The sequence below is a fragment of the Bifidobacterium sp. 2450 genome (assembly GCF_041900695.1).
Lineage (GTDB): Bacteria > Actinomycetota > Actinomycetes > Actinomycetales > Bifidobacteriaceae > Bifidobacterium > Bifidobacterium longum.
This window is the reverse complement of record NZ_JBHEEA010000009.1, coordinates 1-57,671: the sequence shown is the minus strand read 5'-3', so window position 1 is coordinate 57,671 and position 57,671 is coordinate 1. Positions and strand designations below refer to the sequence as shown.

Below are 57,671 nucleotides of genomic sequence, written 5' to 3'. Positions count from 1 at the left end.
ATCGACAGTGCCGAGAATCCGCCCTGCCTTCGAAGTGAGCAACAAATACAACGATTCTGGCGTGGTAACGAGGATATCCGGTGGATGGGAGGCTATGCGCCGCCGCTCCTGTGCGGTGGTGTCGCCTGAACGAGTGGCGACCGCGATCTTCGGCACGGGCAGCCCTTGCGCCTCGCACTGTGCGGCAATGCCCTCCAAAGGCTGTTCTAGGTTCTTGGCCACATCGGCCGCGAGCGCCTTTAACGGCGAGATATACAGCACACGCACACCGGCACGCCGCGTGCGTGGCACGGTCATCAATCGGTCGATGGCTGAGAGAAACGCAGCCAATGTTTTGCCGGAACCGGTAGGGGCGATGACCAAGACATTGCGACCGGAATGGATTGCCGGCCATGCCTGAGCCTGTGCCTCGGTCGGCTGACCGAAGGCATGCTCGAACCACACCTTGGTGGGTTCGGAAAACAGGCTCAGGCTTTCGTACATATGTACGATTATAGGTCAGCTGAAGTAGGCGATGACTTCTTCGGCGGTACCGTAGGCACTTTGGGCACCGAGCTCGGTGGCCGCATAAGCGGAGACGTAGGAGCCGATTTGCGCGGATTGCAGCAGCGTATGACCGGCGGCCAAGCCAGCCAGCACGGTCCCCATGAACGAGTCGCCGCAACCGGTGGTGTCCACTGCATTGACTTGCGCGGCGGATACGCGATGCCAACGTCCGTTCTCGATCACCACCGATCCCGACGCACCAAGCGTCACTATCGCCCGGTCGAATCCGTAATCGGTGAATCGTTCGGCGACCTCATACCAGTCGAGTGATTCCACGTCACCATCCGGCAGACCCAGCAGTTGAGCCACTTCATGCTGGTTGACCAGCAGAATATCCGTGGCTTCCACCAGTTCGTGAGGCAGCTCGTCCATAAATGGCGAGTCGTTGAGCAGCACGGTCACGCCAGCGTCATGCGCGGTCTGCGCGGCGGCGATAACGGTGGAAATCGGGCTCTCCAAACACAGGCCCAATACCGCGCATTCGGCGATGGTCGTGCGATGTGATTGCACATAGCCGGCACTTGCCTTGGCATTGGAACCCGGCGAATAGACGATGGTGTTCTCGCCCTCAGCGCTCACGGTGATTACCGTGGTGCCGCTGGGGCCTTCGACATGCAGGATATCGGCGGTGTCGACGCCGGCCTCATCCAGCTTGCTTAATAGGAAGTCCGCGTTGGAGTCCTCGCCCACCGCACCCAGCAACTGGACATTGACACCGAGACGAGCGGCGGCAGACGCCTGATTCGCGCCCTTGCCGCCCGGCAGCACTTTCATGGCACCACCATTGACGGTTTCACCTGGCTTGGGTAGTCGTTTAGTGGTTACGGTGTAATCGGCGTTCATCGAGCCGACCACGATTACCGAGCCCGGCGCATCCTTCAGCGCTTCCAATCGTTCCCGTACGGGCTCGGGCATCTGTTCATGTTCTTCTTCACTTATCACCATGGGCTCCGAGCATAGTAGGCGGCGGGCCCAAATGCGCATATGATCAGCCGCGCAACTTGCGAAGACGCTCGTGCATGACCACCATCAGCACCAAGAGCACCAGCAAATACCCCGGGTAGAGACTGATTGTCACATATTGCGCGATGATGCCGAACAGTGGCGGCATGAGCAGTGAGCCCACATAGGCGCAGGCCATCTGCACGCCGACGATGGCCTGCGATTTGTCTTCGCCGAAGTAGGCCGGCGTCGAGTGGATGACGCACGGATAAATCGGCGCGCACCCGAAGCCGATGACCACCAGCCCAACGACCACGCCAAGGTGGTGAGGCAATGGCACGAACATGGTGAGGATGCCGGCGAACACCAGCATTTGGCCGAGGCGAATCATGACCGGATCCTTGAATCGCATGGTCAGGAAGCCGGAAAGCGCACGGCCCACGGTGATACCTACGTAGAATAGGCTGGCCCAGCTGGCGGCGGTGATCTTGTCGATGCCGCTGTGCATCACCATATAGCTGGAGGCCCACAGACCCGCCGTGGATTCGACGGCGCAGTAGCAGAAGAACATCACGAGGATTTCCTTGGCACCGCGAATGGCGAGCACGCCGGCCACGCCGAGCGGTTTGCGTTCAGCAACAGACACCCCTTCAGCAGTGCCAAATCTCTCGGCATTGCCGTCAGATGATACGGTGCCATCGGTCGATTCGCCGACCGCAGTTGCGCCACGTTTCTTCCACAGTGGCAGGCTCAGCACCAGGATGACGGTCAGCATCACCTGCAGGATCGCGATGTACCGATAGCCCCACGGCCAGCCTTGACCTTGAGAGAGCGCATAGCCCATGATGTAGGGGCCGACCGATGCGCCGACGCCCCACATGCAGTGCAGCCAACTCATATGCCGGCTTTCGTAGTGAATGGCTACGTAGTTATTGAGCGCCGCATCCACTCCGCCCGCGCCAAGGCCGTATGGTATGGCGATGGCCAACAGCACCCAGTAATTCGGGGCAACGGAGAAACCGGCCAAGGCCGCCGCAGTCAACGCCACCGAAACGGCGGTGACCTTGCCTGCCCCGAATTTCAATGTCATTCGGTTCGAAAGCAGCGCCGAGACGATCGTGAACATGGAAATCACCGCGGAGATGCCGCCGGCCCACGCCACCGGCACGTTCAGATCCTGGCTCATGGTGGGCCATGCGGACCCGAGTAGCGAATCCGGCAATCCCAGACTGATAAACGCCACATAGATGACGGCAAGCAACAGACTGGCCATGTTCCATCTCCCATTCACAGTGCGGCACCGGTTGTGATAACGATGTCATCAGTCTATCGAATAGCGCTTCAGCAACACGCAAACATCACAGTTTGGAGTCTTGCCCGCAGTACACCGGCGTGGAATCGGCTACGCCGCGCGGGTCAAAGCCGATGATGTCGTAGTTGTCCTTGAGATAATCGGTGGCGGTGCACTCGATGAAATCCTGATGATATACCGCAGCACCCTCTGACGAAATAGCTGTCCGCCAAAGACGGACTGAGAGGAGAGAAATACGAGTAGCCCGCTACCACCCGAGGCCTCCCCCCCAGTCAGCTTCGCCGACAGCCCCCTCATCAGAGGGAGCTTGAGATAGGACGGTCAGGTATCGATCTTGGAGCGGTCGAAATCGTCAGCGTTGTCGACGATGAACTGCTTGCGCGGCGGCACGTCGTCGCCCATCAGCAGGCTGAAAATCTCGGATGCCTGGGCGGCGTCCTCCATGCGGATGCGGCGCAGCATACGCGTGCGCGGGTCCATGGTGGTGTCCGCCAACTGGTCGGCGTCCATCTCGCCCAGACCCTTGTATCGCTGGATGTCGTCGTTGTATCCGATGTGCTTCTTGTCGAGGTCGGCCAGTTTGCCGGCCAGCTCGTCATCGGAATACGTGTAGATGTATTCGCCCTTGTGCGAGCCGGTCAACGCGATGCGGTGCAGCGGCGGCACTGCGGCATACACGTAGCCGTGTTCGATAAGCGGCCGCATGTACCGGTAGAACAGCGTCAGCAGCAGGATACGGATATGAGCACCATCCACATCGGCATCGGTCATCATGATGATCTTGCGGTAGCGCGACTGTTCGATGTCGAAGCTCTGGCCGGAGCCGGCGCCCACCACTTGGATGATGGCTGCGCATTCCTTGTTGGAGAGCATCTGCGTAATCGACGCCTTCTGCACGTTCAGAATCTTGCCTCGAATCGGCAGCAGTGCCTGGAAACCAGCGTTGCGGGCGGCCTTGGCGGTACCGAGTGCGGAATCACCCTCGACGATGAACAGTTCGGCCACGTCGTCATTGCCCGGCTGGCAGTCGGAGAGTTTGGCCGGCATCGAGGCGGATTCGAGCGCGTTCTTGCGGCGCGTGACCTCCTTGGCCTTGCGCGACTGGATGCGTGCGTGCATTTCGCCGACGATCTTCTCCAGCACGCGGCCGGATTGTTCCTTGTACCCGCGCTTGGAGCCGGTGATCATCTCGCCGAATTGCTTGTCGGTGAGCCTGGTGACGATCGGCTTGACCTGCGCGGTGCCAAGCACGTCCTTGGTCTGGCCTTGGAACTGAGGTTCGGCCACGCGTGCGGTGACCACGGCCACGAGTCCGGCTTGGATATCGTCGCGCTCCACCTTCATGGCGGAGTCCTTCATGTTCACCTTGAGCTTGCGGGCGTTGTCTTCCACCGCCTTGCGAATCTGCTTGGTGATGGCGTTCATGAAACCGTCCACGTGAGTACCGCCGCCGGGCGTCTCCACGATGTTCACGAAGCTCATGATTGTGGTGTCATAGCCGTTGACCCATCGCAGGGCGATGTCCACGCCGCAGGTGCGTTCGATTTCCTGGGCGTGCAGTTCGCCGCCCTCGCCCACGGCCTGGGTCTCCTCCTTATAGGTGCCCTCGCCTTGGATGCGCCAGATGTCGGAGATCGGCTCGCCTTTGGACAGGAAGTCGACGAAGTCCTTGACGCCGCCTGTGTGCAGGAATTCCACGACGCGCGGGTGCGCGGGCTGTTCGCCGAACGCGCCATCGACGACCTGGTCGCCGGCCGTCAGCGAGAAGTCCTCCTCGGCCGGGCTCTCGGCATCGTCGGGCTGGGATTCGGCGGAGTCGTCGAGGAGTTCGGCATCGTCGGACGAGACATCCAAGGCCGGTGCCTGGTCTTGCGCAGGTTCGACTGTTGCGTCATCAGTGGCCTCGACGGTGTCAGCCGCCGCCGTTTCCGGTACGTTTTCGTCGATGATGGTGATTTTGAGGCCGGGCACCAGGAAGCTGGTCTGACGCACGCGGTCGATGAGCTGTTCGTATGAGAACTCGGCGGTTTTGTTGAAGATCTCCGGATCATACCAGTAGCGAATACGGGTACCAGTGGTTTTGGGAGATACCTTGCCGATGATTTCCAGCTCGGTGGGTCGGTTCTTGCGAGTGCGCTTGAACGGGGAATCGGGAGACGGATTGGCCGGGTCGGCATCCGTGTATACGCCAGGGTGACCTTGGTGGAAGGTCATGTGGTGCGTCTTGCCGTCACGATCCACTTCGACGTCCAGTCGGGAGCTCAGGGCATTGACCACGGAGGAGCCCACGCCGTGCAGGCCGCCGACGGCGTTATAAGACGAGTTGCCGAACTTGGCACCGGCATGCAGTTTGGTCAGCACGACCTCCACGCCGGACAGGCCGGTTTTCGGTTCCTTGTCCACCGGGATGCCTCGGCCATTGTCCGCGACTTCCACGGAACCATCGGTGTGCAGGGTGACCACAATGTCGTTGCAGAAGCCGGCCAAGGCCTCGTCCACGGAGTTGTCGATGATCTCCCACAGGCAGTGCATAAGCCCCTGCGAGTCGGTGGTGCCGATGTACATGCCCGGACGCTTGCGTACCGCATCCAAGCCCTCAAGAACAGCTAGGTCCTTGGCGCCGTATTCTTCTTTGGGCATACAGTCCTATTTTTCTCTTCAAATGCTTGGCTCCCCTCACAGAGGGGAGCCAGATGATCATTGATCCAGGAAGTCGCGCAGGGTCTGCGAACGGGACGGGTGGCGCAGCTTGGACATGGTCTTGGACTCGATCTGACGGATGCGTTCACGGGTCACGCCATACACACGGCCGATGTCGTCCAGCGTCTTCGGCTGGCCGTCTTCCAGGCCATAGCGCATCTTGATGACGCCGGCCTCACGCGGAGACAGGGTTTCCAGCACCTGCTTGAACTGTTCCTGCAGCAGGGAGAAGGCCACGGCGTCGGACGGAGCGATGGCGTCGGTATCCTCAATGAGGTCACCGAACTCGGAATCGCCATCCTCGCCAAGCGGGGTGTGCAGGGAAATCGGCTCGCGGCCGTACTTCTGCACTTCCTGCACCTTCTCAACCGGCATGTCCAGCTCGCGGGCCAGCTCGTCCGGCGTAGGTTCACGCCCCAGATCCTGCAGCATCTGGCGCTGTACACGGGACAGCTTGTTAATCACTTCAACCATGTGCACAGGCACGCGAATGGTGCGGGCCTGATCGGCCATGGCACGGGTGATGGCCTGACGAATCCACCACGTGGCGTAGGTGGAGAACTTGAAGCCCTTCTTCCAGTCGAACTTCTCGACGGCACGAATCAGACCAAGGTTGCCTTCCTGGATCAAATCAAGGAAGAGCATGCCGCGACCCGTGTAGCGTTTGGCGAGCGAGACCACAAGTCGTAGGTTGGCTTCCAGCAGATGGTCCTTAGCCTTCTTGCCGTCGGCGGCGGCCCACTTGAGTTCACGCTTGCGCTTGAACTCCATGCCTTCGCTTTCGGTGTCGAGCAGGTGCTGGGCGTACAGGCCGGCCTCGATGCGCTCGGACAGGTCGACTTCCTGCTCGGCGTTCAGCAGGCTCACGCGGCCGATCTGCTTCAGGTAGTCCTTGACCGGGTCGGCGGTTGCGCCGGCCGCAATCACACGACGTTTCGGATTGCCCGAGGGGATGATGTTTTCTTCCTCATCATCCGTGTCGGAGACCACGTAGGCACCCTTTTCCTTGGGCTGCTCGGGTGCCTTGGACTTGGCTTCTTCCTCGTCCTCGTCGTCTTCCACATCGTCGTCGTCGGCATCGTCTTCGTCAACGTCGTCAAGATCCTCGTCGAGGTCGTCAACGTCCAAATCGTCGTCGTTGACCTCGGCATCGTCATCAAGCTCGTCATCGACCTGAGTGTCCTCGTCTTTGACGAGCTCATCGTCCTTGGCCTTCTTCGCGGTTTTCTTCGCAGCGGACTTGCGCGTGGTCTTTTTCGAGGGCTCTGCGGACTTGGACTTCTTGGCGGAAGTCTTGCGCGCGGTGGTCGTAGAGCTGGCCTTCTTCTTGGTCTCGGTCTCCTCGCTGGACTCGGCTGTCTGCTTGGTTGCCGTCGTTTCCTTCGTGGCCAAAACTGCTCCTTCTGATCTCTCGCCGTGAAGTGCATATACCACATGGGCCCACTTCTGGCAAGGGCAAATCGTCAACTATGTGAGTAAACCACCCTCCACGGACGATTATTCCCACATCGTTGCCCGACGTGTTGCCGATCACCACACGCTTTCCTTCCGCGCATCGCGCGTAAAACCTCGGAAATCCGCCGTTTCTGTTCACTCAGCCCGAGCACCATGCCGGTGCCACGCCTCGATCGGCGGCTGAGAATATCATCGCCGCCAGCGAACAATCCTCATCGAGCAGCAGGCATCGCAAGGCGAACACCATTGCTCGTGGATCGCCCAGCCACCATAAGGTGTAGGCGATTACGGCCAATGGCTGTATGCAGTACGGCACCGGTGAGGCTTCGGCGATATCGAGCAACATACCGATGCCAGTATGGCAACGCTCCTTATCCGGCATCATGCCTTCATCCTCGAATGCGCAGGTCAGCAGCTCGCCCATTCGTGTTCTCGTACGCGCCAGATGTGGTCGCGCCGCGAATTCCATGAGCCATGACTTGGGGCAACGGCTTTCATCAATAACCAACGAGAGAATCAGCGCATCACGAATCGATAAGGTCTCGCGCATGCCCACCGCAAACGCGGCCATCGTCTCTCGGCCTAGGTCGGTGTTCCCGGCATCGAGGCAAGACAGCCATTCGTCCAATGGTTCGGCCACCCAGTCGGCATTAGCCTGCTGCGCGCCTCGAAGTCGGCGATCATTGCGAAATTCCTGTGATCTCGTCTCCAACTCGTCAAAGACAAAGGGCTCCGTCTGCTCGGCGGCGTGCCGTTTGGCGTGTCGGTTCTTACGCGGCTTGTGTGGCGTGTTGTTGTTCATCATGTCCTCCTTGACTAATGGTGTGCAATCTATTGGTGTTGTGGTGCGCGCTGAGCCAAGTAGCTCACGCACCGAGTGGGTGTGCCCACTATGGCTGAAAACGCCGTATGACGCAGGAAAAAACGACCATTGTGGTTCTAGCTTCAAAACCCTTGATTTTCAACGTTCTTGTGTTCTTCAAACCCTGTGGATAAGTTATTAGGCATGTGCACAACTGCTAACAAACGCGAAATCATCGAGCCACGCATCATTCAGTTGGTGCGGGAACTGACTGCCGCCCCCGCCACCGACGAGGTTGCCGACGCCCTGAAACCGGTGATGGAACAGGTTGTGGACCAAGCCGCCTTCTCCAGCCAAGGAGGCAAACGACTGCGTGCGCTGCTCGCATTGGACGCCTTCGATATTCTTGCCGGCGACGTGACTCCTGATTGGCGTGACGCCATGATTGACCTAGCCTGCGCCATTGAAGTGTTTCAGACGGCCGCACTGGTGCATGACGACATCATCGACGAATCCGATCTGCGCCGGGGCAAGCCTTCCGCACATCGTGCCTTGGAACAGGCCGTACACAGCGGTGCCATAGGCCGTGGCTTGGGCCTGATGCTCGGCGACATTCTGGCCACTGCCTGCATTGAAATCACACGCCGGTCCGCCAGCCGTCTTCCCAGCACCGATGCCCTGAACGAGGCGTTTCTTACCATGCAGCGCGAGGTGGAAATCGGCCAGGTACTGGATTTGGCCGTCGAGATGACCCCGCTGTCTAATCCCGAAGCTCTGGCGAACGCCTCATTGAACGTATTCCGCTGGAAGACAGCCAGTTACACCACCATCGCTCCACTGCTGCTTGCACTGCTGGCCGCAGGAGAGAGCCCGGATCAGGCCAGGCATTGCGCGTTGGCCGTCGGCCGGCCGCTCGGACTGGCGTTCCAACTGGCGGATGACCTGTTGGATGTCGTCGGATCAAGCCGCAATACCGGAAAACCAATTGGCGGAGACATCCGAGAAGGCAAACGCACAGTGCTGTTGGCTGATGCTCTGTCTGCGGCAGATACGGCGGATAAGGCCGATCTGATCGCCATCTTCGAAGCGGATTGTCGCAATGACAACCAGGTGGCCCGCACCATTGAACTGTTCACGTCGACCGGTGCTCTTGATCGATCCCGCGAGCGCATCGCTGCCCTATGGGGTGAGTCCCGTAAGGCGATTGCCGGTCTTGAGCTGAATTCCGAAGCGCAACGCCGTCTGACCGAGGCTTGTGCGCGATTCATCCCCGAATCCTTGCGATAGTCCACAATGCGAGCCGCCGGACCATGAGACCATGAACACCGGTGAAAACCCGTGAAAACTATGCGCTGATGCTCCGGCCGCGTAACCGGGGCCATGTACACTGAACGTGTTTAGTCGTGATTAAAGGAACCGTACGATACAACATGAGTGAGAACGAGCCCGCGCAGATGATTGAGGGACGCTACCGCATCGTGCGCAATATCGCCGAGGGTGGTATGGCCACCGTGTATGAGGCCATCGATGAGCGTCTGGGGCGCACCGTGGCGATTAAGGTCATGCACACACAACTCGCCAAAGGCCCGCATCGGGAGCAGTTCGTCGAACGGTTCCGCCGCGAGGCCAATTCGGCCGCGTCCATCGCCAACCCGCACATCGTTCAGGTGTATGACACCGGCGAGTTCAATGGACTTGATTTTCTGGTCATGGAATATGTGCATGGCGTCAATCTGCGGCATGAGATGAACGCCCAAGGCACATTCTCCGTACGTGAGACGCTGCGCGTGGTAGCGGAGACGCTGGATGGTCTGGCTTCCGCGCATCGCGCCGGCGTGGTTCACCGTGACATCAAGCTCGAGAACATTTTGATCAATGATCGCGGCCATGTGCAGATCACTGATTTCGGTTTGGCCAAGGCCGCCAGCCAGGCCACATTGAGCTCCACCGGCATGCTATTGGGCACCGCCGCTTATCTGGCTCCCGAAATGATCGAGAACAATCAGGCCACCGCGCAAGGCGACCTGTATTCGGTGGGCATCATGGCATGGGAGATGCTGACCGGCAAGGTGCCGTTCGATTCGGATAATCCGGTGACGCTTGTCTTCAAGCATGTTCATGAGGACGTGCCGTCCGTGGCCACGGTCTGCCAGGGCATTGATCCGTCCGTGGCGGCGTTCATCGCCCATCTGACCGCGCGTCAGGTGGATGCCCGCCCCGCCGATGGCGCGGCAGCAGCTGAGGAACTAAGCCAGTTGGCCGCCAAATTGCCGCTGGAGGCGTGGCAATACCGTTTGCATGCCGAACCTATCGGAGGCGATCAGACCGATGCCACCGCTGCAGCATTGGTAGGCAATATCGCCGAGCAGGCCCCGCTGACCGGCGTACCTGCCGGTGCAGCAACGTTCGAGCCGTCCGTACCGGCATTTTTGGCCGATGATGCCGCAAGCAATACCGCCGATACCGGTGGCGCCGCAGACGTCAATCCTCCGGCACCTCCGGTCGCCCCCACCACGGCACTTGATTCGTCGATGTTAGCCGATGCTTCGGCTCCCCATAAGGCGCAGATCATGGCACAGTCCGGCAGCGAGACACAAGTGCTGCCTCAGGCCGGCGATGCCTTCACCCGAGCGCTTGCCCTTTCCGATGAGCCGGACGTCGCTTCCAATGGCACCGGGCCAAAGAAGCAGCGCAGCAAAAAACCGCTCATCATCGTACTGGTGATCGTGCTGGTACTGGCTGCAATCGGCGGAACCGCCGGCTGGTGGTGGTTTGCCGGACCGGGCAGCTATTGGAGCGTGCCCAAGCCGGATGACGTGGCCTGCGATGCGAATGCAGGCACCGAATGTTCGCTGGCCGGCGCGGATTGGGCCACGTATGAAAGCACGTTGAAGGCTCTCGGCATCCCCTACAAGACGCACAAGGAATACAGCGACGACGTGGCGGAAGGCAAGATCGTCTCTTCTTCCGTGAACAAGACCAAGGCCGTTGTGAACAGCCACATAAGCAAGCGAGCCAATCAGGAGCTTACGGTGGTGGTGTCCAAGGGCGTGCGGATGGCCACCATCCCGAAGGATATTCTCGACGCGGATTCGGCCAATGGCAAAGACCCGTTGGACGCGCTCAAGAAGGCTGGCTTCGATAATATCAAGCACGACGAGTCGAAGGACGAGTATTCGATGGACACGCCGCAGGGTGTGGCGTTGACGATCTCCCCTGATCCCGGTACCACGGCCAAGCACAACGATGAAGTGACGGTCACTTTGAGCAAGGGACCAATGCCGGTGACCATGCCTAACATCGTCGGTAAGACCCAGGATGAGATGCAAGCCGCGCTCGGCGAGTTGAAGCTCACGGCCAATGTCACCGAACAGTACGATGACAAGGTCGAGGCCGGCCAAGTCATTTCCGCGTCTCAGGAAGCCGGAGCCCAGCTGAAGTGGGGAGACAGCGTGGACGTGGTGATTTCCAAGGGTCCGGAGATGGCGACGATACCGTCCGGCCTTGTCGGCAAACAGGAAAGCGCCGTGACCAAGACGCTTGAGGGTCTCGGGTTCGAGGTGAAAACCGACAAGGTGCTCGGTGGTCTGTTCGGCACGGTACGTACCGTGAAAAGCGGGGATACGGACCTATCCAACGGCGGCAAGATACGCCTGCGCGATGCCAACGGCAACCCCACCGTCATCACCCTCACCATCGTGTGAGAGTAATCAACTGGCTCCCCTCGCTGAGGGGAGCCAACACATATTATTCGGTTTCTTCGGCGGCCTGTTGGGCCTTGAGCTCGGCCTTGACCTTCTGGGCGTATTCGTTCACGAATTCCTGACCGCTCATTTTCTGGATTGCGGCGGAAACGCGATCGGTCAGCGAACGCAAATCATCATGTGTAATCTCATCGGCCGGCTTCTTGGCAACCTCAATCGGCTTGCCATACAACACCTTGGTCTTGCCCTTCTTGGGAATCGACGTGCCAATCGGCTGCAGCTTGTCCGAGCCGATGATGGCGGTCGGCACAATCGGGCAACCGGTCTCGAGTGCAAGTCGTGCGGCGCCGGTGTGTCCCTTGTACAGTCGACCGTCCGGGCTGCGCGTGCCTTCAATGTGGATACCGAACAGGTGCCCATCCTCGATAATCTCGCGTGCGTGCTCGAGTGCGCCAATCGACTTGCTGCCACCGGAACGATCAACCGGGAACACGCCCACGGACGTGAACCACCACTTCTTGAACTTGCCCTTCAATCCCTTGCCCTCGAAGTATTCGGCTTTGCCCATGAAGTGCACCATGCGCGGGCAGGTAATCGGAATCAAAGCATCGTCGATCACCGCCAGATGGTTGGCTGCGATAATCGCGCCACCCTCTCGCGGCACGTTATTCAGTCCGCTGACAGCAGGGCTCAAACGATGATGAGCAATAGGGCCGAAACCTTTGACGAAGAACCAGTAGAGCACTTGGCATTCCTCCCGCAGACGAACTAGCCATTGGCCGGTCGCCTGATTAGAGTGACAGTTATGACTGAGAACCAGAATAGCAATGCCGACGGAGAGAGGCCAACCCCCACGCCGGGCAACGGACAGGATTCCGATACTTCATCCAAGTCGTCGACTCCCGGTGCCGCCGGACAAGCCACGAATGGTGCCGATACACCGCAATCGCATGACGCGAACGATTTGGATGCGGCGTGGGCCGCGTTCGAAGCCGAGCATCAGGCCGACTTGCATGACGTGGCTTCCTCCAGGCAGGCCAAAAGGTTCGAGAAGCAGACCAAGAAACGCGAGAAGGAGGCGCTGCTTTCCGTAGATGACTTGGATATCGGCTCGTTCACCGATGATGCTCGCCCGAGCCGTGGCGGCAAAAAAGGCAAGCGGTCAGGTCCCCGTGATTTCACCGGCTCCAGCTGGCTGGATACCGATAATGTGATGGACGCCTATGATGATGGCGGCTTCACTCCCCCGAACCCTGATCTTGGTCCGGTCAAAGCGTCTACGGTACTGCTGACGGCGTTGCTTATCATTGGTCTCGTAGGCGAAGCGGTGATGATATTCGTCCCCGGCTTGAACGCGATTCCTCTCTTAGGCGCGCTGCTCAATATTCTCTTCGGGCTGGGCGTCATTTTAGGCTTGGGTGGATTGGTGGCCAAAATCCTCAACCGCAAAGACCGCCCCGGTGATCAGGGCGGCTATTACGACGACGGCGCGAGGGTGTAGCTCGCGTAGGCTGTGTGGTCCTTGTCTCCCCTCTCTGAGGCTGAGCCGTTAAGCAAACAGCCCAGTGGGCTGTTTGTAGGCGAGGTGTGAGAGATAGCGAACCAATGTATTGCGGGCGTGGCTCGTCCGTAATTGCGGCCGAGCCAAGATAGGTCACGAATTGAAGTCGATGGACTCCTGCAACTCGGCAATCATGGCCTTGGCCGCATCAAGAGCCTTACGTTTGCCGAATACCACATCCTGCTGGTACCGCACGATGGTTTTGCCGAGTTCGGAGGCACCGTTTGGTGTAATCGATGGCGATTGCCCCAGTGTCGGCTGAATCTCATCCACAAAATCAAGTGCGGTCCGATCAGTTCCGATTGCATCCTTGGCAAGCATCTTACGAATGTCGTTATTGGCGGGGATGCCGCGTTCGGTACCAAGAATCGTTCCGACGTTCTTATCGTTGATCAGATAATCCACCAGCATGGCGGCTTCGGCAGGATGCTGTGTGCCGGAGGAAATCGCCCAGTACATGCCGGGTTTCAAGTACATGGTCCGTTCCCCCGGCGTGATCTGCGGCAGTTGCACCAACGTCATATTATCCGTGCCAGCGGCCTCGGCATACGGAGTAATCTGCGTGGCTTGCGCAATCATCATCGCCTGCTTGTCCTTGCCGAAATCAGTGTCGTTCAGCGTGGCGGCAGTATTCTCACTCCATCGTTCCGCACTGCCTTCGATGCCGTTCTTGGCCCAGTCAGCAGGCAACTGCAAGAATGAAGCCAAGGTTTCAGGCGAGATGGCGACAGTGTTGCCTTTGAACAGGCTCTCGCCATGCTGCCGCGCCCACAATTGCAGGCCATAGCCATTATCCGGTGCGATGGCACCGATGATTTTGCCGCCTGATTTGTCTGATACTTGTTTGGCAAAATCCCCGAATTCATCCCACGTCCAATGGTCGGTATCTGGCAGGGTGAGGTCCAGCGAGTCGAGCAAGTCGTTATTGACGATGACACCATATTGCGAGGTGGCTGCAGGTGCGGCGACTTGTTTGCCTTCCACTTGGCCCATGGTTTTCAGTGACTTATCCATAGTGCTCAGGTCGAGGTATTTCGATGTCTTGTTCAAATCGAGCAGGGCATCCATGGAACCATAGAAAGCCAGGTAAAGCTCATCCATCTGCATCACATCGGGCGCGTTGCCGCCTGCCGACTGTACGGCGAGCTTGTCCCAGTAGCCGGTCCAGTCAGCATACTCGGTATCGACGTGGATGTTCGGATGTTCTTTTTCGAAGCCTTTGACCGCTTTCTCAGTGGCCTTGATGCGGGCGTCGCCTCCCCACCAGTTGAGACGGATCGTCACGTCCCCTTTGGCCGGCACAACCGGCACGTCAGCGGCACCAACCGAAGTGCCGCACGCCGCAGTCACACACAAGGCCACGGCCGCCATAACAGTCGCCATATATTTCTTCCACAAACGCTTCATCACTTGCCTCCCCCGTAGTTGCAATTCCCTGAACGAGATACTTTTGCCCGAACGTGAACACCAGGAACAGCGGGATCAGGCTAACCACGCTCATGGCGAACATCGGGCCGTAGCTGGACTGAGACTGCGAGTCGATGAAGGTACGCAACGCGATCGGCACGGTATACATGTCCGGCTTGGTCAAGTACAGCAGTTGGCTGAAGAAATCGTTCCACGTCCAGATGAACGTGAACACGGCGCAGGTGCCGATGGCCGGCTTCATCAAAGGTAGTAGCACTTGGAAGAAGATGCGAATGTGACCGGCGCCGTCGAGCTTGGCGGCCTCATCCAAGTCGCGTGGCAGTCCTCGTAGGAACTAGGTGAAGAATCCATCCATCGCCAAAAACTTCGGCAGAATCAACGGCACGAAGGTGTTGATCAGATGCAGCGAGTTCCACATGATGTACTGCGGAATCACAATCACATGAATCGGCACCATGAGCATCAGCAGCATAAAGCCAAACAGCACGCCACGGAACCGGAAGTTGAGTCGTGCGAAGGCATAGGCCGCCATCGAGCAGGTGAGGATGTTGCCGACGATCGCGAATACGACGATGATCAGCGAGTTGAGAATATACCGCCCGAACGGCTGGCTCAGCGCATTCCATCCGGCCGCGTAATTCTCCCAGACCGGATTGGTGACCACGAGACCCATGTTCTTGAAGATCTCGTCCTGCGGGCGCAGCGAGCTGGCGATCATCCACAGAATCGGATACAGCATAAGAATCGCCACGAGCAGCACGGCAATCTGCCTGATGACGGCCACGATTACGCGGGATACGGCACGCTTCTTGTTGCCGTTCAGGCCGTTTCCCGAGCCAAGTTCGGCTGCGTTCATTGGTTGAGTCATAGTCGTATTAGTCGTCATAGTGCACCCAGAACTTCGAAAGAGCGAAATTGATTCCCGTCAGCACGGCCACGATAATCACCATGATCCAGGCCAGTGCGGAGGCATATCCCATCTTCAGAGAGGCGAAACCCTGCTGGTAGAGGTACAGCGTGTAGAACAGCGTCGAATCGCTTGGGCCGCCCGTGCCGCCGGAGACTACGTACGCTTGGGTGAAGGTTTGGAAGCTGTTGATCACGCTCATCACGAGATTGAAGAAGATGATGGGCGACAGCTGCGGCAGGGTGATGGCTGTGAACTGCTTCCATTTGCCGGCACCGTCCACGCTGGCCGCCTCGTACAATTCGCGCGGTATCTGGCGCAGGCCGGCCAGGAAGATGACCATCGGCGAGCCGAACTGCCACACATGCAGGGCGATAAGCGTCCAATTGGCGGTGTCCGGGTTCGCGGTCCAAGACATCGATGAGTTCGCACCGAACAGGTTCAGCAGTGCATTGAACAGACCGTCCGAACCGAACACCATTTTCCACGGCACCGCCACGGCTACCGAACCGCCGAGCATGGACGGCAGATAGAAGGCCGAGTGGTAGAAGGCGAGTCCCTTCATGCCACGGTCCAGCACAACGGCCAAAGCCAGTGCGGCGATCAATTGCAGCGGCACGGAGATCACCACGTAGGTGAGCGTGACCTTCAGCGAGCTCACAAACCGCGGGTCGGCAAGCATATGCCGGTAATTCATGAGCCCCACGAACTGTGGAGGTTTGATCATGTTGTACTTGGTGAATGAGATCACCAGCGAATGCAACATGGGAATAAGGCTCAAACAGATGGCACCAATCAGCCACGGTGCCAGAAAGCCCAGCGCGACCTTGGTGTCGGTCGGTTTGTCTTTCGGCTTATGCCGGTTTTTGACCAGCGACCCGAATTCCGAAAACGAACTCACGATGTCCCTCCCATAGCTTCAGCCTTCATCGGCTGTATGCATCACAGCATATTGAATCGTCATCCGCCGTTGCCACTTGTTGCCAAAGTTGCATTCATCTCATGGTGATGCCGCTTCAAGATGAGATGAACATGGCATTGTGCATCGGATGATCCATCATCTCCGCTTTACCCAATCGCAAACCCTCATGAGGATATGAGACGATGCCGCACCCCTCTATGAGGGTCTGCGGCATCGCTAGCCAATAGTTAACAATCCATAGGTCCGTCACGCTTCGATATCATCGAAGGTGACGTTGCGGGCATGATGCAGACGCACACGCATATGGTTCTCCTCCGAGGTCTTGCGATCCGATGCGGTGGCGTATGTGACATTATGGAACTCCATGTTCTCGAATACCGGCGGCACATCCGAACCTTCGCCATCATCGTTATATCCCACGGAATGAATCAAGATGTGCGAGGCCTCGCAATGGCGCAACCGCACGTCACGCACGTATCGGCACACCCGCGAGGCTTTCTACGACCTTCTTGGCCTCACTAGCAACTTCCGTCTTGCTGCCACCGTTCTTGAGACGGTTGATTTCACCGTTCAGGATGCCATCAGTGCGCTTGTCGAGTTTGAAGGTCAAGGCGATGATCCAAGAGAGCACCAGACCGATGACAGTCCAGCAAGGGAACCAAATCAGGCTTCGCGCAACGAGCCAGAACAGGCAGGATGCTATGGCCACCGCGGTCCATGCTCCACCACCCATTGCCGGCTGAATCTTCCACGTGGCGAAAATGGTGCCCAAAGGCACGATGCCCGGACCAAAGGCAAGTTGGGACACGTTCTTCGGACCGATCTTGGAGAACAGATAGCCCCATAGCGGTGTAAAGAACTTGGTGACAACATCAATGGAAAGCAGCATAGATGCGAACGCCGCATTCTTGCCCCAGCAGAAGATCACGAAGAACACGAAGGTCTGGCCGAACACATCCATCATGCAATGGCTGGTCAGGTAAATGCCCATGAACTTGCGGAACGAGGAGATACGGAAGGTCGAGATGTAGTCAACGGCCAGATTGCCGACATTCTTGCACCAACGCGCAAAGCCGAACGGCTGCTTCTTCTCCGCTTCGATCGCAGACACGTCGTAACCGGCTTCCTCAGGAGTCATCTCCCACGTGGTGCGGGATACGATAAACAGCATGATGGCGAACACAACGGTGATGCCGATGGCAAATGTCTGATATGAAATGGCCTTGTCATCGCCCATCACCGACAGCACCTATCCGCCATAGGAATGATCACCGTGGAACCGGAAACAATCATACGCATGGTGGAAAGCAACGTACGGCCGTTGTAATCATCGGTCATCTCAGTGGGCAACGATGAGTAGGAGACGAGGAACATCTGCAATACAACATGGAAAACGGATTCAAAGCAGTGCAGGATTTTCTGCGTCACCCGACTGATGCCTTGTTCGCCTTCAACGACGTAATGGCCATCGGATTCATGGCCGCAGCCCAGCGTAAAGGCATACACATCCCCAACGATGTCAAAGTGGTGGGTTTCGACGACATACTGATGTCCGCCTTTACCAATCCCCAGCTATCCACCATTCGACTTCCTGTGGAGGAGAACGCACGTAATGCCGCTGAGCTACTATTGCAGCGCCTTAGGCGACACAATATCGGTGCGGCGAGCACTCTAGCAGAACAAGCAATGTTCATCGATCGAGGCAGCATCCACACCATCGAATCATGATATAGACACATAAGCCCCCTCATCAGAGGGGGCTGAGTACGGTGTATCACGCCTTGGACTTGGCGGTTTCGATCCACTTGTCGAACAGGGCTTCGGCCTTGCCGGAATCGACGGTTTCCTCGGCCAGCTTGTAGGCTTCGGCGAAACGCTCGGCCAGTGTGCCGTTGCCGACCAGATTGCCGTCGGCCACGATGGCGGAGGCGGCGTTGAGCAGTGCGGTGGTGCGGGACGGAATGTCCTTGCCAGCCAGGAAGTCCTTGAATGCGTTGGCGTTGACGTCCGGAACGCCGCCCTTGAGCTGTTCGACGGTAATCTTGGTCAAGCCCAGATCCACGGTCGGATCGAACTCGGACTCGGTAACCTTGCCGTCGCGAATCTCCCAGACGGAAACCGGGCCGGTGGGGGCAAGTTCGTCCATGCCCTCATGCGAGGTGTAGACCAAGCCAGACTGTCCACGGCTGGCGTACACGGCTGCCATAATCGGGCTCACCTTGCGGTTGGCGCAGCCGATGGCCACGTGTGCCAGGTTGGCGGGGTTGGTCAGCGGCCCCAGGATGTTGAAGACGCACGGGATGCCCAGCGCGGCGCGAATCGGCCCCACGAAACGCATGGCCGGGTGGAAAGTGCGGGCGAACGCGAAGGTGATGCCCACCTCGTCGCCCACTTCGCCGACGGCTTCCGGCTTCAGATCCAGCGGCAGGCCAAGGGCTTCGAGCACATCGGCGGCACCGCACTTCGAAGATGCAGCGCGGTTGCCGTGCTTGACGATCTTCACGCCGGCTGCTGCGGCGGCCACGGAGCCCATGGTGGACAGGTTCACGGTGGCGAAGCCGTCGCCACCGGTGCCCACGATGTCGGTGGTCTCACCGGAAACGTTCAGCGGCACGGCGTGGGAGACCATGGCCTTGGCGGCACCACGCACCTCGTCGGCGGTCAGCCCCAGCTGCTCCTGCATGGCGAGCGCGGCACCCACTGCGGCGGGGTTCGCGTTGCCCTGCATCAGGTCGTCCACGAACCACTCCGATTCCTCAACAGTAAGGTGGTCTCCCCCGACCAGCTTGGTGAGAATCGACTTCCATGTGATCTCGGCCATGATGCCCTCCTTGGCGTTTCCTACGCCGTGTGGTGTATGTTCGCCGCCCATTGTAATGGTTTGTCATTTCAAGACCCTGAATCTTCCATATTGCAAAATATGAGTCAGCTCCCGCCAACGGGAGCCAACCTATTTTTTTCGCCAATCAGCCGTCTGCAACCAGCTGGTCAGCAATATCAGTCGCTAATCAGACTCACCGCTTCACTCGGCGGTCTGCGGCCAGCACTTCTCGTACTTGATGCCGGTAAGCTGTTCGACGATCTTCTTGGTCTCTGGCTCAACGTCAGCCTTCTTGCCGCCGGCCTTGAGCCGGTCGATTTCCTTGAGCAGCACGGCGTCGGTCTTCTTGTCGAGCTTCATGGTGAAGGACACGATCCAAGCAATGGCCAGACCGGCGATGATCCACCACACCAGCACGTTACCGATGGCGTTGACGGCCTGATCAGGCTGCGGCTTGCCGGCCTTGAACGCCTCTTCGACGAAACCGTTGGCACCGAGGTACCAGCCCCAAGCCATGGCGGACAAGCCAGCGGTGATCTTGCGGGCGAACTGCTGGAAACCGATGTACAGGCCACCGCGGTTTTCGCCAGCCATGATCATATCGACGTCCGGGATGAGCGGGAACACGTTCCACGGAATGAACCAGGTCATAGCACGGAAGATCAGCCACCAGACCACGACCACGTACAGCATGACGTTCCGCACGGCGGTGTTGTTCTGGGCAGCAGTCTGCCACAGGCCCCACAGGCCAAGCAGACCGATGATGGCGCCGGCAAAGTTCAGGGAGAACATCTTGCGCGGGCCAAGCTTGGCGAAAATCCAGCCGAACACGGGCTTGAGCGGTTCGCCGATCAGCGCCATGCCGAGCAAAGCGGAGCCGAAGGCCACCGGCTTGTTGAGGTTGTAGAGCACGAAGAACAGCCAGACCTGACCGAAGATGTCCAGGAAGGACTGGCCAAGCAGGTAGATGATGATGTGCTTGCGGAAGGTCTTGTTGCGCAGGGTGGAGAAGTAGCCGATAAAGATGTCGGCCACACCCTTGAGCCACTTGCCGAAGTTGAACGGTTCCTTCTGTTCGGCTTCAAGGGCAGCCTCGTCGAAACCGGCCTCTTCAGGAGTCAGTTCCCACGTGGACTTGTACGCGATGAACACGAACACGGCGAACAGCACGATGAAGAAGCCCATGGAAATCGTGTAGGACGAGCTCTTCTTGTCACCGAGAGCATTGAGGAATGCTTCGACGACAACGTGCTTAAAGCCGAACCGTTATGGGACAACCGGTATATGCTGCCTAAGGCCGGCTCCTATCTCACCGTGACTTATGCGAATTGGCTGGGCAAGATTCTCGCCGCCTCCTATCCGGCGGACAAGGGCCTGTGGAAAGTGACGCTACCGCCCGGATACTTCGACCCGAGCCAAGTGCAAACTTCGGAAATCGGCGGCTCGACGTTGGCCATGAGCGTCGGGCCGCCCGAGATTCGTCAGAAAGCCGCTTTGACGTTCATGCGCTGGTTCCAGCTCTCCCCCGCATCAATCGAGCTGCGCGCGCCGGGCGGCGTATCAGCGGCGGCCGGCTATGTGGAGGATCTGACCCGCCGCGGTACCATCGACCCGTATTTCGACCAGCCTATCTACGACGTGTATGCCAAGTCCGCCGCCCGCGTGAACCGCGATTGGGACAACCTGCCGTTCTACAGCCAGCTCGACGCCGAATTCACACGCCTCATCATTCCCACACTGCGCCCCGGCGGCCACAGCGCCGACCTCCTACCCGAATGGGAGGCACGCCTCAAGCGCTACGCCGTATCCCAAGGCTTCACAGTGAATTAGGTCGGCGGCGGTATTCCGTCTCCGGTACATCGCATGCCGTCCCGCGCGTACGGCACCGCACGAATACATGCCGATGAACCGCACAAAAAAATGGCTCCCCATGTGGGGAGCCATGAGCTAGTTACTAACTAGCGATGCGTCACTTCTCGTTCTGGCCGTGGCACATCTTGTACTTGCGGCCGGAACCGCACGGGCACGGGGCGTTCTTGCCGGTGCCAGGGAAGGTGCGGCCGTCGGCCCATGGCGTCTTGAGCTCTTCGCTCTTCGGACGCTTGGAAACCGGGACCTTGCCTTCGGCGTGGCTGATCGGAGCCGGGCCGGCAACGGGCAGCGTGGACTCGCCGGCCTCGGAGGCGGCTGCGGATTCGGCGATCGCCTGCTTGGCGTCCGTATCCTCGTCCTCTTCTTCGACTTCACCCTCGGCGGCCTCGACCTCGGACTCGCCGTTCTCGTCAGGGCCTGCGGCCGCGGCGACGGAATCGGCGCTTTCGGTGGTCTCTTCAACCTCGTCAACGGCCTCGTCGGTGGCGGCGACCTGCTTGATGTCGATGTGGAACAGCAGCTGGACGGACTCCTCCTTGATGGCCTCGATCATGGAGTTGTACATCTGGTAACCCTCGCGCTGGTATTCGACCAGCGGGTCGCGCTGGCCCATGCCGCGCAGGCCGATGCCGTCCTTGAGGTAGTCCATCTCGTAGAGGTGCTCACGCCACTTGCGGTCGAGCACGGCGAGCACCACGCGGCGCTCGAGATCGCGCAGGCCGGTCTCGCCGATGGTCTTCTCCATCTCGGCGTACTGCTGCTTGGCGTCCTCAACGATCAGATCGCGCACGGCCTCGACGGCCTTTTCGCCCTTGAGGCTGCCAGCGGCTTCCTTGGCTTCGTCCTCGGTGACCTTGGTGGGGATCACGGTGTTGAGGGCCTTGAACAGGCCTTCCCAATCCCAGTCCTTCGGCTTGTCGGAACCCTTGTTGGCGCCCTTGATGTAGGACTCGACGGTGTCGGTGATGAAGCGCTCGATATCCTCGTGGATGTCCTCGCCCTTGAGCACAGCCTGGCGCTCGGAGTAGATGACGGTACGCTGCTTGTTCATCACGTCGTCGTACTTCAGCACGTTCTTACGAATCTCGTAGTTGCGGGATTCGACGGCCTTCTGTGCGGTGCGCACGCCCTTGGTCACGGACTTGGCCTCGATCGGCTGGCCTTCCTCCATGCCCTTGGCCATGACCTGGGCCACCAGCTGGGTGTTGAACAGACGCATCAGATCGTCTTCCAGCGACAGGTAGAAGCGGGACTCGCCTGGATCGCCCTGACGGCCGGAACGACCGCGCAGCTGGTTGTCGATTCGACGGGACTCGTGGCGTTCGGTGCCGAGCACGTACAGGCCGCCCAGCTCCTTGACTTCCTCGTGCTCGTCCTTGACCTGGGCCTTGATCTCGTTCAGGGTGCCCGGCCAACGCTTCTCATACTCTTCCGGGGTGTCTTCCGGAGAGTAGCCCTCGGACTTCAGCTTGGCGTCGGCAAGGAACTCGACGTTGCCGCCGAGCATGATGTCGGTACCACGGCCGGCCATGTTGGTGGCCACGGTGACGGCGCCCTTGCGGCCGGCGACGGCGACCACGGCGGCTTCCTTCTCATGCTGCTTGGCGTTCAGGACCTGATGAGGGATCTTGGCCACGTCGAGCAGGGTGGAGACCACTTCGGAGCTTTCCACGGAGGCGGTACCGAGCAGCACCGGCTGGCCCTTGGCGTGACGCTTGGCCACGTCCTTGACGATGGCGGCCAGCTTCTCCTTCTTGGTGCGGTAGATGAGGTCGTCCTGGTCCTTGCGGATCATCGGCTTGTTGGTCTTGATCGGCAGCACGCCCAGCTTGTAGGTGTTCATGAACTCGGCGGCCTCGGTTTCGGCCGTACCGGTCATGCCCGCGAGCTTGTCGTACATACGGAAGTAGTTCTGCAGGGTGATGGTGGCGAAGGTCTGGTTCTCGGCCTTGACCTCCACGCCTTCCTTGGCCTCGATGGCCTGGTGCAGGCCCTCGTTGTAGCGGCGGCCCGGCAGGATACGGCCGGTGTGCTCGTCGACGATGAGCACCTCGCCTTGGGTGACGACGTAGTCCTTGTCACGCAGGAACAGTTCCTTGGCCTTGATGGCGTTGTTGAGGTAGCCGATCAGGGCGGTGTTGGCCGGCTCATACAGGTTGTCGATGCCGAGGAAGTCCTCGACCTTGGTGATGCCCGGGTCCAGGATGCCGACGACCTTCTTCTTCTCGTCGACGTCGTAGTCCTCGTCGCGGGTGAGCTTCAGCACCAGCTTGGCGAACTGACGGTACCAGCGGGTCACGTCGCCTTCGGCCGGGCCGGAGATGATAAGCGGGGTACGGGCCTCATCGATGAGGATGGAATCGACCTCATCGACGATGGCGTAGTGGTGACCGCGCTGCACGAGGTCGGCCTTCTCCCAGGCCATGTTGTCACGCAGGTAGTCGAAGCCGAACTCGTTGTTGGTGCCGTAGGTGATGTCAGCGTTGTACTGCTTGCGGCGCTCCGGCGGCTTCTGCTCGGTGATGATGCAGCCGACGTTCATGCCGAGGAAACGGTAGATACGGCCCATCAGCTCGCTCTGGTAGCTGGCGAGGTAGTCGTTGACGGTGACCACGTGCACGCCCTTGCCTTCGAGGGCGTTCAGATAGGTGGGCAGGGTGGCGACCAGGGTCTTGCCTTCACCGGTCTTCATTTCGGCGATGTTGCCCCAGTGCAGGGCAGCACCGCCCATGAGCTGCACGTCGAAGTGACGCTGGCCAAGGGTGCGCTTGGAGACCTCGCGCACGGTGGCGAACGCCTCGGGCATGATCTCGTCCAGGCTCTTGCCGTTTTCGATTTCCTGCTTGAACTTCGGGGTTTGGGCCTTCAGATCCTCGTCAGAGAGGGCGGAGATCTCGTCCTCCAGAGCGTTCACGGCCTTGGCCACGTTCTCCAGCTTCTTGAGCTGGTGGCCTTCACCCATTCGCAGGGCTTTGTCAATAATATCGACCACTGGGTTCTCCCTTGACTGATAAGTGGTGGTGTCCGCGTACCAGAATAGCGCCTCGCACCGTCAGCAGTCGAATTTTTCGACCTTTTTACGAAAAAAATGGACCGCCTCCATATTGGAAGCGGTCCATGCGGTATCAGCTGATCGTGTCAGCAGGCCTTACCTTCAGGCCTTCTTGACGTTCTCCGGAGTATCGATTTCGAACACGCCGTAGCTCCAGCCGTGACGGCGGTAGACGACGGACGGGCGTCCGGTCTCCTTGTTCACGAACAGGAAGAAGTCGTGTCCGATCAGTTCCATCTCGTACAGCGCCTCGTCGATGCTCATAGGCTCGGCGATGTGCAGCTTGCGACGGATGACAATCGGCGTATCCCCAACCTGGACCTCCACGGATTCGCCAGGGCCAAGATCGGAGGCGACCGCAGCCTGCGGGCTGTTGTTCGGCTCTTCCTCCAGCTCCTCCGGCTCGAGTTCCGGGGCGATAACACCCAGATCCATCGGGACCGGGTTCGCGTAACCACGACGGTGATCCTTGCGACGGTCACGAGTACGACGCAGACGCAGCGTCAACTTATCCAGCGCCATGTCCAGCGCGCTGAATTCATCGGTGCTGGAAGCCTCCGCACGCACCACGGTACGTCCGGCGATAACGGTGATTTCCACGCGCTTGGCGGTATCGGCCTGACGCGGGTTGCCCTCATGGGTCAGCACGATCTGCGCGCGCTGAGCATCCGGGGCGATAGCGGTCACACGATTCATCTTGGTCTCGACCACATCACGGAACCTTTGCTTGACCTGCGTGTGGCGTCCGGTAACGACGATTTCCATGTTGACCTCCTCTAACTCAAGCGGTGTAACCCGCTATATGTGTTCCGAACGGCATCATCACCGACCGGGTATGTTTCATTGTAGACGAACAATGGGTGAACGGCCGGAAACTCGCCCAGAGAATATATGTTTATTTCCGGGCTTTTCTCTGCAATGAAACGATGTATATACTGGGGTTTTGGCAGCAGTCTCCTATAAGAAGATTTGATACCGGTTTATCGGGCTGGCTCGTTTGTTCGTCATGGTAAATACTGCAATGGATAGGCAGCGTTTTCTTGCTCTTTCTCGCACATACCAAGCTCTTACAGATTTGATTCGTCTCCATACGACACGCCGCAACACGCCCGACACGCCCCATCCGATATTCGGCGCGTCGTTCACGAATCGTCCAACTATGCCCAACCATGGGGAAAACAGGATAACCGGGCAACGTCATGGCCTCACCGCAGGGCGGGATGCCGCCTTTTCCGCACCTTATGTATAATTGCAAGCTTGAGACCTCTTGATGGCCGCGGCCGTGATCTTCATTGGGATCGGCTGAGGAACTTCCGGGCTCCATAGAGCACGATGGCGGATAACGTCCGCCCAGGGTGACCTGAGAGATAGCGCAACAGAGAACAGACCGCCCGTCCTCGACGGGTAAGGGTGAAACGGCGGTGTAAGAGACCACCGGGCCTCTGGTAACAGTAGGTCGCATGGCAAGCCTCATCGGGAGCAAGGCCAAGCAGATGGCGGTAAGGGCTGCTCGCCCGTGTCATCGGGTAGGCTGCTAGAGCCTGGCGGTAACGTCAGGTCGAGATGGATGGCCATCCGTGCTGTGCGTTCACGCACGGCACGACAGAACCCGGGGTATAAGAGGTCTCATTTTTTCTTGGTTACACCAACAATTCGGCGGCGACTCGGCGGAGGGTTTCGGGGCTGTGGCCTTTGCGGCCGCCGGCGGACCAAAGCCGACGCTGACGGACCTGACGATCGAGGCCATGGGTTTTGCGGGCTATTTGGCGGCCCAATTCCCACGCGGCATCTTCAAAGATGCCATTTTGCTCAGCTTCGTCACACACCTGTTCAGCCAGCTTGCGGTCCACACCTTTGCGAGCAAGTTCCATGACCGTACCACGACGGCCCATCATGCGACCGGCACAATAGCGTACGGCCGATTCGGCATAAGCGCTGTCGTCAATCAGTTGCACGCGAATCAGCCGTTCGATGACCTCGTCCACGATCGCCTCGCCGTACCCTTTGGCAAGCAATCGTTCGCGTAACGCACCGGATGCACGCGGGGCCGCGTCCAGCAAACGCAATGCAGCCTCGCGGCAAGCGTCCAAATCATTGGGATCTTCGACAACGGCAGCGTCTCTCCCCCGTCGAGAAAAACGTCCCGACGGTTTCGACTGAACATGCTGCTCGGCAATGGGCATGTCTTGCGACGCAACAGGATTGCGCCGCAAGAACGCTTCGGCACTAATCATGTTCAGGCATTAGCTGTGCCGGCCTTGGCACGGGTCGTTTTGGCAGCAGGCGCCGCTGCGGCCTTGCTGTCCTTGGCCACGTCGGCCGCAGCGGCCTCGCTGACGGCGGCCGCTGCTGCGGCTTCGCCATCTTCCGCGAACTGATCGGCGGAACCGATCAGACCGAACTCGGCCTTGACCTTGTTCTCGATCTCCTCGGTGATGGCCGGGTTGTCCTTAAGGAACTGACGGACCTTCTCTCGTCCCTGACCGAGCTGATCACCCTCATAGGTGAACCACGAACCGGACTTCTTGACCACGCCAACCTGCTGGGCCATGTCAATCACCGAGCCCTCACGGGAAATGCCTTCACCGTAGAGCATGTCGAATTCGGCGGACTTGAAAGGCGGGGCCATCTTGTTCTTGACCACCTTGACGCGCGTGCGGTTGCCCACCGCTTCGTCGCCGTTCTTCAAGGTCTGGATGCGGCGGATGTCGAGACGCACGGAGGCGTAGAACTTCAGAGCTTTACCACCGGTGGTGGTTTCAGGGTTGCCGAAGAACACGCCGATCTTCTCACGCAGCTGGTTGATGAAGATGGCGGTGGTGCCGGCCTGAGCCAACGCGCCGGTCATCTTGCGCAGCGCCTGACTCATGAGTCGGGCCTGCAAACCAACATGGCTGTCTCCCATTTCGCCTTCGATTTCGGCCTTCGGCACCAAAGCGGCGACCGAGTCGATGACGATGACGTCAAGCGCACCGGAGCGAATCAGCATGTCAGCGATTTCGAGGGCCTGCTCGCCGTTATCCGGCTGGGAGACGATGAGTGAGTCGGTGTCCACGCCGAGCTTGCGGGCGTAGGCCGGGTCGAGCGCGTGTTCGGCATCGATGTAGGCCGCCACGCCGCCCTTCTTCTGGGCATTGGCCACCACATGCAATGCGAGCGTGGTCTTACCGGATGATTCGGGGCCGTAGATCTCCACGATGCGGCCCTTGGGTAGGCCGCCGATGCCGAGCGCCATATCGAGAGCCAACGAACCGGTGGGAATCACCTCGACGTTCCGCTCGGGCTGGTCGCCCAGTCGCATTGCGGAACCTTTGCCAAAGCTCTTCTCGACCTGCGCCAGCGCGGTGTCCAGCGCCGCCTTGCGCTTGGGATCGAGCTCGTGCTTGTCCTCGGCTGCCGGGTCCTTGGCCGGCTTGGTCTCAAGTGCCATGATCTTCTCCTTGTCGAAGTCGTGTGCGAATCGGATGCCTCCACCGTATGACGGACATGCCATGTGAGGCAATCCAAACCAACCATTGTGGTTCCAGCTTGCCCGAGCTTGGCCACCTGGCCTCCTTAAGCCCTACTGCGGTAAGGATTATGGCAGATGGCAAGCACCCTGTGCACACGTATGCGGCTTCTCGTCACTGTGGATAACTATAACCACACACACGAACATTTGTTCGAATTTGGCGTGCAACACGCCGAAATCGCCAATTCCACGATTCAGCGACTCCGTAATCCCGCAGTGTCAGACGGCGGGCATGGGCGGCGCGTTATGATCGTGGCCCCAACGCTTGGAGTCCGGAACCTCCATTTGGTCGCAGAGCACATTCCAGACCACGCGTGGCTCCTCCCCCGCGTCCAGCGCCTCGACCACAGTCATATTCGCCAGTTTGGGCATCCGTTGATCACGCGACAGCGAACGACCGTAGGTCCGACCGAACACCTCTTCAAGTAATTCCCAGAATTCCCGTTCACGCATACACGCCAGTGTGCCACCACCCGCAGGACAGCAAAAACCCGCATCACCACAAGCGATACGGGTTCACAGCTAGACATAGATTACGGGACGCGGCTTCACACCGCCAACCGATCAGCCCTCGAGCGAGTCGAGATAATCAGCCACCATGCGCAGCATGCGCGAAGTGGAGACTCCGAGCGCATCGGCGATGGAGCTCAGCAGCTCGGAGCTGGCTTCCTTCTGTCCACGTTCGACTTCGGAAAGGTAGCCTAGCGAAACGCCTGCCTTCTCGGAGACTTCACGCAACGTGCGGCGATCGCGCGTGCGCAGCTCGCGCAGCACATGACCGATAGCACCACGCAGCGAAAACTCGCGAGGCTCCTCCTCAGCCACCACGGGCTCGGCGGCGGCAGTCGGCTTGTACGACGGCGAATCCTCATCCCACATACGTTCACGAACGGCTTGACGCTGATCCTTGGCCTTCTTGGCGGCCTGTGCCTTGAGCACCTGCTGCTGGGCGAACATCACCGCACGGCGCTGGGCCGGAGTCAGTTCACGCATACGGGCGACACCCGGCTGCACAGCCATCGGCTTCTTGGCGGCCACATCCATCTGTTCGTTCACTCGGGTCATCGTTTCCATCGCCATCGCCCCTTCCAAGGTCGGTTCAGTGTTTCCACTATGTACAACACGACGGTCCCGCGGTTTTATTCCTTAAAACTTGCTGTAAATAGACTCAAGTTTTGCAGAACGTGGAATACGGTGAGGCGACGAACCTCTTCGCGCATGCCATCAAGATGGAGTTCGACGGCTTTGAGCACTTCGGCATGGTCCGCGGTGAGGCTTGCGGGGATGCGCAGGCCCACATACACCAGTCCGGCCGGCTTGTCACCGTCCGGACCGGGGCCGGCCACGCCGGTGGTGGAAAGGCCGATGATTCGGTCGCCGTATTCCGGCTGGCTGTATAGGCGAGCGGTACCGATGGCCATCTGCCGGGCGACTTCGGGGTGTACGGCACCTTCTCGATCCAATAGGGCCTTGTCCACGTGCAGGATCGAGGCCTTGGCATTGATGTCGTAGGCGACAGCGGAGCCCAACAACACGTTGGAGGCACCGGGAATACGCACGAACGCATCGGCAAGCAGGCCACCGGTCAGGGATTCAGCGCAGGCGATTTTCGTATTGTTCGCCTCGCAAATCTTGAGGATGCCGGCCGCGAGACTGTCGCACAATTCCCGCATTGGAATATCCGTCACTTCCGCTTCGGGGCGACGAACGTGTTGTACAGGTACACGGCACCCGAGTAGAGGCACAGGACCAATGCCACGTAGATGATGGCGTAGGTCAGGAAGTAGTAAGCGGTCATCCAGAACGGCGTGGCTTGTCCGTTACCCAATGACCAGAACGGCAGCAACAGCATGGACAGACCCACGCACTGGAATACGGTCTTGAGCTTGCCGGGCCATGCGGCGGCGATGACCTTGCCGCCCGGACGCTCCATGACGAAGAAACGCATAACGGTGATACCAATTTCGCGAATCAGGAACAGGATGGTTACCCACCAGCCGAGCTCGCCGAACGCGGAGCATACAATCATTGCGCCGCAAGTGAGCAGCTTGTCCGCGATCGGATCCATGAGCTTGCCCATTTCGGTGACCTGATTGTATTTGCGGGCCATCCAACCGTCGATTTTATCGGTGGACGCGGCGATGATGAACAGTACCGCGGCGACCCAGCGCATGGTCAGGTTGTTCTCACCCCAGGCATCGGCGAGAATGTCGAGTGTCAGGAAAATCACCACGAGTACGATGCGCGAGTAGGTGACCAGGTTCGGCGGCGCGTTCCATCCGTCGAACAGCGATGATTTGGGCGATGACTGCTTGTCCATTGTGTTCTCATCCATAGTGTTCACGTTACCCCCACACTTCTACCTTGAGTGAGTATTGGCTGGATATTGACTGCTATTATTCGGGAATCAGGTTGCGTGCTGATGGCCGCGTGGCCGCGCTTCTCCCCCTCCGCCCCTTCGGGGCACCTCCCTCATCAGAGGAAGGTCGATGGGCGATTATTCGCCGAGTTCGGGCTGTTGCGGGGCGGTGGCTTCGAGCGAGCTGGTTTCGCCTCGGATGAAGGCGAGCACCTGCGGCAGGTCTTGCGGCTGGACGAGCACTTCGCGGGCCTTCGAGCCTTCGGACGGCCCGACCACGCCACGTGATTCGAGCAGGTCCATGAGTCGGCCGGCCTTGGCGAAGCCGACCCTGAGCTTGCGCTGCAGCATCGAGGTGGAGCCGAATTGGCTGGTGACCACGAGTTCGGCAGCCTGCAGCAGCACGTCCATGTCGTCGCCGATCTCCTCGTCGGGCTCCATGCTGTCTTTCTTTTCGGCTTCCTTGGCCATCTGTTCGATGTCTTCGCGGTATTTCGGCTTGCGCTGGGTGCGCACGAACTCCACGGCCTTGCGAATCTCGGATTCGGACACCCACGAGCCCTGCACACGAATCGGCTTGGCGGAACCCATCGGCAGGAACAACGCATCGCCCTGACCAATCAGGGTCTCGGCACCGACCGTGTCAAGAATGACTCGCGAATCGGTGGCGGACGAGGTGGCGAACGCCAGTCGGGATGGAATGTTGGCCTTGATCAGACCGGTGACCACGTCCACGGACGGACGCTGGGTGGCGAGCACCAGATGCACACCGGCGGCTCGTGCCAGCTGGGTGATGCGCTGGATGGAGCTTTCCACATCGTTCTTGGCCACCATCATAAGGTCGGCCATCTCGTCGACCACCACGAGGATGTACGGATAGGGGGCCACCTTGCGCTGGGAGCCGGCGGGCGCATGTACCTTGCCGGCGCGCACGGCCTCGTTGAAGTCCTTGACGTGGCGGAATCCGAAGAATTCGAGGTCGGAGTAACGTGCATCCATCTCCTTGACCACCCATTCGAGGGCCTGTGCGGCTTTCTTCGGATCGGTGATGATCGGGGTCAGCAGGTGCGGGATGCCTGCGTAGGCGGACAGTTCCACGCGCTTGGGATCCACCATGATCAGACGCACCTGTTCAGGCGTGGCACGCATGATGATCGAAGTGAGCATCGAGTTGATAAAACTCGACTTACCGGAACCGGTGGCACCTGCCACCAGCAGGTGCGGCATCTTGGTCAGGTCGGCGGTCACGAAGTGGCCTTCGACGTCCTTGCCGATGCCGGAGAGCATCGGGTTCGGGTCGCCCACGGCCTTGTCGGAGCGCAATACGTCGCCCAAGTGCACGATTTCGCGATCCTCGTTCGGGATTTCGATGCCGATGGCGGACTTGCCGGGAATCGGTGAAAGGATGCGCACATCCGAACTGGCCACCGCGTAGGCGATGTTGCGCTGCAGGTTGGTGACTTTCTCCACCTTGACGCCGGGGCCAAGCTCGACCTCATATTGGGTGACCGAAGGGCCACGCAGGAAGCCGACGACTTTGGCGTCCACGTTGAACTGTTCGAAGGTGGAAGTCAGTGCCCGGATCACGCGATCGTTGGCCGGGGTGCGCATCGCATGGGGCTGGCCTTTGGTCAGCAGGTTCAGGTCGGGCAACTGATACGGCCTATTGGCGTCGTCGTCTATATCGTTGCCGGCGGTGGCATTCGGCTGTCCGTCCGTATTGGGTACGCCCTGGCCGACTCCGCTGCCATCCGCATCGGCACCCGCGTAGGCTCCGGTCGCGGCTGCCACAGCCGCGACACCGGCGGCTCCGACCGCTCCCATCGCACCGGCTGCCCCTGCGAGCGCGACAGTACCGGCCTGGGCGGCGCTGGGTGCCCACGGGTCGTCTACCGCTCCCCCACCGGGCATGGCGACGGTCTGGTCACTGGTGATGACGCGGGTTCGGGAAGCGTCGCCATCATCTGCATCGGCAGCAGGCGCAGGGCTGGATAGGTGCGGGCGGCCGTCGTACGAAGACGATGCAATGGTTCGCGCACCGGTAATCTCGCCGGTCATCGGATCGACCACCGGGGTTTCGGCGGTGGCACCATGCTGGCTGGCGGCACGGTCGAATGGATCGTCGGCAGCATACTTGTCAAGGGTGTTGTCGTCTTCGGTCTTGGATTTGCGGCCGAACAGTCGTGCGAACAGGCTGGGCCGTGCATCGCCGGCCTGATCGTTGTCGTTGCCGTCATCGTCGCCGTCATGCGAGGGAACACCGTCGGCAAAGGCGAGAGTGGTATCTCCCACACGGACCTCGTTGGGGAACTGGCTGGCGCTCCCATCCGTCTCCTGGCCCATCGGCACATACGGTTTGCGCTGGATTTTAGCGGCGATTTTGCGCGCATCCTCCGGCAAATCGGTGACGTGGGTGCCGGTAATCATCAGCAAGGAGAACAGGCCGACGACCACGAAAATGATGATGGCGAACACGTTGGAAAGGCCCCAGGCGAGCGGTGAGCCGAGGAAGAAGCCGAACAGGCCGCCGGCGGATTGCAGAATCGTGATGTCGAATCCGGTGTGGTCGGCGGCGATCGCCACGTCGATGATCGAACAAATCGACCACATGAGCAGCACCCAACCGGTGACCACACGCGGGTTATTGGACCCTTTACCGGAATTGCGCATGAGTCGGAAGGCCACGGCGGCGAGCAACACCGGCAGCACGACGCTCATCAGACCAAGCACACCGGCCGCGATGGCGTGAAGCAGCTGGCCGAATGGACCGCTGACACGGAACCATTCGGACGCGCAGAACAGTACGGCGAGCACGAGCAGCAGGAAGCACAAACCGTCACGACGGTAGGCTGGATCGTATTCGCCGACGCCGGTGACGGCGCGTACGCCGGAGCCGAACGCGCGCGGAATCGCGAGCAGGATCTTCTTCCACAACGGCTCAGGTTCGAGGTCAAGCTCGGGCTGGACCTTGGTTTCGCCATCATGGGTAGACCCGTTGTCTTTGGATTTACGGGGCTTGGTGCTGTTGGAGGATGCTGTTCGTGCCATATCGGGTCTGATTCTACTAGTACGGGGGTGCATGGTTGGTGACGACACCGTGACGATATGGTCGATTGACGAATCCCGACAGCCGATTCGCCGCGTTCGTCTGAGTCGATTCCCCGCTGGGGCGCGAATATGCCTTATCATGGGTTGCATGACACCCGCAGAGCGTGCGAGCGCAGTCGCATTTGCACTCAAGAACTGCGCACTGGAAGCGATGACGCCGGGCGAGGCAACGATGCGCGCCGCGGCTGCCTACGAACACGGCTTGAAGCCCGTGACCCATCTCCTCGACGTGGCGGACGAACAGACCGCCATGCGTCTGCGCGCTGCCGCCGACCCTGCCGGAAAGGATCGTCTGGCTGCCGGCAGTCTGGATGATCATGCCACGGATCGGGCGGATGCGGTGTTCGCACGTACCGTGTTGTTGGCGGAACGTCGGCGGAATCCGTCTGGCGACTTGGACGAGTTGACCGCCATTCATAAGGGGCTGTTCGAAGGCGTGTTTGAGGATGCGGGCAAGTTGCGTACCTCAAACACCACACGTGAGGTGACGAACGACCGGGCTCGGGCCGCGAATCCTGAGGCGTTCTTCCCGACTGGGCTCATTGAGACCGGCGCGCACAACATCGCGATGGAGTTGGCGGACAAGCGCAACCTGCATGCGTTGGATCGCGACGTGTTCGTTCACGCGTTCGCTTCTATTTATGATGAGCTCGGTTATCTGCATCCGTTCCGTGGCGGCAATGCGATGGTGCTACGTATATTCGGTTCACGCTTGGCGCATGACGCCGGCTGGGATCTCGACTGGGGCTCAGTGACGCGCGAGGAGTATCGCTCCGCCAAGCACTCGGCATATCGGGGCGACACGTCTGCACTGGAGACAATGTTCGACGCGATACTACGCCCGGCGAATCCGACGCGCGTGTTCTTGATCGCCGGCTGGAATCAGGGGCCTGCACACTGATTGCGGGTGATTGCATCGGCCTTTGGCTGATTCCTACGCCGTGATATCGCCCAGATGATGCTGGGTGTATTCGTCGGCTCGGGAGTCGATCGGGTCGTAGTCGCCGGCGTCGGCGTGCGCGATAATGGCCATCGCGTTGTCGACCAGTTTCGGGTTCAGGGCCTGCAGCCAGTGGATGCGCGGGTCACGGCCGAACCATCCCATCTGTTTGCGGGCGAGTCGCTTGGTTTTCTGTGCGATGTCCGCGAAGGCGTCGTTCACATCACAGATGCCGTCCAGCAGGTCGATGATCTGCTGATAGCCGAGCGCGCGTACGGCGGTGGCACCCAGATGCGGGCGCAACCGTTCGACTTCTTCGATGAACCCATCGTCATACATCTGCTTGGTGCGCAAATCGATGCGATGGTCCAAATCCGGGCGGTCCAGGTCGAGTCCGATCTGCACGGACGGAATCACGTACCGGTAGCGCGGCAGACAGGCCGAATACGGTCTGCCGGTAAGCTCGATGACCTCCAGCGCACGGATGGTGCGGCGTGGATTGCGCGGGTCCATGCGCGCGGCGGCCTCGGGGTCTTTGGCCCGCAGCTCGTCGAACAAAGCACCGGCGCCCTCGGTTCTCTCGCGTTCCTCAAGACGTGTGCGCACGTCGGGATCGGTGCCGGGGAAGGTGATGTCATCGATGGACGCTCTGGCGTACAAGCCGGAGCCGCCGACGAGAATCGGCCGGATGCCACGTGATTGCAGGTCGGCGATGGTCTCGCGCGCAAGCTGCTGGAATCGGGCCACGCTCATCGTGTCTTCGGGGTCGATGATGTCGATGAGATGGTGCGGCACGGCCGCCTGTTCTTCGGCGGTGGGTTTGGCGGTGCCGATATCCATGCCACGGTACATCTGGTAGGCGTCCGCGTTCACGATTTCGGCCCGCTCCCCCGCTTCGGCCAGACGCCGGGCGATGGCGATGCCCAACCCCGTCTTGCCGGACGCGGTGGGACCGACGATGGAGACGACTCGTTGCGTCATATACGCCCCCTCAGTGCCGCACGGAATAGGTCTGGCCGGCGGCCACGTCGGGGTCGGCAAGCAGATTATGGCGGCCGGCGTGTGTGACGGTGACCGTGACGAAATCGCCGATTTCAGGTACCGGTTCGCCTTCAGGCACGCCGATATGCACCAGCACGCCGGTTTTCTCGCGGCCGGTGACACGGTGGGTGTCGGTGTCCTTCTTGCCGAGTTTGCCGGTGATCATCACTTCGACGTCACGGCCCTCGAACGTGGCGAGGTTCTCCTCGGTGATCTGCTCCTGCAACGCCACCAGCCGGTCGAACCGGTCCTGCACCACGTCGCGCGGAATCTGCTCCATTTCGGCGGCCGGAGTACCGGGACGCGGCGAATAGATGAACGTGAACGCCGAGGAGAAGCGCGCCTGGCGCACCACGTCCATGGTCTGCTGGAAGTCCTCCTCGGTTTCGCCAGGGAAGCCGACGATGATGTCGGTGGAGATCTGCGCGTCGGGCATGGCGGCGCGGATGCGGCCCAAGATATCGAGGAACTTGGCGGACCTGTAGGAGCGGCGCATCGCGCGCAGGATGCGGTCGGAGCCGGACTGCAGCGGGAAGTGCAGCTGGTGCATGATGTTCGGCGTTTCGGCCATGGCTGCAATCACGTCGTCGGTGAAGGCGGCCGGGTGCGGCGAGGTGAAGCGCACGCGTTCGAGACCGTCGATGGTGCCACAGGCGCGCAACAGCTTGCTGAAAGCGTATCGATCGCCAATACCATAACCAAACGAATTCACGTTCTGGCCGAGAAGCGTAACCTCCTTGGCACCATCGGCCACACATTGGCGAATCTCATCAAGAATGTCACCGGGGCGGCGGTCCTTTTCCTTGCCTCGCGTGGTGGGCACAATACAGAACGTGCAGGTGTTATTGCAGCCCACGGAAATCGCCACCCACGAGCTGATGCGGGAGGCGCGGGCGGCGGGAAGCTGGCTCGGGAACTGCCGCAATTGTTCAGTGACCTGGACCTGCGCCTTGCCGGTCGCACGATTCTGATCCAACAGCTTGGGCAGATCTTCGATGTTCTTGGTACCGAACACCGCGGAAACCCATGGCGCAGTATCCGCGATCTTCTTGCGGTCAAGCTGGGCCATGCAGCCGCCAACGGCGATCTGCAGGTTCGGCCGAACCAGTTTGACGCGATTGAATCGGCCAATGGTGCCATACATGCGTTCGGCTGCGTTCTCGCGCACCGCACAGGTATTGAGCACCAGCAAATCGAGGTCATTGTCATTGATCTGGTCCTCGGTTGCAGGCACGTAGCCATTGGCCTCCAGCACGCCGGCGATGCGCTCGGAATCGTGCACGTTCATCTGGCAGCCGAGCGTATGGATATGGAACACGCCCTTGCCGCGCTCCCCCAGCAAACCATCGGTTCCATCGGCTGCAATCGAGGCGCGCTCCGCCTCGGTCATCATGTCTTCATTCATAACGACCGATTCTATCGGCGGGGTTCGTCATGATCCGGCCATGCATGCCATTGGTTGTCACGATGTCAAATATGGGTTCTTGGAAAGATTCCCCGCTAACATCCAGATTGGTTGGAATCCGCCGAGTATATTGGTGGACGTGATACTTGACCGACATAGCCGACTCAAAACCTCCGATCTACAGGCCCATCTCAAAGCGTTGGATCTTCCGGGAGGCACCTTCACTCCCGAACAGGTCGTTGAATTCGTTGACCTCATGCAGGTGTATGAAGGCGCGATGTACGAGATCAGCACCAAATTGGAGATTCTCGACGACGAGTTCCAGGTGCGGTTCAGCCATGACCCGATACATCATATGGAACGGCGTCTGAAGTCGGTGAGTTCGATCATCGGCAAACTGGAGCGCAAGGGTCTGCCAATCGGTGTCAATTCGATTAAGGACAATCTGTTCGATGTGGCCGGCATCCGCGTGATCTGTAATTACCGCGACGACGTGTATTCCGTGTCCAACTATCTGTCGTCGCAGTCCGATATTCAGGTGCTGCGCGTCAAGGATTACATCAAGAACCCGAAACAGAACGGGTATCGTTCATTGCACGTAATCTACGCGGTGCCCGTGTTTCTCTCCTCGGGCGCGCATTACACGCCGGTGGAGGTGCAGTTCCGTACCATCGCCATGGATTATTGGGCGTCGCTGGAGCATGCGCTGCGTTACAAGACCGATTTGCCGGACAACAAGCTCAGCGAGCATTCCCAGACACTGCTCGACTGCGCCCGTTCGCTGCAGAACATCGAAGTGCAAATGCAGAACATCCACCGCGACATCAACGGCGCGCCGCAAGTGGGCGAAGCGCCTAAGACCTCGGACTGAGGTGCTATGGAATCGGCCTGCGGCCGATTCATTCACCGTTGCAGCCACTTCGGCAGCCTGGCCGGCGCTTGGGCCAGTAGGGTGCCGAGGAAGATGAGGGCGCAGCCGAGGTAGCCGCGCGGGGTCATCACTTCACCGAGAAGCAACGCACCGCCTACCGCCGAGAAGAACGATTCGAGGCTCATCAGCAGGCTGGCTCGCGTCGGTGGCACCCATTGCTGGCCGACCACCTGCAAGGTGTACGCGATGCCCACCGAGCCGATGCCGGCGTACAGAATCGGAATCCAGGAATGAGCAGCGCCGGCCCAGTCGACCGAGCCTTCGATCAGCGAACCCGCCCAGCTCAGCACGGCGGTGGTGCAGAACTGGCCGAATGAAAGCCTGATGGCGTCCACGGTGCCGCCCAAAGTATCGATCACCAGAATATGCACGGCGAACAGCACGGCCGTGAACACGAGTAGGATATCCGCCAAACCAATCGAACCGAAACCATCGGTGATGCACAGCAGATAGAAGCCGGCGATGGACAGCGCCACGGCCACGAACACCAGCATGCCGATGCGCCGGCGCAGGAACACGAAGGCCAGCAACGGCACCATCACGATGTACATGGCGGTCAGGAATCCCGAGCGGCCGGCCGATTTGCCGTACAGAATGCCATACTGCTGCAGGGTGCTGGCGGTGAACAGCACGATGCCGCAGATCACGGAAATGACCACCGGGTTGGCGAGCAATCGCGCCACGGCCGAATCGGGCTTGTTCGCATTCAGCTTGGCACCGGTGATGGTAACGACGTCGGATGCACCGTTCGATGCGGCATCTGTGGAGACGGCCCCGGATGTCTCGGTCCCAACGACATCGGCCCCAGCTGCATCGCCCTTATCCGCGCTCCCCCGGCCACGCTGCCACAGCAGAATCGGCACCAAAGACAGTGCTCCCAGCGTGAAGCGCGTGGCGTTGAAGAACATCGGCGACATCGAATCCATGCCCTGGACCTGCGCCACGAACGCAAAACCCCAGATCAGCGCGGTCAACAACAGGCTCAGCATGCCTACGAGTTCTTGTCTTTTCACGGGGAGCCAGCCTAACGTGTGAATGTGACAGACATGAAAAAGCCCGGCCACAATGTGGTCGGGCTGTGACGTTTGACGAGCAGGCTACATGCCGCTCACCAATCGGCTGGCGAGGCTAGTCCCTGTTGCCGAGCAGCTGCAGGATGTACAGGAACATGTTCACGAAGTCGAGGTACAGGTTCAGGGCACACAGGATGGAGATCTTCTTGACCATTTCCGGGCCCTGGGCCTCGTATTCGGTCAGCAGCGCGCGCGTGGACTGCGCGTCGTAGATGGTCATGCCGGCGAACAGGATCAGGCCGATGGCGCAGACGATCTTGGTCGTGCCGTCGACCTGCACGAAGGCGAGCACGATCTGCGAGATGATGAGCACGATCAGGCCGATCATCAGAATCGGGCCGGCCTTGAGCATGTTGAACTTGGTAGTCATGCCGAACATGGTCAGCGCGAAGAAGAACGCGGCGGTGACACCGAGCGCCACGCCGATCGAGCCGAGGTCGTAGACCATGAAGATCGAGCTCAAGGTGAAGCCCATCAATGCGGCGTACACATAGAACATGACGCGCGCGGTGGCCGACTTCATCTTGGTGACGCGCATGCCGAGCACCACGGCCAGGGCAATCTGCACCACGCACAGGCCGATGAGGCCCACCATGCCGGTGGCCATGAGGAAGCTGTAGTAGGCTCCGGTGATCTGGCCGAGCACGGCGACCACGGCGGTGACGAGGATGCCGATGGTCATCTCGCCATACACCTTGGTCACTGAGACTCGGCGGGCTTCCTCATAGTTGTAGGACATCGTCGTGTTGATGGTGGCCGCACCCGCACCGGCACCTGTACCCTGCGGCACGTATTGGTAGGTGGGAGCGCCCTGCGGCTGGGCATAGTAGTTCTGGCCGTAACCGGACTGTGCGTATTGCTGGCCATATCCAGACTGTTGGGCGGCGTTGTAATCAGGCGTGTTGTATTGCGGGTTGTATTGCCCGTTGTTCTGGGGCTGCTGACCGAATGTCATAATCGCTCCTTTAGCGTTTGTTCCAGTACCAATCTTAGAGGAACAAAGCTGAACATTCCATGAATATGATCGATCGGCTCGTTCTGCTCATCTCAAAGCGTAACGGGCGTTTCCACCATGCGCGTGGCATGCGCTTGAGATTCGATTGACATTCGATCGCAACTTGGACCGCCGCGCGATTCACTGCAACGTGAAGGTATGCGTCACCTTGGTGTCTTGATCCGTTGATAGGAACGCAGTGACATCCACCGTAATCGGCGAATCGTCTTGCAGCACATAGCCCAGCGTCACCGTTGCCGTGGCCCCGGGCTGCACCTGGGCCAAATACGAATTCGCGTCATAGCCTTCAGGCTGATCGAAGTATATTGCCGTCTCCAGTTCGGTGCCGTTCTGGAACACGTTCGGGTGAGCCAAAACGGCGAACGAGTTGTTCTTGGACGTGTTGTTCGTCCATTCATAAGTCACCAAAGCGGTGGGCTTACCGTTATAGTCGTTGACGCTTTTCACGGCGGAGACTATTTTCACGTGGGCACCTTCGATATCACCTTCCAAATCCTGCTCGCCCTGCGCTTTCTGCTCGGATGCCTTGCTCTTGGAGGCATCAGACGATTTGCCCGCGGACTTTGATGATGAGGATTGTGACGTGTCGATGCCCTTGGACTCCTTAATGGAATCGTCAATGGCCTTGCTGGCAGCGGACTGCATGGCCAGCGTGATCACAATGGCCAACATCGACAGCACCGCCGCCACAATGGACAGCACCTTGCCGCGTTTCTTGCCCCGGAAGGTGCCCACTATGGCGATAATCGCCAGTATGACGCCGATGAAGCCAAGGATTGCGGCGATATTGTTGACGATGGGAATAAAACTCAGCACCAAACCCAACGCGCCAAACACCACGGCCGCGATGCCGCAGATGGTGGTATGCAGATGTTGCGGTTGCGGCGGCTGAGGCTGAAGCTGAGGCTGTTGTGGCTGGTACTGCTGTGGGGATGAGGGAACCGGCTGCGGGGTGATGTTGTGGTTGGACATGATGTGCTCCTTCTCGTATCTTCCCCGAAATAGGGATGTGAGCACGACGCTACCGGCCGCGAAACAGCGGCGTTAGTGGACGAACGGTCATTGTTCGTTGCCTGTTCGGGCAATACGGAGGTGATAACGGTGCCCGCATGTCCAGTGGCGGGGGCCGGATGCAGGTCATACAGTGGAAAGCATGACGAACCCACAACGCGCCGCCGGGCCGTACCCCGGTTCCCGACCCGGCTCACGGCCTGACGCTCGCCCTATGCCCGGCACGGGGTCCCCGGTTCCTACACCGGATACGGACGAGGTGCCCGTGACTACGCGCGTATGGTGTTCGGTCGTTATGGTGCCATTGGCCAGTTTCATGTGCATGGCGCAAACCTCGTTCTTCGCCCAGAATTTTGCGCAGGATTCCGCAGGATACACGCTGATGGTCCTCTGCACCTTGCTGGCATTCCCGGCAGGGTTCCTGCTCTTGGCCCGCAGCGAATACCCGGAGGCGACGTTCTGGATCGCCTGCGCGCTGGTGGTCGTGTTCCCGTTCGATTCGCTGATCGCATTGATGGCGATGACCTCATTGCTCACCCGTCGTTCAAACCGGAACACGACCATCCGCGCCACGGTTGGCGGCACCATCGTGACGCTCATCTCCCAGCTTCGTGACGCCCTGCAACAGCCCAAAGCCTCGATTTGGCATCTGATTTTCGCTCAACCGCATACCGGCGGCGATTCAGGCTCCCCGATGGTGATGCTGGTGGAGGAGCCGACCGTCATCATCGCCGCCACGGTGGCCTCACTGGTGTTCGTGACCATCGCCACGCTCATCGGCCTGCATATCCGTTCGCGCGCCCGCCTGCGCACGGCGAACGCAATGGCCAGCGCGGCCACCACCCATGCCGCGACCCTGCAAACCGATCTGACCAACCAGCAGCTCGCCGACGCCATCGCAGCCGAAGCGCACGACACCCTCGCGCATTCCCTGTCCCTGATGGCCCTGAACGCCAGCGTGCTCAAGGCGGGGGCAGCCAAGCTCGGCGACTCCCCCGAAGCGCAATCGTTGGCGGACAAGGCCGAGGACATCCGTCGGCAGTCGGCCGGGGCATTGGACGAGGCCCACCCGATCATCGACATGCTGCGCAACCCGCACCAGGCATGGGAGCAGCTCGCCCCGTCCGGCGACACATCGCTGACCCGCGAATCGCTGGACGCGCTGATTGCGGACACGCGCAACTCGGGCACGTCGCTCAACACCTGGATCGATATCCAGCAGCTGGGCGTACTGGATGAGTCAATCGGCAAGGTGGCCTACCGCGCGATCCAAGAGGGATTGACGAACGCGCGGCGGCACGCGCCCGGAGCGCCGGTGTCGTTGGAGGTCTCCGCCACACCGCAGGCGGGCGTACATATCCATATCAGCAATCCGATCGCCACGGATGCGACCGAGACGCAGCGGGCCCATGGGGCCGGACTGCCTGGTTTGGCAGCGCGCGTGCACTCGGTCAACGGGCAATGCCGGTATGGGATGGACGATCGGCACCTGTTCCATGTCGACGTGCAACTGCCTTGGCGCAGCTAAGATGACTAGCGTGAGTGAGAAGAACGGGAATAGTGTGTCTGTCGAAACACCCGAACGCGGCGGTCTGGCCGGAAGCGGCACCGGGCCGGGGCCGATCCGGGTCAGCGTCGTCGATGACGATCCGATGATCTGCCAGGCGATGAGCCTGATCCTCAACGATTATTCCCACGGGCGCATCGAAGTCGCCTCCACGTCCACCGATGGCGAGACCTGCGTGAGGCGGGCTGCCGAGGAAAAGCCGGATGTGATGCTGATGGACATCGCCATGCCCGGCGTGGACGGCATCGAGGCGGCCCGTCTGCTGCGCTCGCTCTCCCCCGCGCCGCATGTGCTGATCTTGACCTCGTTGAGTCCGTCCGGCACCGTGGAACGCGCGGTGGAGGCGGGCGCCGAAGGGTTCGTGTCGAAAACCGATGCGGCGGACGATATCATCCGCCGCATCATCGGGGTATGCGAGGGCGCGCCGCAGTTCAACACGGCCAGTCAGAAACAGCTGATCGACGATCTGAGCGTCACGCGGCCGCGTTCGCGTCGCGATGAGGCGCGCGCCCTGCTCGACGCGCTGCCCGACCGCGAGCGCGAGGCCGTGATGCTGGCGGCCGAGGGCTATACGAACGCCGAAATCGCCTCCCGCATGTTCATTTCGGAGCGTACGGCGAAGGCGCATCTTTCCTCCGCGGCGAACAAGCTCGACATGGGCCGCGTGCAGATGGCGCGGCTGGTGGAGCGGGCCGATCTGCCGGCGCGGCTGTAAGTCGTCCGGTTGTTGAGCCGTATCAGTCATAATGGGAATATGAGTGAAGCGATTATTCGAATATTACGTAGGGATGACTATCCGGCGCTGATTGACCTGGTGCGCCGCACCTGGTATGCCGAATTCGATGAGCGGACCGGTCTGCTGGCGGCCGAAGCGGACTGGGAGAACTGTCTGGCGCGCACCACCAACGCGTTCGTCGCCGAACTGGACGGTCAGCCGGTCGCCCTGATCGTGGGGCGCGTCGATGCGCTGGACCATCGGAGCCCGCTCAACTCGCATCGGATCAACTCGTGGAACGCGCTGGCGCGGCTCGTGTTCGCGAAGGGCGGAATCAAGGCCGCCGGCGAGATTCTGGGCATTCTCGGCATCGACAAACGGCTGCGCGCCCAGGCCGCGAGCGCCGGGCATGACTATGCGGCGGAAGTGGTGCTGTTCGTACTTGATCCGGCGGCGCGCGGCCACGGGCTGGGCCGGCGCATGTTCGAGACGCTGATGGACGCGTTCCGCCTGGCCGGCGTACGCGACTACTTCCTGTTCACGGACACCACATGCGATGTCGGGTTCTATGTGCATCGCGGCCTGACGCAGGTGTGCGAGCAGTCACTGCCCGCATCCGTGCCGGGAGAAAACCCGTCTTCGTTCTACTTGTATGAGGGGTCGGTGCCCGAGCCGGCGTGATGTGCCCGCCGTCGGGCAAACACTGGTAGGCTTGAGCACAAGTTGGTATGCCGGCATACCGTCCACAGGCCGGCGACGAAGGGGCTGACATGGCAATCAGTGCGAAGGAACTACCACTCGGGAAAGTGTTCACCCCGGATTTCCGGTTCACGATCCCCTCATTCCAGCGGGCCTACATCTGGAAGACCGAGAACATCCTGCAACTGGTAAGCGACTTGGATGACGCCTGCAAGTCGCCCGGTACCCCGTATTTCCTCGGCTCGCTAATTCTGGTGCGCGAGGGCGATAACCGTTACGACGTAATCGACGGGCAGCAGCGGCTGGTATCCCTGTCGATCATCATCGCCGTGTTGCGCGATCTGGAGCGCGACCCGGACCTCATGCGCCAACTCGATGCCCTGCTGGTGGAGCCCGGCGACAAGCTGCGCGGCATCGTCACCGAGCCTCGCCTCACGTTGCGCGAGCGCGACGCAGCGTTCTTCCGCGAACACGTGCAGGAAGACAATCTCGAATCCGTGTTCGATATGAACGACGATGATCTGGCGACCGCAGCGCAACGCAATATCGTAGCCAACATCCGTAAGACGTACGACGAGATTTCCAATTGGTCGGATGCCGAACGCCAGCAATTCGCGCAGTATCTGGTCAACGAGGTGACGCTGGTCATCGTGACCACCGACGATCTCGACGGCGCGCATCGCATCTTCGACGTGATGAACATGCGCGGCCTGCCGCTCACCCCGTCCGACGTGTTCAAGGCGCGCGCTACGGCCGGCCTGTCGACCGCCGAACTTGACGTATACGCCGCCCGTTGGGATGACATCATTGACCCGATTGGCGACGATCCGCATGACTGTGAGGAATTCTTCGCCTATCTGCATCTCGTGCTCACGCACAAGTCGGCCACCAACAAGCTCATCGAGGATTTCCTGGCCGACGTGCTGCAACCGTACATCGACAAAGGCACGGTGCCCACGTTCATCAACCAGGTGCTGGCACCCTACGCGATGGCGTGGCGGATCATCGCACGCCCCAGCGATACCGTACTGCCCGCCGGGGTGCGTAGCCGGCTTGAGGGATTGGATGATTACCGCAGCCACGAATGGAAGCCCGTGGCCATGTGGGCGTTGGTCAATTCGTATCGCGGGCTGGGCGACGCCGATTTGTCGCCGTTTGTGGTTCGTGCCTCGCGTATCGCCAGAACCACGGCCACGCTGGAATCGTTGGGTGCCCATGACGAGCGTCGGCTGCTGGAAATTCTGACCGCATTGGAACAGGTGACCGGCATCCGCACGCTGAATCGCACTGGAGCGTTGGAGCGGCGCGGTTATGCGAACGCCGCCATCCGTGATCTTGACAAGGGCTATCTGGTCCAGCGCGTGAACGGGTTGCATGTCTCGGACGGCGACCGTGAAGGCGCATTGGTCCGTTTGCATGGCGAGATGCAGGGTGACGGCGATTTGGTCCGTCTGCTGCTGATTCGCGCCAACGAGCAGAAGGCCGGCATGCAGTTGGATCGACCACGCCGGTTCAGTGCGCTGCCGATTATGCCGTTGGATATCGAACGGTCGAAATCGTTTGCGGACTGTCCGCAGGATCAGCATGATTTCTGGATGTACCGACTCGGCAATATGGCGCTGGTGCAGGGCCCTGAGGATCAGTTGGACAGGTTGAGTGAATATCCGGCACGTCGCGACCGCATGCTGTTGCGCGCGGATTCACGTCGTTTCCCGCTGACCAATCAGTTGAAGGATTTCGCTGACTGCACACCTGCCCTGCTGGAAGCGCGGCAGGAAGAGGCGGTCCGACTCATCGTGGAATACTGGGGCATCCGGTATGACAAGGACGCCCGCGATCTGACCAAGCAGAATGTCGATGAGTTGTCGAAGACCTCTCCACGGCCGTCTCATAGTTCGCGGCGCGTCACGATCCGGCAAGTGATTGACGCGGGTCTGCTGGTGCCGGGCGAGCGTCTGGTGTGGGAGCGGCCGCGCAAGGGCGAGCGCTGGTTCGCCACGGTCACCGAAAACGGTCGTCTCCGTCTGGATGAAGGCTCCGAATATCCGACTCCGACCGCCGCGGCCCGTGCCGCCGCCGGAGGACGTCGCGGCGGTGGTCTGGACGTGTGGAAGCGCACGCGCAACGGTCAGAAGCTCAGCGACATCTGGAAGCAGTTCCGTCTGCAGGCGCAGTAGCCGGCACATCATTGGTGGCTCCCCTCCGTGAGGGGAGCCACACGCTTGTCTATGCCAGCGCCGCCACGATTTCAGCCGGTGTTTTGCAATATTCGGGAAAATGCTTAGCTAGTTTTTTGTCATACGTCACCACATAGGTGGCCCCGGATCGTTGTGCGGCGGCGATAATAAGGTCATCCTCGAAATCGTTATGCGCGTGCCGCAACGACTGCGCCAATTCACATTCCTCCGCGCCAATCGGCACGATTGTCATGAGCTCCTTGAGTTTGCTGATTCCCGACCATGCCACCTCCGGCAATATCAGCTTGGCGGTGGTCGCAACGACCATGGATTCGTCATTCATGAATCGTTCTTTGAATCGTTCCGGGGTGATGTAGAATACGTCCTTCAGTGACAGTGACGCACAGGACAGCTTTACCTCCCGCTCAACGCATCGCTCGAACAGTTTCATGACATCCTTGATGAACCGCGGCGTACAGAGCATGTAATAGATAAGGATATTGGTGTCGCACAAGATCGACACCTGCTTTGACTGCCTCATGACAGACTCCGCTCCTTCTCCAAATAACGCGCATAGTCCGACTGACGCCTGTATTCCTTCAGCCGTTCGTCAGCTATCTCATCGCGGAACTGCTTGTAGGTAAGGCCTTCCATGAGGTCGGTGTCTTCTGAGATCAGTCCGGCCTTGACCAGTTCCTTGTGCACGTATCCGGCACCTTCTCGAATCAGTTTCAGCTTGCGCTGCTTTTCCTTCTCGCGGGCCTGCTCTTCGGCGGTCGTTTCCAATGCCGGCACTTCCTTGCGGTCGGCGATGTACAACCACAGCGACCGGATTACGTCGCTCACCGATACGCCTTTGCCCTTGAGGACTTCTTCGACCTCGTTCTTCAGTTTCGCATCAATGCGAACGTTCATTTGGACCATGGTCATGGCAACCTCCATTCCAAAAATGCTATACAGTATAGCATACTGGCGTGCATGGAAAAGGCCGGTATCCGTTGGTGGATACCGGCCTTGCTCCCCTCAGCCGGCTTCGCTGACAACTCCCCTCAGTGAGGGGAGCCAAAGTGGTTACTTCATGAGGTTGCGCAGCACGTACTGGAGGATGCCGCCGTTACGGTAGTAGTCGGCCTCACCGGGCGTGTCGATGCGGACCACCGCGTCGAACTCGGTCTTGGAGCCGTCCTCGTGGGTGGCGGTGACGTGGACCGTCTTGGGGGTCACGCTCTCGTTGAGCTTCTCGACGCCGGCGATATCGTAGGTCTCGGTGCCGTTGAGGCCCAGAGACTCATAGGATTCGCCTGCCGGGAACTGCAGTGGCAGCACGCCCATGCCGATCAGGTTGGAGCGGTGGATGCGCTCGAAGCTTTCGGTGATCACGGCCTTGACGCCGAGCATCACCGTGCCCTTGGCAGCCCAGTCGCGCGAGGAGCCGGTGCCGTATTCCTTGCCGGCGAGCACCACGAGCGGCACCTTGTTGTCGATGTAGTCGCAGGAGGCTTCGAAGATCGTGGTCGGCTTCTTGGCGAGGAAGTCGTAGGTGAAGCCGCCGGGCGTCACCTCTTCGCCTACGGAGGCGAGCAGCTGGTTGCGCAGGCGGATGTTGCCGAACGTACCACGCACCATGATCTCGTGGTTGCCTCGGCGAGAACCGTAGGAGTTGAAGTTCTTCGGCTCCACGCCGCGCTCGGTCAGGTACTTGCCGGCCGGGCTGGAGGCCTTGAACGCGCCTGCCGGGGAGATGTGGTCGGTGGTGACCGAGTCGCCCAGGAGGGCCAGCACGCGGGCGCCATGGATGTCGGCGACCGAGTCCGGCGTGGCCTTCATGCCGTCGAAGAAGGTCTGCTTGCGCACGTAGGTGGACTTGTCGTTCCACGCGAACAGCTCGCCTTCCGGCACGTCGAGGCCCTTCCAGCGGTGGTCGCCGTCGAACACGGAGGCGTAGTCCTTGAGGAACATCTCGCGGCTCACGGTGCCGTCGACCACGGCGGCCACCTCGGAGTTGGTGGGCCAGATATCCTTCAAGTACACGTCATTGCCGTCCGCGTCGGTGCCGAGCGGTTGGGTTTCGAAGTCGAAGTCCATCGTGCCGGCGAGCGCGTAGGCGATGACCAGCGGCGGGGAGGCCAGGTAGTTCATCTTGACGTCTGGGCTGATGCGGCCTTCGAAGTTGCGGTTGCCGGAGAGCACGGCGGTGACGGTCAGGTCGTTGGCGTTGATCGCCTCGGAGATCTCGGGCAGCAGCGGGCCGGAGTTGCCGATGCAGGTGGCGCAGCCGAAGCCGACGGGCTGGTAGCCGAGTGCATCGAGGTCGTCCTGCAGACCGGCGGCCTTCAGATAGTCGGCCACGACCTGCGAGCCGGGGGCCAGCGAGGTCTTGACCCAAGGCTTGGGCTTAAGGCCCTTGGCATGTGCGTTGCGGGCGATCAGGCCGGCGGCGATCATCACGGACGGGTTGGAAGTGTTGGTGCATGAGGTGATCGAGGCGATGGCCACGTCGCCGTTTTCGATGTCGAAATCACCGCGGAAGTCGGTGGACACGGCCACCGGATCCTTGACGGTTTTCTCGGTCTCGTAGGCGGGAGCGGTCTTCTCGAACATCTCCTTGGCTTCGGAGAGCAGAATGCGGTCCTGCGGGCGCTTCGGGCCAGCGATGGACGGCACCACGGTGCCGAGGTCGAGTTCCTCGTATTCGGAGTACTGCGGTTCCACGTAATCCGGGTCGGAGGCGTCGCCCCACAGCTTGTTGGCCTTGGCGTAGGCTTCGACCAACGCGACCTGTTCTTCGGAGCGGCCGGTCAGGCGCAGGTAGTCGAGCGTGACGTTGTCAATCGGGAAGATGCCGCAGGTGGAGCCGAACTCGGGGCCCATGTTGCCGATGGTGGCGCGGTTGGCCAGCGGCACGGAGGCGATGCCTTCGCCGTAGAATTCCACGAACTTGCCGACCACACCGTGCTTGCGGAGCATGTCGGTGATGGTCAGGACCACATCGGTGGCGGTAACGCCCTCCGGGATGGAGCCGGTGAGCTTGAAGCCGACCACGCGCGGCACGAGCATGGAGATCGGCTGGCCGAGCATGGCGGCCTCGGCTTCAATGCCGCCGACGCCCCAACCGAGCACGCCCAAGCCGTTCTCGGTGGTGGTGTGCGAGTCGGTGCCCACGCAGGAGTCGAGGTAGGCGAGCGTGTTGCCGTTGGCCTCGGCCTTGCTCATGACCACCTTGGCCAAGTATTCGATGTTGACCTGGTGGATAATGCCGGTTCCCGGCGGCACCACGCGGAAGTTCTTGAATGCCTGCTGACCCCAGCGCAGGAACTGGTAGCGTTCACCGTTGCGCTGGTATTCGATGTCCATGTTCTGCTGGACCGCGTCGGCGATGCCGTACTTGTCGATCTGCACAGAGTGGTCGATGACCATATCGGACTGGACCTGCGGGTTGATGACCTCCGGGTCGCCGCCGAGGTCCTTGACCGCGTCACGCATGGTGGCGAGGTCCACGATGCAGGGCACGCCAGTGAAGTCCTGCATGATCACGCGGGACGGCGTGAACTGGATCTCGTGGCTGGGTTCGGCGTTCGGATCCCAGTCGAGCAGGGTCTTGACGTGCTCATCGGTGATGTTGGCACCGTCGATGTTGCGAACCAAATTCTCGACCAGTACCTTCAGCGAGTACGGCAGATAATCGATGCTGTCAAGATTGGCGATGTTGTAGTAATCGAAGTCCTTGCCGGCTGCCTTCAAGGTCGCCAGCTGGTCGTCGCGTAAGGACATGCTTCCTCCGAAATCATGAATCGGCTTATGATGCCGTTGATTATCCGCTACAAATGGTACGGGTACGTTACTTTGGCTCTGGCGTGTCGGCTTGAAGTGTGAGACAATTCGCCGCTATTAGATATTGAAACCGTGCTGGCGCAGTAGATTGCCGAATATTCTGCCGACCAGCGGAGCCAGCCATAGACAGATCACGAAAATCATGGCCGCGCCGCCCAACGCAATCAGCGTGGCCACCAACGTAGTGCCGGTAGGCAGAATCAGCGCGAAGAAGTTCGCCACGAACGGGATGAACGCGCCGATGATGCCGGCCGCCGCGAACCCCGCGACCAGCGCACCTCGCCAGCTGTTGAGCGGCCGTGCCACGCGGGCCAGCACAAACACGCCCATCAAAAACAGAATAATGGCACTGGTGGCGCGCAAAGCCGACAGATCGGCGTCATTGTTCACCACATCCCAGCCCATGACGTTCGGCAGGGTCCATGAAGCCAGCAACACCGACAGCGCGGTGGCGATGCCGCCCGGCAGCGCGAACGTGACCACGCGCTTGAGGAATCCCGGAATATAGCGGCGCGTGTTCGGCGCGAGCGCCAGAATGAACGCGGGCATGCCGATGGTGAGAGCGCCGATATAGGTGATATGGCGCGGCAGGTATGGGTATGGGATTTGCGTCAGCACTACGCCGAGCGAGATCAGCGCGGAGTACACGGTTTTGACGAGGAACAGGCTGGCCACGCGCTCCATATTGGCCATGACCTGACGGCCTCGCGCCACGACGTCCGGCAGGTGCGAGAACTTCGAATCCACCAGCACCACCTGGGCCACGGCCTTGGTGGCGGGTGCCGCATTGCCCATGGCGACGCCGAGGTCCGCCTCCTTGATGGCGAGCGCGTCGTTGACGCCATCGCCGGTCATGGCCACCACGTGGTTCTGCGTGTGCAGCGCTTGCACTATGGCCCTCTTCTGGTCGGGCAGCACGCGGCCGAGCACATCGACGTTTTCGAGCACGCGGGCCAGTTCGTTCACGTCCTCGGGCAGTTCGCGCGCGTCCATCGCCACCGGCTCATGATCGCCGGTGAGTTTCACTCTGCGGGCGATGGCACCCACGGTCACTGGATTGTCGCCGGAAATCACACGACAGCGCACGCCCTGCTCACGGAACCAAGCGAGCGTCCGCTCGGCGTCCTCGCGAATCTTCTCAGAGCACAACACCAACGCCACCGGCTCAGCCTGCACATCCAGTTGCGGGTCGTCCGAGACATTGGCTCCCTCAACTGCTTCCCTCAGTCGCTTTTGGCGACAGCTCCCCTCGGAGAGGGGAGCCAGCTCGCTCTTCTCGGCTCCCCTCTCCGAGGGGAGCTGTCCGCGAAGCGGACCGAGGGGAGCTGTAGACCGCGCAACCAGCAACACACGGTTGCCGTCATTGGCATACTCGTTAACCTGCTGCAACACCGACGAATAGTCACCCTCAAGCGCAGAAATAATCACCTCCGGCGCACCCATATACCAGGTCTCGCCGGATTTACGCACCGCACTCCATTTGCGCGCTGAAGAGAACGGGACACGAGACTCAACCGCGCCTGCCCCATAGCCTTGGGCCTTGAGCCCGGCGAGTACGGCTTGGCCGGTGCCGTTGGGCTGCTCTTCGTTGCAGCAGTCGTAGAGGGCCTGCGTGGCTGCCTGTTCCGCAGCCGCATTGGCGGAGCCGAGCATCACGAGCTGGTTGAAGGCGATGCCGCCATCGGTGATCGTACCGGTTTTATCGAGGTTCAGCGCGTCCACGCGAGCCAGTGTCTCCACGGATTCGAGCTCCTGCACCAGCGTATTGTGACGGGCGAGACGCATGGCGGCCACCGCGAAGTTCAGCGAAGTCAGCAGCACCAAGCCTTCGGGAATCATGCCCACCACGCCGGCGACCGCGGAGACCACGGCTTGCCGCCATTCGCCGGTGGAGAGTGCCATGCCCCAACCGCCGACCGTATGAATCTGCGAAAGAATCAGCAGAATGCACAGTGGCACCACGAGGAAGGTCATGAATTTCAGAATCGTGTTGATGCCCTTGTTCAGGTCGGACACGGTTTTCTTGTATACCTTGGCCTGCGCGGTAAGCGTGGCGGCGTAGGAATGGCTGCCGACCGCATTGACCTTGACCAATGCCATGCCGGAGACCGCGGTGGCGCCGGAATACACCTGCTCCCCCACCTTGTGGCGCACGGTACGCGATTCGCCGGTGAGCATGGACTCGTCAAGCTCCAGTCCCCAGGTCTGGATGATCTGCCCGTCGGCCGGCACCTGTTCGCCGGCACGAATCCATAACAAGTCGTCAAGCACGATTTCGTTATGAGATACCTCGATATCCTCGCCATCGCGACGCACGAGGAATTCGGAGGCCACAAGGATGGAAAGCTTATCCAACGTGCGCTTGGCCCTGAGTTCGGTGCCGATGCCGATGCCCGTGTTGATGATGATGACGAAACCGAACACCGCGTCCCTCCAGGAACCGGTGATCAGCACCAGTACCATCGCGGCGAAGATGATGCCGTTGAACAGCGTGAATACGTTGGCTCGCACGATGTCTTGGACCGAACGCGAGGTGGAGGTTTTCACCGCATTCGATTGGCCACTTTCGATACGTTGCACCACTTCTTTGGGGGTAAGACCAGTTGCTCCGATCTCAGGCATTTCCACGGCTGTTGTTGCACTCATATTCTCCAGCCTACCGTGTCTTGTTTCGCAATCCACTAAGGCTCAGGGATGATTCAGGGTGCTTTCTCAGCTTCAAGGGCCTGATTCAGCTCAGGAAACGGTGACTTTGATCTCGCGTTCGTGGGGTTCGTCGCACGTGATGGTGAGCACGGCGTCAGTAATAGTCATTGGCTTGGTATTGGCAGTGTCGCCAGAATCGGCACTGTTGGTGTCGAGGTGAAGGATGACGGCGTACAGCAGTTCATCTTCGGGCGCATGCTTTGGATCAATGAGAGCGACTGGAATACCGGCTTCACGCGCATTGGTCAACGTCTGGTTCCAGCTCTCCCGGTTGGCGTCGGTAACGTCGATGCCGCTGATAATCACGATTTTGACCGCGCGAGCCACGAAATCGGCAACACCCTGCTGTGCGGTGGTCGCATTCTTGTCGACGCCAGTATGAGCATCCGTACTATCGGCACTGTTTTCGTTGGTATTGCCAGTGTCAGAAGATTCGGTTTCACCGGATACACCATCAGTTGCGTTTGCCGAGCTTGCGGATGTTTCGAGCGATGCGTAGTACACATTGAGTTTGTCATCAGACAGCGCATTGATGGCGGACTTGTCTGCGGCGGTATCAGTCGAGCCCACAAAGCCGACTGTGACATCCGTGGGATGCGTGGAATCGTGGGCGACTTCCGGCATGCTGTCTTGGGTATCGCCGACCGCCCTACCGGTCGGCGTGCAGGCGGCCAGGGACAACACAGCCGCCATGCAGGCCAGCAATCCGAGAATTCGTCGTGTCATATGCTCACCTGTCAGCGGGTAAACAGGGCCACCGTCTCATCTGTATTTTCCGTAACCCGAAAATATTTGTTGCCGACCTGCTTATCCGGCGCTTTGAAGTTTCCATCTTCCTGTCTGTCGACTTCCAGCGTCCTCTTGTCGCCGTATATCATCGACAGCTTGAAGCGAATCCTGCTGACGATTCCCTCGCCATGCTTCCAGTCGGCATCCGGCAAAATCTCTATCGTGTCGATAAGCTCAGCGTAAAGCCGTCTGCGCGTCTCCTTGTCCACCTTGCCAATTGCCTTGCCGAACTCCGTAAGGAACAGCTTCACTTCTTCCACGGTTGCCTCGCCTTCGCGTGCGCCGTCAAGACGCCTCCGCGCCTCATCAAGCTTTCGCTCGGCATCGTCGATTTGCTCATAGAGCTTGTCCTGCCTATCCTGCAAGTTCCTGTACTTGCGCTCATAGGCTGGCTCCGTGCCGTCCATAGCATCCATCGTCGCAGACAATGACCTGATGGCTGTTATGACATCATCAATCTCCTTATCGATAAGCTCCTGCCTGTACTGCTTCGCGAACGTGCAATCCGGCCCGAACGCCTTCTTGCTGTACTTGCAGCTGTAAGCGTGGGTCTCCTTGCCGAGGCTCCCGTCCTTCTTGACCTTGCCCCCCGTGTTGGTCGCTATCATCTTGCGGCCGCAGACTGGGCACCCGAGCAGGTTCACGTGGTCGGTACGCTTGCGCGGGAACGGCGTGGACTCCGCCTCGCGTCGCTTCTGCGCCTCCTCGAACAGCTCGGACGACACTATCGCCTCGTGCTGTTTCTCGCTTATCTGCCAGTCTTCTCTGTCTTGCCTTACGGGGTGAAACTCGTTGTTTTCGCCCTCGACCTGCTCCATGCGTCGCCTGTCATAGGCAATCTTGCCTGCATAGACGGGGTTGTCGAGGATGTTCTTGAGCGTCTCCGGGCTAAAGAACACATGCTTTCCGTTGCCTCTCGGCTCCTTCTTGTATCCGTGCTCGTTAAGCCACACGGCTATCTTATGTATGCCGTCCGGGGTGTGGACATATCGGTCGAAGATGATTCTCACGACCTCCGCTTCGTCCTCTTGTATAACAAACTTCCCACTGTCGAGACGGTACCCGAACGGAGCCTGAGCACCGTTCCACAGTCCATTGCGTGCCTTCTGATATCTTCCGGCAGTCGTGTTCTCGCGGATGCTGTCTCGCTCCAAATCGGCAAAGATAGACGCGAACGAGAACATCGTCTCGCCCATTTTGGTTGTGCTGTCGATGCCCTCCTTTATCACGTAAAGGCTCACGTTATAGCTCTTGAGCTTCTGTAATGTCGTAAGAGCATTGGCGGCATTTCTGGCGAAACGGCTCATGTTGTAGACAACGACGTAGTCAATGTCCCTGTTCTTCGCAATATCCGAGAGCATCTGTTGGAACTGTGGCCTGCCCTCGATATTTTTGCCTGATGCCCCCTTCTCTTCCTGATAAATATGGACGAGCGTCATATGCTTGCTCTCGACATAGTTCTTAATCTCATACTCCTGATTTTCGAGGGAATAGCCCAGCTCTGCCTGCATGTCAGTCGAAACGCGGATGTAGCCGACCGCCCTCAGCACCCTCTTCGGCGCTGCCTTTCTTCTTGGCACTTATGAACTTACCCCCTTAAACCAAAGAGGGCAGACAAGCCAATGAGAGGCCGGTCTGCCCTACGTGTAGACATTCGCTTAAGCGTGTTTTCTTCTATAGACGCCCAGACCCACGAGAGTCAAGCCGGCAAGGAGCGTCAGCACCCCTGAAACAGCAAGTCCCGTGACGTCATCACCTGTCTGCGGGAGTTTCTCAACCCTCGTAGCATGCTTACCCGATACATCAGCACGCCCTGGTGTTGCTGGCGATGCATGCCGCGCATCCGATGGCTTGTCCTTGACAGTCACCGTCGCCTTTGCACTCACCGTTGCACCTTGCGAGTCCTTGACTTCGAAGGTGACACTATAGGTGCCTGCAACATTTTTATTGAACCCGCCATTATCAACGACGGTCACCTCGTCCGTAAGGTCGCCGTCCTCTTTGTCAACCGCTTTGACGACAAGGCCCTTCAAATCGAAGTCATCGCCAGCAGTAATGACAGCGTCCTTTACCTCAAGGGTCGGGTTATCGTTGACGACATGGACCTTCATCGTCCTGGATACCTTCGTGCGATCCTGCAGGGTGTAGTGGTAGACGACGGTATATTCTCCAGCATGAGCCATGTTCACGTCTGAAGTGACGTTCAGGTCCGCATAGCCAATGGTCGCGCCGGTGATGGGGTCCTTGCCGCCGAGATAATAGCTCGCCGCGTCGAAGGAATCGTTGACGTGGAGAGTCACTTCCTTCTCAGCGCTGATGACCCTGTGCATGGACACGTAGAAAGCCTGCCCATTAGCGGGAGAAGTCGCATCGCCATCCTCGTCGACGAACATCGCAGTGGCGTTGTGGTTGTAGCGTAGGACGGGCATCACACGCGTGCTGTCGACCTGCGTCACGTACCCGAGCGAGTTTACCCTCGCGTTGATTGGGTCGGTCTTGATGGCATAGTAGCTCGTCGTATCGTTTGTCACCTTGTCCGTAGCGTACCTGTCGACGGTGTCTACTGTGAGCTGGTGCCAGATGGAGAACTTGATGAAGTCCTCGGATGCCTGGGGCATCGCGTCCTGCAGCTCGGGGTCGCTGATAACCTCGTACTTTCCATTGCCCTTGGCGATTGTGCCTAAGACCTTGTCAGTCATGAAGTCGCTGACCTGCTTGTTCCCGCGGACACCAACGAGGTTGAGGGTGATGAACTTATATGGACGAGCCGAGTAGTCTCTTACTTGCAGATTCGTGTAGGTATCCCACGTGGGGTTGCTCTCCACGTACTTGAGCGGAACCCTGAGCTCAGCGGATGCTCCCGCCGGGAGCTGCCCCTGTACGTGAACCTCCTTCAGTGTGCTCCAATCTGGCGACGCCGTGCCGTTGAGCACGTCTTGACGTGCCACATTCGTGCCATCGGTGAAGTAGTAGCGGATTGGCAGAGAGGCATCCACGCTCGTGCCAAGCAGGTCGCCGGAGATACGGGTGGTGTCGACCTTCAGCTCATTGTGCTTCTTCGTTCCGTCCAACACGTTGGCCATGTAGATGTATAGGCTCACGTTCTTCTGCGTGTTGTCCGTGTTCTTCAGGCTGACGTGATACACCATGTCATTCGCCCTGTCGATGTCGAAGATGTCAGCTCCGTTGGCTGCAGAACTTGAAAGCATGTCGCCCGTGTCCACGCCCGCGTACATGTTCGTGCTGCCGTTCGAGGAGCGGTCGCCGTTCGAGGTCACGTAGTTGCAGAACTCATAGCCGTTGTTCGTCGTAACCTCGGTGCCGTTCGTGCGCACCTCGTTAGGGTAGATTGTCTTTAATGACTCTGCTGCATAAGCCGTTGATGCAAGTCCGGCGCTCATGCAAAGCGTTAGGACTGTGGCTAGTAACACTCTAACTTTCTTCATTTCACATTCCTCTCTTCATCATTATAAATGATAAATGAGCGCTTGACAACAGAAGACGACCCTGAGACCGTGTTTGCTGTCCTGATGGAGGAGTGGGGATAGTTAGAGGCTTCTAGGCAGAATGGGTGGTGCCTTAAACCATTGCCGTTTTGCGAAGGAACCTCCGATGTCCAAGAGTACCAATGTCAGTGTTTCCATGAGCCCGTCGTGCGCGAGGGCGTGGCGCAGGCTGGAGCGGTCGTTCACAGGCGACGACGAGATCTTCCGATCGCGCGACCATGCGCTGAAGGTGGCCGGCCGGGACTCGAAGTGGCTGCCGGCGATCGCGGGGACGGTCGAGTTCCGCGTGCGCCGCTACCGGAGGCCGGACGGAAGCCCCCGCTACCTGCTGTTCGAGGACACGGGCATCTGCATGCCCAGGGAGAAGGCGAGCCGCGGGCTGAAGGCGTTCGTCGCGTCGATGGCGTGCGAGCAGGCCTACCGTCCGGCGGCCGCGCACGCGGCCGTGTTCTCCCGCGAGCCGGTCAGCCCGGCAGCGGTCAAGGACGCGATCGAGTCATGCGCCGCGCCGCTCACCGCACTGGCGGAGGACGCCAGCCTCAGACGGCTCAACGGCGAAATCGTCGGCACCGAGAGCACCCCGACGCTGTTCATGGAGGCGGACGGCGTGTACTGCCGTCTGCAGCGCACCAAAGCGATGAAACAGGCGAACGCGCCCAAGTGGGCCCAGGTGCGGGACGCGAAGGCCTACGAGGGCAAGGACCCCGACAACGCCAACCGGTGCCGCAACCCGCTCGTGTACGCGGCCGTCGAGGACGGCGTCACGTTCGCGGACCGGCTTGGATTGGCTACAATGTATTGGACTGGTTCATGCGGGACATGACAACGAAGGAGTTGATCATCATGGCCGATCCGAATCGTCCCCGTCATTACGAGGAGGAGTTCAAGAGGCAGATCGTGCAGCTGTGCGAGAACGGCAAGCCGTCGTCGCAGATCAGGGCGGGGTACGGCATCCCGCGTTCCACGCTGCAGCGTTGGGTGCAGGGCATCCGCAACAGCGGCTCGACCAGGGCCGTCGACAACCGCACTCCCGAGGAGAACGAGCTGATCGAATTGCGGAAACGCAACAGGCAGCTGGAGATGGAGGTCGGCGTTTCAGAACAAGCGGCGCCGGTATCCGCGCGAAGGTAGAGGTCATACGGTCCGACGCCGGCCGCTGCCCGATATCGGCGCAGTGCGGGGTCCTGGGCGTTGCCAGGTCGGCCTACTGCTGGATGCTCGAACACCCCGAGGCCGAACGCGCCGACCCTTACGAGAAGGATG

Annotated in this window: 48 protein-coding genes, 1 other RNA gene and 2 pseudogenes (1 of these 51 running past the window's edge); 14 read left to right on the top strand and 37 right to left on the bottom strand. The window is 59.9% G+C overall.

Features of this window, described 5'->3' with window-relative positions; all coding sequences use genetic code 11:
* From ACEUKI_RS06680 to ACEUKI_RS06655, 6 genes are all read right to left on the bottom strand, one after another.
* Nucleotides 1-483 carry the beginning of a DEAD/DEAH box helicase gene (locus ACEUKI_RS06680; RefSeq protein ID WP_374156632.1) on the bottom strand. It extends 4,251 nt beyond the left edge of the window, so only the first 483 of its 4,734 coding nucleotides appear in the window; the start codon lies at nt 481-483; its stop codon lies beyond the left edge, outside the window.
* Between the two features lie 15 nt (nt 484-498).
* Nucleotides 499-1,491, bottom strand: coding sequence for a ribokinase (locus tag ACEUKI_RS06675; RefSeq protein WP_179133380.1), 993 nt, complete (start codon nt 1,489-1,491; stop codon nt 499-501).
* 43 nt (nt 1,492-1,534) lie between these two features.
* On the bottom strand, nt 1,535-2,761 hold the full coding sequence (locus ACEUKI_RS06670; protein WP_374156631.1) for a sugar MFS transporter: 1,227 nt from the start codon (nt 2,759-2,761) through the stop codon (nt 1,535-1,537).
* A 360-nt stretch (nt 2,762-3,121) separates the two neighbouring features.
* The gene (locus tag ACEUKI_RS06665) at nt 3,122-5,440 is read right to left on the bottom strand and encodes a type IIA DNA topoisomerase subunit B (RefSeq protein WP_144169483.1); all 2,319 of its coding nucleotides are present in this window, start codon (nt 5,438-5,440) and stop codon (nt 3,122-3,124) included.
* A gap of 57 nt (nt 5,441-5,497) precedes the next feature.
* Complete coding sequence (locus ACEUKI_RS06660; RefSeq protein WP_007054490.1) at nt 5,498-6,892, bottom strand: RNA polymerase sigma factor; 1,395 nt, start codon at nt 6,890-6,892, stop codon at nt 5,498-5,500.
* 202 nt (nt 6,893-7,094) lie between these two features.
* Nucleotides 7,095-7,757 carry a DUF4192 family protein gene (locus ACEUKI_RS06655; protein ID WP_115770026.1) on the bottom strand — a complete coding sequence of 221 codons (663 nt, stop codon included), beginning with the start codon at nt 7,755-7,757 and terminating at the stop codon, nt 7,095-7,097.
* 204 nt (nt 7,758-7,961) lie between these two features.
* On the opposite strand from ACEUKI_RS06655, the gene ACEUKI_RS06650 reads away from it, so the two are divergent.
* Nucleotides 7,962-9,044, top strand: coding sequence for a polyprenyl synthetase family protein (locus tag ACEUKI_RS06650; RefSeq protein ID WP_186289876.1), 1,083 nt, complete (start codon nt 7,962-7,964; stop codon nt 9,042-9,044).
* A gap of 143 nt (nt 9,045-9,187) precedes the next feature.
* On the top strand, nt 9,188-11,461 hold the full coding sequence (locus tag ACEUKI_RS06645; RefSeq protein WP_374156630.1) for a protein kinase: 2,274 nt from the start codon (nt 9,188-9,190) through the stop codon (nt 11,459-11,461).
* Nucleotides 11,462-11,504: 43 nt separating this feature from the next.
* On the opposite strand, the gene ACEUKI_RS06640 is transcribed toward ACEUKI_RS06645, so the two are convergent.
* Nucleotides 11,505-12,206, bottom strand: coding sequence for a 1-acyl-sn-glycerol-3-phosphate acyltransferase (locus tag ACEUKI_RS06640; protein ID WP_080784702.1), 702 nt, complete (start codon nt 12,204-12,206; stop codon nt 11,505-11,507).
* 60 nt (nt 12,207-12,266) lie between these two features.
* Here ACEUKI_RS06640 and ACEUKI_RS06635 point away from each other — a divergent pair, with 60 nt between their 5' ends.
* Nucleotides 12,267-12,962 (top strand): hypothetical protein, encoded by a 696-nt coding sequence (locus ACEUKI_RS06635; protein WP_179133377.1) that lies wholly within the window; start codon nt 12,267-12,269, stop codon nt 12,960-12,962.
* Between the two features lie 153 nt (nt 12,963-13,115).
* On the opposite strand, the gene ACEUKI_RS06630 is transcribed toward ACEUKI_RS06635, so the two are convergent.
* From ACEUKI_RS06630 to ACEUKI_RS06600, 7 genes are all read right to left on the bottom strand, one after another.
* On the bottom strand, nt 13,116-14,405 hold the full coding sequence (locus tag ACEUKI_RS06630) for an extracellular solute-binding protein (protein ID WP_374156629.1): 1,290 nt from the start codon (nt 14,403-14,405) through the stop codon (nt 13,116-13,118).
* Entirely contained in the window at nt 14,335-14,772 is a 438-nt protein-coding gene (locus ACEUKI_RS06625; RefSeq protein ID WP_256866832.1) for a carbohydrate ABC transporter permease, read from the bottom strand. Before ACEUKI_RS06625 ends, ACEUKI_RS06630 begins: the two co-directional genes overlap by 71 nt.
* A 12-nt stretch (nt 14,773-14,784) precedes the next feature.
* Entirely contained in the window at nt 14,785-15,306 is a 522-nt protein-coding gene (locus tag ACEUKI_RS06620) for a carbohydrate ABC transporter permease (protein WP_251847757.1), read from the bottom strand.
* Between the two features lie 19 nt (nt 15,307-15,325).
* Nucleotides 15,326-16,258, bottom strand: coding sequence for a carbohydrate ABC transporter permease (locus ACEUKI_RS06615; protein WP_080784699.1), 933 nt, complete (start codon nt 16,256-16,258; stop codon nt 15,326-15,328).
* A gap of 267 nt (nt 16,259-16,525) precedes the next feature.
* Nucleotides 16,526-16,699, bottom strand: coding sequence for a hypothetical protein (locus tag ACEUKI_RS06610; RefSeq protein ID WP_156604002.1), 174 nt, complete (start codon nt 16,697-16,699; stop codon nt 16,526-16,528).
* Nucleotides 16,700-16,745: 46 nt separating this feature from the next.
* A complete protein-coding gene (locus tag ACEUKI_RS06605) occupies nt 16,746-17,528 on the bottom strand; it encodes a hypothetical protein (protein ID WP_080784697.1) in 783 nt (260 codons plus the stop codon).
* On the bottom strand, nt 17,516-17,659 hold the full coding sequence (locus tag ACEUKI_RS06600; protein ID WP_374156628.1) for a hypothetical protein: 144 nt from the start codon (nt 17,657-17,659) through the stop codon (nt 17,516-17,518). The genes ACEUKI_RS06605 and ACEUKI_RS06600 overlap by 13 nt, the downstream gene beginning before the upstream one ends.
* A gap of 6 nt (nt 17,660-17,665) precedes the next feature.
* Here ACEUKI_RS06600 and ACEUKI_RS06595 point away from each other — a divergent pair, with 6 nt between their 5' ends.
* The gene (locus ACEUKI_RS06595; RefSeq protein WP_080784696.1) at nt 17,666-18,007 is read left to right on the top strand and encodes a substrate-binding domain-containing protein; all 342 of its coding nucleotides are present in this window, start codon (nt 17,666-17,668) and stop codon (nt 18,005-18,007) included.
* 46 nt (nt 18,008-18,053) lie between these two features.
* On the opposite strand, the gene trpD is transcribed toward ACEUKI_RS06595, so the two are convergent.
* Together trpD and ACEUKI_RS06585 are read right to left on the bottom strand one after the other, a co-directional pair.
* The gene (gene trpD / locus ACEUKI_RS06590; protein ID WP_080784695.1) at nt 18,054-19,100 is read right to left on the bottom strand and encodes an anthranilate phosphoribosyltransferase; all 1,047 of its coding nucleotides are present in this window, start codon (nt 19,098-19,100) and stop codon (nt 18,054-18,056) included.
* A 201-nt stretch (nt 19,101-19,301) separates the two neighbouring features.
* A pseudogene (locus ACEUKI_RS06585) lies at nt 19,302-20,306 on the bottom strand (MFS transporter); the annotation flags it as partial.
* 42 nt (nt 20,307-20,348) lie between these two features.
* Here ACEUKI_RS06585 and ACEUKI_RS06580 point away from each other — a divergent pair.
* Nucleotides 20,349-20,930 (top strand): hypothetical protein, encoded by a 582-nt coding sequence (locus ACEUKI_RS06580; protein WP_251847754.1) that lies wholly within the window; start codon nt 20,349-20,351, stop codon nt 20,928-20,930.
* 139 nt (nt 20,931-21,069) lie between these two features.
* Here the strand turns inward: ACEUKI_RS06580 and secA are convergent, their stop codons facing one another.
* Entirely contained in the window at nt 21,070-23,964 is a 2,895-nt protein-coding gene (gene secA / locus ACEUKI_RS06575; protein WP_374156627.1) for a preprotein translocase subunit SecA, read from the bottom strand.
* A gap of 162 nt (nt 23,965-24,126) precedes the next feature.
* A complete protein-coding gene (gene hpf, locus ACEUKI_RS06570; RefSeq protein WP_080784691.1) occupies nt 24,127-24,789 on the bottom strand; it encodes a ribosome hibernation-promoting factor, HPF/YfiA family in 663 nt (220 codons plus the stop codon).
* A 493-nt stretch (nt 24,790-25,282) separates the two neighbouring features.
* Between hpf and rnpB the strand changes: the two genes are divergently transcribed.
* Nucleotides 25,283-25,657: RNase P RNA component class A (rnpB, locus tag ACEUKI_RS06565), an RNA gene on the top strand.
* Between the two features lie 7 nt (nt 25,658-25,664).
* Here rnpB and ACEUKI_RS06560 read toward each other — a convergent pair.
* The 7 genes from ACEUKI_RS06560 to ACEUKI_RS06530 all read right to left on the bottom strand — a co-directional run bounded on the left by ACEUKI_RS06560 (nt 25,665) and on the right by ACEUKI_RS06530 (nt 32,942).
* The gene (locus ACEUKI_RS06560; protein WP_080784690.1) at nt 25,665-26,258 is read right to left on the bottom strand and encodes a regulatory protein RecX; all 594 of its coding nucleotides are present in this window, start codon (nt 26,256-26,258) and stop codon (nt 25,665-25,667) included.
* A gap of 2 nt (nt 26,259-26,260) precedes the next feature.
* Complete coding sequence (recA, locus tag ACEUKI_RS06555; protein WP_080785008.1) at nt 26,261-27,454, bottom strand: recombinase RecA; 1,194 nt, start codon at nt 27,452-27,454, stop codon at nt 26,261-26,263.
* A 300-nt stretch (nt 27,455-27,754) separates the two neighbouring features.
* Complete coding sequence (locus ACEUKI_RS06550; protein ID WP_007052642.1) at nt 27,755-27,988, bottom strand: DUF3046 domain-containing protein; 234 nt, start codon at nt 27,986-27,988, stop codon at nt 27,755-27,757.
* A 111-nt stretch (nt 27,989-28,099) separates the two neighbouring features.
* Nucleotides 28,100-28,615, bottom strand: a complete 516-nt coding sequence (locus ACEUKI_RS06545) for a helix-turn-helix domain-containing protein (protein ID WP_080784689.1) — start codon at nt 28,613-28,615, stop codon at nt 28,100-28,102.
* 59 nt (nt 28,616-28,674) lie between these two features.
* Complete coding sequence (locus ACEUKI_RS06540) at nt 28,675-29,208, bottom strand: CinA family protein (protein ID WP_131233367.1); 534 nt, start codon at nt 29,206-29,208, stop codon at nt 28,675-28,677.
* 11 nt (nt 29,209-29,219) lie between these two features.
* Nucleotides 29,220-29,870, bottom strand: coding sequence for a CDP-diacylglycerol--glycerol-3-phosphate 3-phosphatidyltransferase (gene pgsA, locus ACEUKI_RS06535; protein ID WP_251847752.1), 651 nt, complete (start codon nt 29,868-29,870; stop codon nt 29,220-29,222).
* Nucleotides 29,871-30,032: 162 nt separating this feature from the next.
* Entirely contained in the window at nt 30,033-32,942 is a 2,910-nt protein-coding gene (locus ACEUKI_RS06530) for a DNA translocase FtsK (protein WP_080784688.1), read from the bottom strand.
* Nucleotides 32,943-33,153: 211 nt separating this feature from the next.
* Between ACEUKI_RS06530 and ACEUKI_RS06525 the strand changes: the two genes are divergently transcribed.
* On the top strand, nt 33,154-33,903 hold the full coding sequence (locus tag ACEUKI_RS06525; RefSeq protein WP_179133426.1) for a Fic family protein: 750 nt from the start codon (nt 33,154-33,156) through the stop codon (nt 33,901-33,903).
* A gap of 33 nt (nt 33,904-33,936) precedes the next feature.
* Here ACEUKI_RS06525 and miaA read toward each other — a convergent pair whose 3' ends face one another.
* Both miaA and miaB read right to left on the bottom strand, forming a co-directional pair.
* Entirely contained in the window at nt 33,937-34,923 is a 987-nt protein-coding gene (gene miaA, locus ACEUKI_RS06520) for a tRNA (adenosine(37)-N6)-dimethylallyltransferase MiaA (RefSeq protein WP_080784686.1), read from the bottom strand.
* A gap of 10 nt (nt 34,924-34,933) precedes the next feature.
* The gene (miaB, locus tag ACEUKI_RS06515; RefSeq protein ID WP_179133375.1) at nt 34,934-36,388 is read right to left on the bottom strand and encodes a tRNA (N6-isopentenyl adenosine(37)-C2)-methylthiotransferase MiaB; all 1,455 of its coding nucleotides are present in this window, start codon (nt 36,386-36,388) and stop codon (nt 34,934-34,936) included.
* Nucleotides 36,389-36,518: 130 nt separating this feature from the next.
* Between miaB and ACEUKI_RS06510 the strand changes: the two genes are divergently transcribed.
* Nucleotides 36,519-37,259, top strand: coding sequence for a GTP pyrophosphokinase family protein (locus ACEUKI_RS06510; protein WP_115770053.1), 741 nt, complete (start codon nt 36,519-36,521; stop codon nt 37,257-37,259).
* Between the two features lie 32 nt (nt 37,260-37,291).
* Here ACEUKI_RS06510 and ACEUKI_RS06505 read toward each other — a convergent pair whose 3' ends face one another.
* The 3 genes from ACEUKI_RS06505 to ACEUKI_RS06495 all read right to left on the bottom strand — a co-directional run bounded on the left by ACEUKI_RS06505 (nt 37,292) and on the right by ACEUKI_RS06495 (nt 40,379).
* Nucleotides 37,292-38,308 carry a DMT family transporter gene (locus ACEUKI_RS06505; RefSeq protein WP_080784684.1) on the bottom strand — a complete coding sequence of 339 codons (1,017 nt, stop codon included), beginning with the start codon at nt 38,306-38,308 and terminating at the stop codon, nt 37,292-37,294.
* Between the two features lie 139 nt (nt 38,309-38,447).
* On the bottom strand, nt 38,448-39,347 hold the full coding sequence (locus ACEUKI_RS06500) for a Bax inhibitor-1/YccA family protein (RefSeq protein ID WP_080784683.1): 900 nt from the start codon (nt 39,345-39,347) through the stop codon (nt 38,448-38,450).
* A gap of 180 nt (nt 39,348-39,527) precedes the next feature.
* Nucleotides 39,528-40,379, bottom strand: coding sequence for a DUF5067 domain-containing protein (locus ACEUKI_RS06495; RefSeq protein ID WP_080784682.1), 852 nt, complete (start codon nt 40,377-40,379; stop codon nt 39,528-39,530).
* 334 nt (nt 40,380-40,713) lie between these two features.
* Here ACEUKI_RS06495 and ACEUKI_RS06490 point away from each other — a divergent pair, with 334 nt between their 5' ends.
* From ACEUKI_RS06490 to ACEUKI_RS06475, 4 genes are all read left to right on the top strand, one after another.
* A complete protein-coding gene (locus ACEUKI_RS06490; RefSeq protein WP_179133425.1) occupies nt 40,714-41,946 on the top strand; it encodes a sensor histidine kinase in 1,233 nt (410 codons plus the stop codon).
* A 34-nt stretch (nt 41,947-41,980) separates the two neighbouring features.
* Nucleotides 41,981-42,700, top strand: a complete 720-nt coding sequence (locus ACEUKI_RS06485) for a response regulator transcription factor (protein WP_080784679.1) — start codon at nt 41,981-41,983, stop codon at nt 42,698-42,700.
* Nucleotides 42,701-42,739: 39 nt separating this feature from the next.
* A complete protein-coding gene (locus tag ACEUKI_RS06480) occupies nt 42,740-43,381 on the top strand; it encodes a GNAT family N-acetyltransferase (protein WP_179133374.1) in 642 nt (213 codons plus the stop codon).
* 89 nt (nt 43,382-43,470) lie between these two features.
* Nucleotides 43,471-45,576 carry a DUF262 domain-containing protein gene (locus ACEUKI_RS06475; RefSeq protein WP_080784675.1) on the top strand — a complete coding sequence of 702 codons (2,106 nt, stop codon included), beginning with the start codon at nt 43,471-43,473 and terminating at the stop codon, nt 45,574-45,576.
* A 49-nt stretch (nt 45,577-45,625) separates the two neighbouring features.
* Here ACEUKI_RS06475 and ACEUKI_RS06470 read toward each other — a convergent pair whose 3' ends face one another.
* The 7 genes from ACEUKI_RS06470 to ACEUKI_RS06440 all read right to left on the bottom strand — a co-directional run bounded on the left by ACEUKI_RS06470 (nt 45,626) and on the right by ACEUKI_RS06440 (nt 56,348).
* Nucleotides 45,626-46,117: a type II toxin-antitoxin system VapC family toxin gene (locus ACEUKI_RS06470; RefSeq protein ID WP_080784674.1), complete on the bottom strand. Its 492-nt coding sequence runs from the start codon at nt 46,115-46,117 to the stop codon at nt 45,626-45,628.
* The gene (locus ACEUKI_RS06465) at nt 46,114-46,506 is read right to left on the bottom strand and encodes a type II toxin-antitoxin system RelB/DinJ family antitoxin (RefSeq protein ID WP_080784672.1); all 393 of its coding nucleotides are present in this window, start codon (nt 46,504-46,506) and stop codon (nt 46,114-46,116) included. The genes ACEUKI_RS06470 and ACEUKI_RS06465 overlap by 4 nt, the downstream gene beginning before the upstream one ends.
* 141 nt (nt 46,507-46,647) lie before the next feature.
* Complete coding sequence (acnA, locus tag ACEUKI_RS06460; RefSeq protein ID WP_080784670.1) at nt 46,648-49,347, bottom strand: aconitate hydratase AcnA; 2,700 nt, start codon at nt 49,345-49,347, stop codon at nt 46,648-46,650.
* Between the two features lie 117 nt (nt 49,348-49,464).
* A complete protein-coding gene (locus tag ACEUKI_RS06455; RefSeq protein ID WP_374156626.1) occupies nt 49,465-52,053 on the bottom strand; it encodes a cation-translocating P-type ATPase in 2,589 nt (862 codons plus the stop codon).
* Nucleotides 52,054-52,143: 90 nt separating this feature from the next.
* The gene (locus tag ACEUKI_RS06450) at nt 52,144-52,839 is read right to left on the bottom strand and encodes a hypothetical protein (protein ID WP_115770048.1); all 696 of its coding nucleotides are present in this window, start codon (nt 52,837-52,839) and stop codon (nt 52,144-52,146) included.
* An 11-nt stretch (nt 52,840-52,850) separates the two neighbouring features.
* On the bottom strand, nt 52,851-54,482 hold the full coding sequence (locus ACEUKI_RS06445; RefSeq protein WP_374156625.1) for a recombinase family protein: 1,632 nt from the start codon (nt 54,480-54,482) through the stop codon (nt 52,851-52,853).
* Between the two features lie 78 nt (nt 54,483-54,560).
* Nucleotides 54,561-56,348, bottom strand: coding sequence for an immunoglobulin-like domain-containing protein (locus ACEUKI_RS06440; protein WP_374156624.1), 1,788 nt, complete (start codon nt 56,346-56,348; stop codon nt 54,561-54,563).
* A gap of 166 nt (nt 56,349-56,514) precedes the next feature.
* Between ACEUKI_RS06440 and ACEUKI_RS06435 the strand changes: the two genes are divergently transcribed.
* Nucleotides 56,515-57,231, top strand: a complete 717-nt coding sequence (locus tag ACEUKI_RS06435) for a UPF0236 family transposase-like protein (protein ID WP_374156623.1) — start codon at nt 56,515-56,517, stop codon at nt 57,229-57,231.
* Nucleotides 57,232-57,251: 20 nt separating this feature from the next.
* Nucleotides 57,252-57,671, top strand: a pseudogene (locus ACEUKI_RS06430) (transposase); the annotation flags it as partial.

Bases quoted from the DNA above. Each gene is read 5' to 3' on its own strand.
- ACEUKI_RS06665 (WP_144169483.1), bottom strand. From the start codon at position 5,440: ATGCCCAAAGAAGAATACGGCGCCAAGGACCTAGCTGTTCTTGAGGGC.
- trpD (WP_080784695.1), bottom strand. From the start codon at position 19,100: ATGGCCGAGATCACATGGAAGTCGATTCTCACCAAGCTGGTCGGGGGA.
- pgsA (WP_251847752.1), bottom strand. From the start codon at position 29,870: ATGGATGAGAACACAATGGACAAGCAGTCATCGCCCAAATCATCGCTG.
- ACEUKI_RS06540 (WP_131233367.1), bottom strand. From the start codon at position 29,208: ATGCGGGAATTGTGCGACAGTCTCGCGGCCGGCATCCTCAAGATTTGC.
- ACEUKI_RS06525 (WP_179133426.1), top strand. From the start codon at position 33,154: ATGACGCCGGGCGAGGCAACGATGCGCGCCGCGGCTGCCTACGAACAC.
- ACEUKI_RS06655 (WP_115770026.1), bottom strand. From the start codon at position 7,757: ATGAACAACAACACGCCACACAAGCCGCGTAAGAACCGACACGCCAAA.
- ACEUKI_RS06675 (WP_179133380.1), bottom strand. From the start codon at position 1,491: ATGGTGATAAGTGAAGAAGAACATGAACAGATGCCCGAGCCCGTACGG.
- ACEUKI_RS06545 (WP_080784689.1), bottom strand. From the start codon at position 28,615: ATGGCGATGGAAACGATGACCCGAGTGAACGAACAGATGGATGTGGCC.
- miaB (WP_179133375.1), bottom strand. From the start codon at position 36,388: ATGAATGAAGACATGATGACCGAGGCGGAGCGCGCCTCGATTGCAGCC.
- recA (WP_080785008.1), bottom strand. From the start codon at position 27,454: ATGGCACTTGAGACCAAGCCGGCCAAGGACCCGGCAGCCGAGGACAAG.
- ACEUKI_RS06630 (WP_374156629.1), bottom strand. From the start codon at position 14,405: ATGGCGACTGTTATGGCGGCCGTGGCCTTGTGTGTGACTGCGGCGTGC.
- ACEUKI_RS06495 (WP_080784682.1), bottom strand. From the start codon at position 40,379: ATGTCCAACCACAACATCACCCCGCAGCCGGTTCCCTCATCCCCACAG.
- ACEUKI_RS06650 (WP_186289876.1), top strand. From the start codon at position 7,962: ATGTGCACAACTGCTAACAAACGCGAAATCATCGAGCCACGCATCATT.
- ACEUKI_RS06530 (WP_080784688.1), bottom strand. From the start codon at position 32,942: ATGGCACGAACAGCATCCTCCAACAGCACCAAGCCCCGTAAATCCAAA.
- ACEUKI_RS06635 (WP_179133377.1), top strand. From the start codon at position 12,267: ATGACTGAGAACCAGAATAGCAATGCCGACGGAGAGAGGCCAACCCCC.
- ACEUKI_RS06670 (WP_374156631.1), bottom strand. From the start codon at position 2,761: ATGGCCAGTCTGTTGCTTGCCGTCATCTATGTGGCGTTTATCAGTCTG.
- ACEUKI_RS06475 (WP_080784675.1), top strand. From the start codon at position 43,471: ATGGCAATCAGTGCGAAGGAACTACCACTCGGGAAAGTGTTCACCCCG.
- ACEUKI_RS06645 (WP_374156630.1), top strand. From the start codon at position 9,188: ATGAGTGAGAACGAGCCCGCGCAGATGATTGAGGGACGCTACCGCATC.
- ACEUKI_RS06505 (WP_080784684.1), bottom strand. From the start codon at position 38,308: ATGCTGAGCCTGTTGTTGACCGCGCTGATCTGGGGTTTTGCGTTCGTG.
- ACEUKI_RS06490 (WP_179133425.1), top strand. From the start codon at position 40,714: ATGGTGCCATTGGCCAGTTTCATGTGCATGGCGCAAACCTCGTTCTTC.
- acnA (WP_080784670.1), bottom strand. From the start codon at position 49,347: ATGTCCTTACGCGACGACCAGCTGGCGACCTTGAAGGCAGCCGGCAAG.
- hpf (WP_080784691.1), bottom strand. From the start codon at position 24,789: ATGGAAATCGTCGTTACCGGACGCCACACGCAGGTCAAGCAAAGGTTC.
- ACEUKI_RS06620 (WP_251847757.1), bottom strand. From the start codon at position 15,306: ATGAACGCAGCCGAACTTGGCTCGGGAAACGGCCTGAACGGCAACAAG.
- ACEUKI_RS06560 (WP_080784690.1), bottom strand. From the start codon at position 26,258: ATGATTAGTGCCGAAGCGTTCTTGCGGCGCAATCCTGTTGCGTCGCAA.
- ACEUKI_RS06550 (WP_007052642.1), bottom strand. From the start codon at position 27,988: ATGCGTGAACGGGAATTCTGGGAATTACTTGAAGAGGTGTTCGGTCGG.
- ACEUKI_RS06435 (WP_374156623.1), top strand. From the start codon at position 56,515: ATGTCCAAGAGTACCAATGTCAGTGTTTCCATGAGCCCGTCGTGCGCG.
- ACEUKI_RS06440 (WP_374156624.1), bottom strand. From the start codon at position 56,348: ATGAAGAAAGTTAGAGTGTTACTAGCCACAGTCCTAACGCTTTGCATG.
- ACEUKI_RS06455 (WP_374156626.1), bottom strand. From the start codon at position 52,053: ATGAGTGCAACAACAGCCGTGGAAATGCCTGAGATCGGAGCAACTGGT.
- ACEUKI_RS06465 (WP_080784672.1), bottom strand. From the start codon at position 46,506: ATGACCATGGTCCAAATGAACGTTCGCATTGATGCGAAACTGAAGAAC.
- miaA (WP_080784686.1), bottom strand. From the start codon at position 34,923: ATGACGCAACGAGTCGTCTCCATCGTCGGTCCCACCGCGTCCGGCAAG.
- ACEUKI_RS06595 (WP_080784696.1), top strand. From the start codon at position 17,666: ATGGAAAACGGATTCAAAGCAGTGCAGGATTTTCTGCGTCACCCGACT.
- ACEUKI_RS06480 (WP_179133374.1), top strand. From the start codon at position 42,740: ATGAGTGAAGCGATTATTCGAATATTACGTAGGGATGACTATCCGGCG.
- ACEUKI_RS06500 (WP_080784683.1), bottom strand. From the start codon at position 39,347: ATGACATTCGGTCAGCAGCCCCAGAACAACGGGCAATACAACCCGCAA.
- ACEUKI_RS06450 (WP_115770048.1), bottom strand. From the start codon at position 52,839: ATGACACGACGAATTCTCGGATTGCTGGCCTGCATGGCGGCTGTGTTG.
- ACEUKI_RS06470 (WP_080784674.1), bottom strand. From the start codon at position 46,117: ATGAGGCAGTCAAAGCAGGTGTCGATCTTGTGCGACACCAATATCCTT.